The following is a 49,023-nucleotide window of genomic DNA, read 5'->3' on the forward strand; positions in this document are numbered from 1 at the left end:
CGCGCGAGATAGGCCGCGACCGGCTCGCGCAGGGCCGGCTCCTCCATGGCGGCTTCGTTGGCGAGGCGGGCGAGGCGGCAGCCGCGCAGGGCCTGCCGCTCGCGGGTCAGGTAGGCCCGGATGCGGTCAAGGGGCGGGGCGTCGGACGCGAACAGTGCGTCGATCACCGCGATCTCCTCCTCGGCCATCTCGGCGAGCGCCGCGGCCGCCACCTCCCGCTTGCCGGGAAAGTGGTGGTAGAGGCTGCCCTGGCCGGCACCGCTCCGCGCCAGCACGTCCCGCGGGCTCGTCGCTTCGTAGCCGCGCTCCCAGAGCAACGCTTTCGTCGCCGCGACGATCGCCTCGCGCTTCGATGATCCCTGCCGCGCCACGTCGTGTCCCTGCCCCGGACTGCCTTACGCCGTCGAAGCGCGGTATGCCGTGCCCGGACCTGTCAGGCCAGACCGTCAGGCCGCTGGGCCCGCGAGGTGGGGCGGGGCGACGTCCGCATAGGTGGCGAGGCCGTTGCCGAAGGACCAGTTCTCCCGGGCGATCTCGACCAGGGTGACGAGAACGTCCTCCGGCCGGACCGAGAGGGCTCCCAGATTCTCGGCGATCGCCGCGAACAGCCTCTTCTTCTGCGCGACGCTGCGCCCGGTCGAGAGATGAACCTGGATCATCACCAGTTCGTCGCTGCGGGCGATGCCGAGATAGCCGGGATCGTAGATCACCTCGTCGAACTGGCTCGAGACGACCTGGAACCGGTCGTCGGGCGGGATGCCGATGCTGCCGACGAGGGCGGCATGGACGGCGTCGGCGATGGCGCGCCGCTCGCTCGGTGAGCGGTCGCGCTTCAGGGTGATGGTGACGAGGGGCATGAGAGGATCTCCTGGAATCCTTCGGCGGGATCTCCGCGGCTGCGGGAGCAGCCTCGATCCTTCTATTGTACATACTGGTATGTATGGAGTGAGGGCCCGCGCAATCCAGGTCTGCTCCCCGCTCACCGCTCCAGGAACGAGGCCTCCAGCCGAGCCTGCCAGCCATGGCGCACCAGCTCAGGGTCGGCATGTTCCTCCGCCGGATAACCGACGCAGAGATACGCGATCAGCCGCCAAGCCGGTGGCACGTCGATGGCTGCGGTGACCTCCTCGGGGCACAGGATCGAGACCCACCCGACCCCGAGGCCATAGGTGCGCGCTGCGAGCCAGAAAGTGTGGATGGCGGTGACGGCGGAGTAGCGCAGCATCTCCGGCATGGTCGCCCGGCCCAGCCCATGGCCGGCCCCCGTCGCCTCGTCGCAGAACACCGCGAGATGCACCGGCGCCTCGCGCAGACCCGCGAGCTTGAGGTTGCGGTAGGCGGCGGCGCGCGCGTCGTCGTAGGCGGCGGCGGCCGCTTCGTTGCAGCGCAGGAAGCTCGCGGTCACCGCCGCGCGCCGGCCGGGATCCGAGACCCGCACGAAGCGCCAGGGCTGGCTGTTGCCGACGGACGGGCTGAGGCAGGCGAGCGCCAGGCATTCCCGCAACGGCTCCTCCGGCACCGGATCGGGGCGGAAGCGCCGCACGTCGCGGCGCCAAGCGACCAGCTCCGCGAAGCGGACCCGGAAGTCCGCCCCGAATTCCGGGGTACCGGTCGCCGGCTCCGTCATGGTCGCGCCAGATCCCCGAGCAAGCTCGCCGCCACCGAGACCTTCGACACCGTGAGGCCCGAGGCGGCGATGGCCGCGACCGCGGTGCGGATGCGGGCGAGCGAGGCGCCGCGGGCCTGGCTCCAGGCCTCGACCGCGGCGGCGCCCTCGGCGTCGAACGCGGCGGCCTCGGCGGTGAGCGCCCGGTGGGCCGAGGCGATGCCGGCGACCGCGCGCTCCAGTGCGATGCGGTCGAATGTGTCGGCCACCGGCACCGCCCGGGCGGCGGCCGACAGCGCGTTGAGGCGGAACAGGTCGGCCAGCGCGAAATGCGTCGCGGCGATCGCCGCTGGCGGACGCCCGGTCGCCTCGGCGACCTGGACGATGTCGGGCGCGGCGCCGAGTTCACTCAACGAGGCGAGGCGAGAGGCCAGGGCCTCCGGCACGCCGTGATCCACGAGAGTACGGATTCGCCGGGTCAGCGCCTCGGCGGCGGCCGGCGGGAGGGCGCCCGGCAGGGCGGCGGAGACCGCCGCGATGCCGTTGCGGTAGCGCTGCACCGCCGCCTCGATCCCGCCGGGCGCGGCCTCGCCGTTGCGGATGAACCAGACCATGCGCTGGCGCAGCAAGTCCTGCAATTCGGCGTAGAGGGCGAGCTGCTGGTCGCCGGCGATCGCCCCGTCGAGCCCGTCCACCGCCTTGTTGAGATCGATCAACCCGAAGGCGTCGCGGGCCACCGCGTAGGCGGCGGCGATGGATGGGGCTTCGGCGCCGGTCTCGTCGGAGAGGCGGCTGACGATGGTCGGCCCGCCGCGGTTGACGATGGCGTTGGCGAGGCTCGTGGCGATGATCTCCCGGCGCAGGCGGTGGCCCTGCACCGCATCGGGGTAGCGCGCCACCAGCACCGGCGGGAAGGACCGCTCCAGTTCCCGGGCGAGGTACGGATCGTCCGGCACCGCGCTGTCGAGGAGCGCGTCCTTGAGCGCGAGCTTGGCGTAGGCCAGCAGCACCGCCAGTTCCGGCCGGGTCAGGCCCTCGCCGCCCTGCGCCCGCTCGGCGAGGCTCGCGTCCGAGGGCAGGAACTCGACGCTCCGGTCAAGGCGCCCGTCGGCCTCCAGCGTCTGCATCAGCCGCGAGGCGAATCCGGTCTCCGTCGCGGCGGAGAGCTGGGCGAGAGAGAGGGCGAGGGTCTGGAGCTGATTGTTCCTCAGCACCAGGTCGGCCACCGCCTCGGTCATGCCGGAGAGGAGCGCGTTGCGGCTCTCCGGGCTCAGGCGGCCGTCGCGCTCGGGTGTGGCGAGGGCGATCTTGATGTTCACCTCGACGTCCGAGGTGTTGACGCCGGCCGAGTTGTCGATCGCGTCGGTGTTGAGCCGAACCCCGCGGCGGGCGGCCTCGATCCGGCCGCGCTGGGTCAGGCCCAGATTCGCGCCCTCGCCAACGACCCGGGCGCGCAACTCGGAGCCGGTGATGCGGATCGCGTCGTTCGCCCGGTCGCCGGCCTCGTCGTCGCTCTCGAAGGTGGCGCGCACATAGGTGCCGATGCCGCCGAACCACAGGAGGTCGACGGGCGCGCGCAGGATCGCCTGCATCACCTCGGCCGGCGTCGCTTCCGCCCGGTCGAGCCCGAGACGGGCCCGAACTTGCGGCGATAGCGGCACGGTCTTGGCCTGGCGCGAGAACACCCCGCCGCCGGCCGAGATCTTCTGGCGGTCGTAATCGGCCCAGGACGAGCGCGGCAGGTCGAACAGGCGCTTGCGCTCGGCGTGCGACGCGGCCGGATCGGGATCCGGGTCGAGGAAGATGTCGCGGTGGTCGAAGGCCGCCACCAGCTTGAGGCAGCGCGACAGGAGCATGCCGTTGCCGAACACGTCCCCCGACATATCGCCGACGCCGACGACCGTGACCGGCTCGGCCTGGATGTCGATGTCGACCTCGCGGAAGTGGCGCTTCACCGCCTCCCAGGCGCCGCGGGCGGTGATGCCCATCTGCTTGTGGTCGTAGCCCTGGCTGCCGCCCGACGCGAAGGCGTCGCCGAGCCAGTGGTGCGCCTCGAGCGAGAGCGCGTTGGCGACGTCCGAGAAGGTGGCGGTGCCCTTGTCGGCGGCGACCACCAGGTAGGCGTCGGCATCGTCGTGCCGCACGGTGGCGGGCGGCGGCAGGATCTTGCCGTCGACGATGTTGTCGGTGAGCGAGAGCAGCGTGCGGATGAAGATCCGGTAGCTCTCGGTGCCCTCCTGCATCCAGGCCTGGCGGTCGGAGGCAGGCGGCAGGCGCTTGGGGAAGAACCCGCCCTTGGCGCCGACCGGCACGATCACGGCGTTCTTGACCTGCTGCGCCTTGACGAGGCCCAGCACCTCGGTGCGGAAATCCTCCGGCCGGTCGGACCAGCGCAGGCCGCCACGGGCGATGTAGCCGAAGCGCAGGTGCACGCCCTCGACCCGCGGCGAGTAGACGAAGATCTCGAACAAGGGCCGCGGCAGCGGCATGCTGTCGACCTTGGCGCAGCGGAACTTGAACGCAATGGTCTCCGGCGGCAGCCCGTTGCGGCCGATCTGGAAGAAGTTCGTGCGCTGCGCCGCCTCCACCAGGTTGACGAAGCGGCGCAGGATCCGGTCCTCGTCGAGGCTGGTGACCTGCGCCAGATCCGCCTCGATCTCGGTCCGCACGGCCTCCTGCGCTGCCGCCCGGTCGCCGTCGAGGCGAGGGTCGAAGCGGGCGTAGAACAGGGCGACGAGGCGCCGGGCCAGGCCTGGGTGGCGCGAGAGCGTCGCCGCCAGGTAGTCCTGGCCGTAGCGGATGCGCAACTGGCGCAGGTAGCGGCCGAGCGCCCGCACCAGGGCGACGTCGCGCCAGCCGAGCCCGGCTTCCAGCACCAAGCGGTTGTAGGCGTCGGATTCGGCGAGGTCGCGGGCGAGCGCCAGCAGCGCCGCCTCGACCGGGCCCTCCACCGCCGCGACGTCGATCGCGCCGCCGCCGGCGCGCTCCAGCACCATGTCGTGCAGCCAGACCCGGGCGCCGGCGCCCTCGGGCTTGAGGCGGTAGGAGCGCTCCTCGATGACCCGGAAGCCGAGATTCTCCAGCACCGGCACCCGCTCGGAGAGCGGCAGGGCGGTCCCGCGGGAGAAGACCTTAAGGCCGATCCGGGTGTCGGGATCGCCTGGCCGGCGGAAGAGGTCGACCGCTCGGGGCTGGCCCTCGGAGATCCGCTCCAGGATGGCGATGTCCGGCAGCGCCTGGGCGCCGGCATACATCTCGCGGTAGCCCGCCGGGAAGGCGTCGGCGTAGACCGCGGCGAGGCCGCGGGCGTCGCCGCCGCGGGCGGCTCCCAAGGCCTCGCGCAAGGAATCGGCCCAGGTGCGGGCGAGATCGGCGATGCCGGCCTCGAGCTGCCCCGCGTCGATCTCGTCCGGCGCCCCCGGGGTCGCCACGATGACGTGGAGGCGGGCGAGCGGCCCTTCCGGGTAGTCCGGTGCGATGGCCGAGAGGCGACCGCCCAGGGCCTCGGCGAGGTAGGCGCCGATCCGGGCCTGGAGCCGGGCGTCGGTGCGGTCCTTCGGCAGGTAGGCGATCAGCGAGACGAAGCGGCCGAACTTGTCCGGCCTCGCCAGCACTCGCACCCGCGGCCGGTCGGCGAGCGACACGATGGCGAGCGCGAAGCGCAGGAGCAGGCCGGGCTCGATCTGGAACAGGTCGTCGCGCGGATAGGTCTCGAGCACGTGGACGAGGGAGCGCCCGGCATGGCTCGTCGGGTCGAGGCCGGCCTTGGCGAGGACGGCGGCGACCTTGCGCCGGAGATACGGCACTTCCTCGGCCCGGCTCGCATAGGCGCTGCCGGTGAACAGGCCGACGAGGCGCAACTCTCCCGAGAGCTGCCCGTCGCCGGTGAACAGCTTGATCGCCACCATGTCGAGATGCGCCTGCCGGCGCACCCGCGAGCGCAGGCTGGCCTTGGTGACGAGGAGCGCCTCCGGCCCCTCCAGGAAGGCACGGATCTCCGGCGTCACCGCCACCATGGCGTCGCCGCGGCGCAGGACCTCGACGGCGGGGTCGCGCAGGAGGCCGAGCCCGCTCCCCTTCACCCCGGCATGATCGGCCCCGTCCGCGTCACGGTATTCCCGCAGGCCGAGCAGCACGAAATGCCCGTCGCGGAGCCAATCGAGGAAGGCGCGGGCCTCCGCCCGCTCCTCCGGCGCCAAGGGCGAGGGCGCGTCCGTGTAGGCCGCCGCCTCGGCCAGGCGCTCGATCATGGCGGTGTGGTCGGCCGCCGTCACGGCGACGTCGGCATAGACCCGGGCCAGGCTGGCGGCGAGCGTCGCGCGGGCCGCCTCGTCGTCGATGCGGTCGAGATGAACGTGGATGAAGCTCTCGCGGGCCAACCCTCCGGCATCGAGTTCGCCGGCATCGGTGCCGTTCTCCTGCGCCGTGGTCTCGCCGACGACCCGTACCAGGGCGCCGTCGGCGTCGCGCTCGACGCCGAGGATCGGGTGGGCGACGAGGCGGGGCTGGTAGCCGCGCGCGACGAGCTCCGCGAGGGTCGACTCGAGCAGGAACGGCCGGTTGGCATTGACCGCCTCCAGCACCGTGAGGTCGCGCCGGCGTCCGCCCTGCTCCACCTCGATATCCGAGAGGCGCACCGCGCTGATCGTGCGACCGGGCCGCGCGGCGGCGAGGTGCGCCCGGGCGGCCAGCGCGAGATCGGCCAGGGTCTCGGGCGGGTAGGCGGTCAGGTCCTCCGGCGCGACGCGCCCGAAGAGGTCGCGGACGAAGCCGCCGGGTCCGCCCCGGTCCTCGGCGATCGTCGCCGCGGCGGCGATCAGGTCTGTGCGGTTGGCCTTCGCTTCGGGGGTCGCGGTCGCGGTCGAGGGTTCCACGTCTGCTCGTCCTCCGCCGAGGTTGGTAACCGGAGCGGTGGCACAGCGCCCTGGCCCCCGCAAGCCCGGCCTCGCCTGCACCAGGCAAACTGCCTATAGCTGAGGCACGACGACCGGGAGGGCAGGGGAATGAGTGGCGGCAGGAGGAAGGCGGGCGCGAAGCCCGAGATCGGCGAGCGGCCGGTGCCGCAGGAGACCGAGGGCCGGGCGATGGCCCTCGACCTCGCGCCGTCGCCCGACCTGTCGCCGGAGATGCGGGCCTACTTCGAGAAATGCCGCGAGAAGATCGGTTTCGTGCCGAACGTGCTCCTGGCCTATGCCCACGACAGCGCCAAGCTCGAGGCCTTCGCGGCCCTCTACAACGACCTGATGCTCGCGCCCTCCGGCCTGTCGAAGCTCGAGCGCGAGATGATCGCGGTGGCGGTGTCGAGCGTGAACCGCTGCTACTACTGCCTCACCGCGCACGGTGCCGCCGTCCGCAGCCTCTCGGACGACCCGGTGCTCGGCGAGATGATGGCGATGAACTACCGCGCCGCCGACCTCTCGCCGCGCCACCGCGCGATGCTCGACTTCGCGGTGGCCCTCACCGAGGCGCCCTGGACCATTGAGGAGGAGGACCGGGAGGCTCTTCGCGATGCTGGCTTCTCCGAGCGCGACCTGTGGGACATCTCCGCGGTGGCGAGCTTCTTCAACATGTCGAATCGCATGGCCTCGGCCGTCGACATGCGCCCGAACCGCGCCTACCACGGCGAGGCCCGGGGCCTGCCCGGTCCGGATGAAGCCTGACCGGTCACCCGGTTGCCGCATTGTCGGCGTAGGGCGCTCCGTGAGTCGTGGATCGGGTCGAGGGCGCTTCGTGCGGCGCATCGGCCGAGCGGGAGCGGTGGATGGCGTACCAGGCTAAGTCGGCGCTCGAGGTCCAACTGGACGTGCTCGGCGCCCTCATGCTGCGCGACATGCGCACCCGGTTTGGCGGCACGATGTGGGGCTACTGCATCGCCGTCGGCTGGCCTTGCGCCCACATCCTGGTCATCGCCGGCTTCTACGCGATCCGGCACATGCCGGTGCCGATCGGCGACAGCATCGCACTGTTCGCCGTCTCCGGGTTGTCGCCCTACATCGTTCTCAACTACATGTCGAGAAAGATGATGGAGGGGCCTATGCAGAACAAGCAGCTCATCTATTTTCCTCAGGTCAAATTCTTTGATGTCGTCATGTCTCGTGCTATCGTCGAAATCTGTACTAGTAGTCTCAGTATATTTCTAGTTTTCTTTGTCGTTGCATGTTTCGGGGCGCATGTTTTTCCACAAAATAGTTACGCATTTTGTGAGAGCATGCTTCTCGCGTTGTGCTTCGCCATGTCGATGGGGTTTCTGAACGTCTTCATCTCGCAGATGTTTCCTCCCTGGCAGATCGGCACCATCGTTCCCACGCTTCTTATGTACTTCACCAGTGGTGCGATCTTCGTGACGGAAGCGATGCCCGCAGTCATCTACGAGTACGTGCAATGGAATCCGCTCATGCACATCGTGAAGGTGTGCCGGTCCGCCTTCTATCCGGGTTACGGGGCGGACGCGTCGATCCTGTACGTGCTCATGGTCAGCGGAACGCTGGCGATGATCGGCCTGCTGGGTGTCCGCTTCGTGGTGCCGCGCTTCCTCAACTGACCCGGGATGCGGGGCGCCGCGCAGGCGTGCGCCGTCCGCTTCCAGGGGATGGGGCCTGCGGTTCGTGCCGTCACCACCGGAAGCGACGCGTGGCGTCGAGGCGGGCGGCGCGACATCGGGCCCAGACGAGGATACGTCCCCGTCAGGCGGCCGGCGAGAGACCGATCCGGCCGGCCGCACGGACCCGCGAGACGATGCGAACTATCGCGCTATGCCGGCTCATCACCTGGGCTGGGGCACGAACATCGGGCCGAACGTCGGGCAAAGCAGAGTTTGTTCGGAAGGCTGGGATGGTGTCGCTCTCCCGGCAATCAGCGTCCGGAGAGACGGGATCCTTCTATCCCGCACAGAGGCAGGATGGTGCGGCCGAGAGGACTCGAACCTCCACTGGTTGCCCAACTAGCACCTCAAGCTAGCGCGTCTACCAATTCCGCCACGGCCGCGGAGCGTGCTGGACATCAAAAAAGGCCCAGCCAAGCTGAAACAACTTATGACAAATATCATCAAGACCACTGAGTAGTCCGACACATGGCAGCACCACCCGGCTCGTGATCCCGACCATGATCGAGATGTTCACGCCGGATACGCTCTCCATTCTATCCCGCTGCGGTCCGAGACCCTGCAGGATGAATGGTGCGGCCGAGAGGACTCGAACCTCCACTGGTTGCCCAACTAGCACCTCAAGCTAGCGCGTCTACCAATTCCGCCACGGCCGCGGATCGCTTGTTCTCGCCGGAACCGGCGGGGCGGGGGTGAGACCCGTCCGAAGCGAGGCTGCGAATACCAGTCCCCTCCCGGGGACGCAAGCGCCCCGATGCGGATCCGGCGAACATTCTCGCCTAGAGAGCGTCCGACAGGGCGTTCAATAGGCCGGCGCTGCCGTCGCCGATGCGGATGCCGGGCTCGCGCACCACCTCGGCCTTGCGGATCAGCTCCGTGACCTCCACGGAGATGCGGTTGCCGGTGACCACGATCTGCCCGCGGGCGATCGGGTGGTTGTTGGCGAGGATCTCGACCATATCGGAATCGGTGGAGTCGAGCTCGATCACCGCGCCGCGTCCCATGCGCAGCAGCATGTGGATCGGCATCCGGGTCCGCCCGAGCACGACCGCGAGATCCACCTTGAGTATGTCGAGTACCGCCAACGGACGCACCCACCCTGACGACGAAGCCAATGCGTGAACAATCCGATCTTATGGTGAAGCCTTGGTAAACGACCGGCTCGGAACCGCCCCGGGCAGCCTCCTGCCCACCCCCGGCAGCCCCCCCGTCGAGTGGGTGGTGCGCGACGCGCTCCTCGATTACCGCGAGGCCGAGGCTGCGATGGAGGCGCGAGCCGCCGCGATCGCCGAGGGGCACGCGCTGGAGCGCGTCTGGCTCGTCGAGCACCCGCCGCTCTACACCGCCGGCACTTCGGCCAAGGAGGCCGACCTGGTGGCGCCGGAGCGCTTCCCGGTCCATCGCACCGGCCGGGGCGGGCAATACACCTATCACGGCCCCGGGCAGCGGGTGGCTTACGTGATGCTCGACCTCAACCGACGGCGGCCGGACCTGCGCGCCTACGTGGCCGCCCTCGAAGCCTGGCTGATCGCGACCCTCGAGGCGTTCACGGTGCGGGGCGAGCGCCGGGAGGACCGGGTCGGCGTCTGGGTGCGCCGGCCGGAGAAGGGGCCGGGCGTCGAGGACAAGATCGCGGCGATCGGCATCCGGGTGCGGCGCTGGGCGACCTTCCACGGCATCAGCCTCAACGTCGAGCCGGATCTGTCGCATTTCTCAGGCATCGTCCCCTGCGGCGTGCGCGAGCACGGCGTCACCAGCCTGGTCGATCTCGGCCGGCCGGTGACGATGCCGGAGGTCGACGCGGTGCTGCGGGGGCGCTTCGAGGCAATCTTCGGGCCTACGGTGCTGGTCGAAGACGATGGGCGTGGCTGATCCGGACGGCGCCGGGCATCGCGGTTTCCACGCCGCCCGGACTTGCTCTAGAGTATCGGATGAGATCGCGGCGACGGCCCGCGCATCACGGAGGTCCGCCCGTGCCGGATGTCCCCGCGCCAGTGCCGGCCGCTGAGGCGCCGGGGGAGGCCGGATCCTTGTGCGCCGTCCTCTCGGCCGCTCCCCTGCCGTCCCTGCTGGTCGCGCCCGGTCCCGCGGGCGAGGTGCGCTTCGCCAACCCGGCCGCCCTCGCCCTCTTGGGGGAGGCGCCCGCCAACGTCGCGGTCCTCGCCGCCGAGCCCGAGGCCGAGGCAGCCTTGCGCGCGCTCCTGTCCTCTGGCGGTCCGGCCAGCGCCGAGGTGCTGCTGCGCCGGCACGACGGGGCGACGCTCTGGGCGCTCATCCACCTCTCGCCGGTGCAGGGGCTGGAGCCGTTCGGCCAAGGTCCGTCCCGTCACGGTCCGTCCCACTTGGTCCAGATCGTCGAGACGTCCCGCCGCCGCGACCTCGAGGTGGCGCTCGCCCTGGCGCAGCGGCGCGAGGCGCTCGGCCAGCTCACCAATGGCGTCGCGCACGAGTTCAACAACCTGCTGCAGATCCTGGTCGGCTACGTCGACGGCCTGCGCCGGCGCCTCGGCGAGCATCCGGACGCCTTCGTGCAGCGGGCGCTCAGCCGCTCGACCGACGCCGCCGAGCGCGCCTCGGCGCTCACCCGCCACCTCCTGGCCTTCTCGCGCCGGCACCGGCCGGAGCCGCGGCCGGTCGATCTCAACGGGTTGCTGCGCGGCCACCAGGAGCGGGCGTCGAGCCTGCTGGGTAAGCGGATCGCCCTCGACTTCGACCTCGCCGAGGACCTGTGGATCGCCTGCATCGATCCGGTCCAGACCGAGCTGATCCTGCAGATCCTGCTGCGCAACGCCGCCGAGGCGATGCCGGCGGGCGGGTGCGTCACGGTTCAAACTCGCAACCACGGCGGGGAGGGCGTGGCCGCGGACGGGGCGGCCGGGCGCCACGTCGCGCTCACCCTGGCGGATACCGGCGCCGGCATGCCGCCGGAGGTGCTGGCCCGGGCGCTGGAGCCGTTCTTCACCACCCGCGAGCCCGGCCGCGGCACCGGCCTCGCCATCCTCAACGCCCTGGTCAAGCGCCAGAACGGCGCCGTCGCCCTGCGCAGCAGCCCCGGCGAGGGAACCGTCGTGCGCCTCACCTTCCCGGCCGCCGAGACCCCGCGGCCGCGGTCGCAACGAAGTGCCGCCGCGCGATAATCCCTGTCATCTCAAAAATTTATCGCTTGGCAGATCTGGCGCCGATCGGCGACTCTTCATCGGGTGTAGTTACAAACAGGAAGGCATCCCGCGCGATGCCTCCCTTCTACTGCGCCACCCGCGCCCCCATATGCATGGCAAGGGGCGGGACGCCCCTCACTGGTGACGACACGAGGCGATACGAACCGATGATGACCACCTTCTCCCGCGGCCGCCGGACGGCTCTGGCTTTCGGCCTGGCGGCCCTGATGGCCGTGGCGGCGACGGCCGGCGAGGCGCGTCCCGGCGGCGGTTCCTCGATGGGGTCCCGCGGCTCCAAGACCTTCTCGGCCCCGCCTTCCACTGCGACCGCCCCCGGTGCCCCGGCGCCGATGCAGCGCTCGATGACGCAGCCCGGGTCGCAGATGGGCGCCCCCGCCGCGCCGCAGCGACGCTTCGGCGGCGGTTTCTTCGCCGGCCTCCTCGGCGCGGGCCTGCTCGGTGCGCTGATCGGCGGCGGCTTCTTCGGCGGCCTCGGCGGCATCGCCTCGTTCCTCGGCCTGCTGCTTCAGGTCGGCCTCCTGGTCGGCGTGGTCCTGCTGGTCCTGCGCTTCTTCCGCCGCCGCCAGGCCGAGCCGGCCATGGCGGGCGCCTATAACCGCAGCGGCCCGGCGGACGGTCCCCGTCCCGGCAATCCTCTCGGCGGCTTGGGTGGCCTCGGTGCCGGACTCGGCGGTGGTGGCGCGTCCGCGCAGGCCCGCCCGGCCCAGCGCGACGAGGTCGGAATCGGCCCGCAGGATTTCGAGGCGTTCGAGCGCACGCTCGGCCAGGTCCAGCTCGCCTACGGCGCCGAGGACGTCGCCACCCTGCGCCGCCTCACGACGCCGGAGATGGTGGGCTACTTCACCGAGGAGCTGAAGGCCAATGCCGCCCGCGGCGTGGTCAACAAGATCGCCGACGTGAAGCTGCAGCAGGGCGACCTCGCCGAGTCCTGGCGCGAGGGCCCGGTCGACTACGCCACCGTGGCGATGCGCTACACCCTGCGCGATGCGCTGATTGAGCGCGCCAGCGGCCGGGTCGTCGAGACCAACCCGCCCGAGGCGACGGAGGTCTGGACCTTCCTGCGTGAGCGCGGCGGCCAGTGGGTGGTCTCGGCCATCCAGCAGACCCGGTAACGGTTGTGTCGTGGGGAGCGTGTCTCCCCACGTCGCTTCATGAAGCCCTCGATCCCGCCGGATCGAGGGCTTTTCAATGTCGTCTGGACCTCGGTTGGTGTCCTCGGGTGGTATTCCTGGGACGGATCTCTCACCCCCTGAGTCATCCCGGGGCCGTGCAGCGGATCCCGGGATCCAGACATTCAATATGACGCCGATGCTCCTTCGTCTCGACTTCGCCGCCGAAATCGTCCTCACAGCACCCGCGCCATCGCGACGAAGCCCTCGACCGGCACCTCCTCCGCCCGCGCCGTCTCTGGAACGCCGGCGGCGGCGAGCAGGCGGGCGGGATCCGGCGTCGTCGCCTTGAGGCTCTGGCGCAGCATCTTGCGGCGCTGGCCGAAGGCGGCGCCGGTCACGGCTTCGAGTGCCCGGACCCGGCAGGGCAGGGGTTCGGGCCGCGGCACCAGCCGCACCACGCTCGACGTGATCTTCGGCGGCGGCACGAAGGCGGAAGGCGGCACGTCGAACAGGATCTGGGCTCGCGTGCGCCAGCCGCACAGCACGCCGAGCCGGCCGTAATTCGCCCGGTCGTCCTCGTCGGCGACGATGCGCTCGGCCACCTCGCGCTGGAACATCAGGGTCAGCGAGTCCCACCAGGGCGGCCAGGCTTCCGGCGTGAGCCAGCCGGTGAGGAGTTGCGTACCGACATTGTACGGCAGGTTCGCGACGATGCGGGCCGGTCCCTCGCCGATCAACGGCCGCGGGTCGAAGTCCAGCGCGTCGGCCTCCACCACCTCCAGGCGGCCGGGGTAACGGGCGGCGATCTCGGCGAGGGCCGGCAGGGCGCGGGGGTCGCGCTCGACCGCGATCACCTTGGCGGCGCCGTGCATCAGCAGCGCCCGGGTCAGGCCGCCGGGGCCGGGGCCGACCTCGACCACCGTCACGCCCTCGAGCGCCCCCGACGACCGGGCGATCCGGCCGGTGAGGTTGAGGTCGAACAGGAAGTTCTGGCCGAGCGAGCGGCGGGGCATCAGGTCGTGCGCCTGCACCACCTCCCGCAGCGGCGGCAGACCGTCCGGAGTGCTCATGCCACCTCTCCGTCCCGGGGCCGGGTCAGCCGGCCGGCGAGCTTCAGGGCGGCGACCAGGCTGTCGGGCTTGGCCAGGCCCTTGCCGGCGATGTCGAAGGCGGTGCCGTGATCGGGCGAGGTGCGCAGGAAGGGCAGCCCGAGGGTCACGTTCACGCCCTCGTCGAAGGCGAGCGTCTTGATCGGGATCAGGGCCTGGTCGTGGGTCGGGGCGAGCGCCACGTCGTAGGTGGCGCGGGCGCGGGCGTGGAACAGGGTGTCGGCCGGGTGCGGGCCGGTGATGGCGATACCCTCCGCCCGCAGGCGCTCGATCGCGGGCGCCAGCACGTCGCGGTCCTCGGTGCCCATGGTGCCGGCCTCGCCCGCATGCGGGTTGAGCCCGGCGAGCACGAGGCGCGGAGCGGACAGGCCGAAGCGGGCCCGCATGTCCCGGTCGACGATGCGGGCGGTCTCGACCACGAGGTCGGCCGTCAGCAGTTCCGGCACCCGGCGGAGCGCCACGTGGATCGTCACCGGCACCACCGCCAGCTCCTCGGACCAGAGCAGCATCACCGGCGTCGGCGGCGTCGCGCCGGGCTCGGCGGCGAGCGCCGCCAGGTACTCGGTGTGGCCGGGGTGCCGGAAGCCCGCCGCGTAGAGCACGTGCTTGGCGATCGGGTTGGTGACGAGGGCCGGGGCGAGGCCGGCCCGCACCAGCCGCACCGCCTCCTCGATCGAGGCGAGCGTCCCGGCGGCGCTCGCCGGATCGGGTGTGCCGGGCTCGGCCGCGACGGTGATGCCGTCCGGCAGCCGCACCACCGGCAGGGCGCGGGCGTAGGCGTCGGCTGCCGTCTTGGGCGTCACATCGGCGAGCGGCACCGCGAGGCCGAGCCGGGCGGCGATTCTCTCCAGGAAATCGGGATCGCCGATGACGAAGAACGGCGAGAGACCGTGCTCCTCGCGGGCGAGCCAGGCCCGCAGGGTGATCTCCGGGCCGATTCCGGCCGGATCGCCCTGTGTCAGCGCGAGGGCTGTGGTCATCGCGGGGATCCTCGTCCGTGGTAGCGCGTCCCCGCGCCATGACATCCCGGCTCCCGCCGGGCAAGCCGCCTCGCACTCCTCGAAACGAACCTTCCGTTGCGGCGGAGATTGGTTTCGGGCACCCTCCGGTAGTACAGCCCTCGGATCATCCCACCCCCATGGCAAGCGTCGCCTTCGACACGTTGAAGTTCGCCCGGACCCTGCGCGACAAAGCGCAGCTGTCGCCGGAGCAGGCGGAAGGGTTCGCCGTTGCGGTCTCGGAAGCCGTTCAGGGCGATCTCGCGACGAGGACCGACTTGCAAACTCTGGACACCGGATTGCGCAATGAGATGCAGACGCTCCGGACCGAGCTGAAGAACGACATGCAGACGCTCCGGACCGAGCTGAAGAACGACATGCAGACGCTCCGGACCGAGCTGAAGAACGATATGCAGACGCTCCGCACCGAGCTCAAATCCGAGCTGCGCGAATCCGAATCGCGCCTGGAGACCAAGCTGGAGCGTCAGCGGTCCGAGATCGTCAAGTGGATGTTTGGAACGATCGGATTCCAGACGCTGATCATCCTCGGCGCGGTCATCGCCCTCGTGCGCGTCATCCGGCCTTGAGCCGACGAGCGCCCTGGTCGCGTCGTGCGCCCCGGCGGACGGGGCGCGTCGGGCCCGTCACCGGGCCGTAGCGATGCCGTCCGCCGTCGTGGTGGTGCTGAGGTTCTGGCGGAAATTCGCCTCGCCGAGGGTGCGCAGCTCGATCCGCAGCAGGAAGGTGCGGTTGCGCTCGCGCAGGCCCGACGCCGTCTCGATCGGCGAGGACAGGTAGTTGAGCGAGATCGTGGTGCACTCGTCGCGGTAGCCGAAGCCGAGGCCCGACGAGGAGACATAGAACTTGTCCGCCCGGTCGTAGGTCGGCGCCGTGCCGACCGGGTTGAGGAAATAGGCCTGGGCGGCGGAGGCGTAGAATTCGCGCACCTGGAGGTAGTGCGAGAGGTCGAACAGCACCGAGCCGGTCACGAACCAGTTCGGGGTGATGTTGTAGAGGGCCGAGGCCTGCAGGCCCTCGCGGCGGCGGTCGTAGCCGAGCTCGGGCTGGGCCTCGTAGCGGGCGTAGATCAGCGAGGTCTCGAGCGGCAGGAACGGCGCGAACTTCGCGGTGATGCCGCTCTCGAAGCGCTTGAGTGCGAAGGTGGCGTTGTCGAACCGGGCCCGGGTGATGAAGCTGATGTTCTGGTTCGGCGAGACCTGGAAGCGTGAGACGAAGTCCGAGCGGGTGGTCTCGAGGCCGGAATCGCGGCCGACATTCGCGATGTCGCCGCGGCGGAACGAGTTGACGCCGGCGAGCGCGATCGACTCGCCGAACATCGCGTTCATGTAGAAGCCGTTGCGGCCGGTAATCGAGTACTCGGCGCCGAGGTTGGCGCGCACGCCGCCCTCGACCCGGTCGTAGCCTGAGAACTTGTCCCACTCGAACAGCGAGGTGTCGTCGAAGACGAGGCTCTGGGCATCCTCGTTCGGCAGGCGGCCGATCCGGGTCTCGCTCGGACGCGCGATCACCTGGACGATCGGCGAGACCGTGTGGACTCCGAGCGGCCCCATATCGGCGACGAAGGGATAGCGGTATTCGAGGCCGACCGCCGGCATCACCCGTCCGGAGAAGTCCGAATCGGGCGAGAACAGGTTGCTGACCTCGGGGTTCTGGTACCCGGTCGTGTTCGGGTTCACGAAGAACGCGTCGCCGCGCAGGTAGGCGAAGGGCTGCCAGCGCTGGCCGAACTCGTCCGTGAAGGTGCGCCGCCACGACACCTGCGCGGTCGCCCGGGTGGTGTCGCCGGCGAGCCCGCTCACCAGGCACTGCCCGCGCTCGAACACCGAGCAGGTGCTGTAGAGCGGGAACGAGATGCCGTTGACGCTCGGGCTGAGCAGGTAGGTCCCGGTGCGCGGGATCTGGGTGTACTGCGTCGCGTCCCGGGTCAGGTGCGTGACGTTGGCCTGGAACCGCACCTCGCCGCCGATCGGGTCGGGCCCGTCGCGGCGCTTGTCGTAGTCGATCACCGGGGCGACGATCGGCTGCTGCTTCTGCCAATCGTAGGTCGACAGGCCCTTGAAGTAGTAGCCCCGCGCCTCGAACCACGAGCGGTCGCCCTGGCCGATCAGGTAGGCGGTCGAGACCGCCTCGCGGAAGTAGTCCGTACTGATCGTCTGGTTGCGGATGCGGTAGTTGTCGAGGAACCACTTGTCGGTGACGCCGACGACATCCCAGCCGGCGCGCCAGTTCTGGCCAAGGTAGAACTGGCCGGCGGATTCGATCGAGCCGCGGAAGTCGCGGTCGCCGGAGCCAAGGGGACCGGGCAGGAAGGCGCTCGGCGTCGACTGAAAGATGCCGCTGACCCGGACGTTGTAGAAGCCGTTGGCGAGCCGCTGGCGCCACTCGGCCTGGCCGAGCACGCCCTGCTTCGACAGGAAGGTCGGCTCGACGGTGAGGTCGTAATCGGGCGCGATGTTCCAGAAGAACGGCGTGCCGATGCCGTAGCCGAGCACGTTCGAGGAGACGAAGTGCGGCGCCAGGAACCCGGTATCGCGCCGCACCGTCGGGTCGGGCGAGTAGAAGTAGGGCAGATAGGCGATCGGGATCCCGGCCACTTCGAGATACGAGTCCTCGTAGTAGATCCGGCGCTCCTCGTTGTTGTGGATGATCCGCGCCGCCTTGACCTGCCACAGGGGCGGCCGCTCGGGATTGTCCTTGCACGGCTCGCAGGCGGTGTAGGTGCCGTACTCGAAGGTCGTGGTCTCGCCCGCGATGCGCTCCGCCCGCGGGGCGGAGAACCGCACCCGGGCCGGGCGGCCGCGCTGCTCGATGGTCTGCTGGATGCGCAGCGAGTCGATGAAACCGGACTTGAAGTCGTCGGTCAGCTCCATCCGGTCGCCGGTGACGACCGCGCCGGTCTCGTCGGTGAGGCGGACATTGCCCTCGGCGAAGACCCGGCCGGTGTTGCGGTCGTAGCGCACGCGGTCGGCGAGCAGGGTGCGCGGTCCGTAATGCAGCTCGGCATTGCCGACCGCCGAGACCGTGTTGCGGTCGTTGTCGTAGACGAGTTCCTTGGCCTCGACGAGCAGGCGCTCGTCGCCGCTGCCGGGCCTGCCCTGGTTCTTGCCCTGGTTCTTGGCCGAGCGCGCCGCCAGGCGGTCGTTGAGCGTGTCCTGCGCGCGCGCAGGCTCGCTCGCACCTACCGTTACGGCAGCCGCCAGCAGAACCGTCAGGGATCCCGTGACCGCGGCACCCGCGGCCTTACGCACGACTCGACCCATCCCTGCACCCGCTATGCCCGCGCCGCTTCGCCGGAGGTTGGGCATCAGCCGTCCTCCAGGTGCAGAAGCGCGAGCGTTCCGAGGAGACTCCCTACCACGGCCGGGAACCACGCCGCCACCGGCGCCGCGACCAATCCAGAGGCTCCTAAGCCCTCCATCACCTGGCGTGCCACGTAGAGCACGAAGCCCGCCGCGACGCCGCCGAGCACCATCTTGCCGATGCCACCAAAGCGGAAGAACCTTAACGAAACCGAAGCCGCCACCAGCACCATCGCCAGGAACAGCACCGGACGGGCCATCAGCACGTCGTACTGGAGGCGGTAGCGCGTGGCGTCGAGTCCCGCCCGCTCGGTCCGGGCGATCGTTTGCTTCAGTTGCCAGAAAGGCACGGATTCCGGCGGGGTGAAGCGCTGGCGCACCTGCGAGGGATCGAGCGTCGAGGCGATCAGGTAGGTGTCGTAGCTCTGCGGCTCCTGGTCCATCGCCTGCACGCGCACGTCCTGCAGCTCCCAGTAGCCGTCATGCAGGGTGGCCCGGGCCGCCTGCATCTGCTGGGTGAAGGCGCCCGCATCGTCGAAGGTGAAGACCGCGACACCGGCGAGCGTGGTGGTGCCCTCGACCGCGGTCTCGGCTCGGATGATCGCCTGGCCGTCGATGCTGCGCTGGCGGATCCACAGGTCCTTGCCGGAGGCGGCCTTCGAGGAGCGGGCGAAGATCTTGGCCTCGATCTCGGTCGAGCGCTGCTTCAGCTCGGCCGAGACCGGGTTGTAGACCCCGACGGTGAAGGCGCCGATGCCGAGCGCCACCAGGGCTCCGGGCTGGAGGAACTGCCAGGCCGAGATGCCGGCGGCGCGCGCCACCACCAGTTCGAGCTTGCGGCTGAGCTGGAGCAGGGCCGCCATGGCGCCGAACAGGACCGCGAAGGGCAGCACCTGCTCGGCCACCGCCGGGGTCCGGAACAAAGCGAGCTGCGCCATCACGGCGGCCGAGGCGCCCTCGGCGTCGCCGGCGCGCCGCATCAGCTCGACGAAGTCGAGGGTGTAGACGAGGGCGAAGACCGTGAGGAAGACCCCCAGGATCATGCGCAGGAACCGGGCCGCCAGGTAGCGGCCGAGGGTGACGCCGATCAGCATCGGCTCAGCCCGCCCGCATCCGCAGGACCGGGACGGTCCCCGAGAGCCGGCGCAGCCGCGCGGCCACGCCCGCGTTGAAGGCCCGCACCCGGTTGCCCTGGGTGGCGACGAGGAGCGACAGCGCGATCGCGATCAGCGGCACGGCGTAGACCGCGGTCACGGCGGCCTGGCTGCGCACCGCCGCGCTCGAGGCGGCGAAGCCTGCGATGCGCAATCCCACCACCGCGGCGATCGCGCCCGCCACCGCGAGCCCCCGTCCCTGGCGGGTGGTGCGGGGATCGCCGAGCGCCGCGAAGGCGATGAGGCCCAGAGCCAGCGGGTAGAGCCAGGAGGACAGCCGGTCGTGCAGCTCGGCCCGGAAGCGGCCCTTGGTCAGCTTGTAGTAGGTCTCGTCCGGGTTCGGGAACATCAGCTGCACGGTCGAGCGCTCGCGCGGCTTGTAGATCGTGTCGGAATCGGGCGGCGTGAACGCCGCGAGGTCGACGGCGTAGCGCTGGAAGGTGATGATCGAGGTGTCGCGGCTGTTCGGCTGCTGGCGATGGATGCTGCCCTTCTCGAGCACGAGGTAGGTCTGCCCGTCGAGGTCGACCGCCTGGCCGCGCTCGGCGAGGTAGACCACCGTCCGCCCGGCCTCGCGCCGGTCCTGCATGAAGATGCCCAGCAGCGCCCCGTTCGGCGCCCGCTCGCGGAAATGGAAGGTGATGCCGCTGTCGAGGGTGGTGAACTGCCCCTCCTTGACCACGTTGGCGATGAAGTCGCCGCGCACGCGGGTCAGCACGTCGCGCAGCTCCTGGAAGCTCGACGGCATCACCTGGATGGTCAGGAAGCCGATCGCCGCGCTGACGAGGAGAGCGAGGGTCAGGAACGGTCGCATCAGGTGGCGCGGCGACATGCCCGCCGCGCTCATCACGATCAGCTCGGAATCGCCGTTGAGCTTGTTGAGCGCGTAGACCACCGCGATGAACAGCGCGACCGGCGCGATCACGGTGATCAGGGTGGGCAGCGACAGGCCGGTGATCAGGAAGAAGATCAGCAGGGTCTGGCCCTTGGCGGTGATCAGGTCGAGCTCGCGCAGGGCCTGCGTCACCCAGATCACGCCGGTGAGGCCGATCAGGCACGACAGGAAGGCCCCGAGGGCGATGCGGAAGATGTAGCGCTCGATCTGTCTCATCGGCCGGCTGCGGTCGGGCCCCCTCCCGCGTCGATGCTGGTTAGGCGCCCCCTGCCGGCTGCACAAGCATCGTGTGCCCTCAAGCACGGCAAGTGCGGCCTTTTGCGGGCGGGCGCGCCCGGGCGGCCACAGATGCCCGCCCGCCGGAGGCGGGCGGTCGCACACCCGGTCGCGTTGCGCTCGAAGGCATCCCACCGCTACACAGGGCCGACGCGGCGCATCAGAGACGCGCGATCCTTGAGGACGGGACGAAAGCAACGCCATGGCGGACGGCATCAGCATCGAGATCGAATCCCTCGCCGCGTCCGGCGCGCAGGCCAAGCCCGGCGGCGACCTCGTGCTGTTCGTCGGCGAGGACCTCGCCCTGTCGCCGCGGGCGGCCGAGATCGCCGGTCCCGGCGCGGCCGAGCTGGTGGCGCGCGCGGCCGGCGTCGAGCGCTTCAAGGGCAAGGCCTCGAGCGCCCTCGTCCTCACCGCCCCGGCGGGCCTCGCGGTCGAGCGGCTGGTGGTGATCGGCACCGGCTCGGAGGACGCCTCCGCCCGCGACTGGGCGACGCTCGGCGGCTACACCGCCGGCAAGCTCGGCAGCCGGTCGGCCACCGTGGTCCTCGACTGGCCCGGCACCGTGCCGGGCTCCGACGAGGTCGCGGCCTTCTCGCTCGGCGCACGCCTGCGCGCCTACAAGTTCGACCGCTACAAGAGCAAGAAGTCGTCTGACGGCGAGGAGACCGGCGGGGGAGGGCGCCTGTCCCTGCTGGTGCCCGAGAATGCCGGCCTGAAGAAGGCCCTGCGCGGGGCGGAAGGGCTGGCCGAGGGCGTGATCCTCGCCCGCGAGCTCGTCAACGAGCCGCCGAACGTCCTCGATCCCGAGGAATTCGCCCGCCGCGCGTCTGCGCTCGAGAAGCTCGGCGTCGAGATCGAGATCCTCGACGAGAAGGACATGAAGAAGCTCGGCATGCGGGCCCTGCTCGCCGTCGCGCAGGGCTCGGCCAAGGAGGCCCGGGTCGTCATCATGCGCTGGAACGGCGGCGAGGATTCCTCCGAGGCGCCGGTGGCCTTCATCGGCAAGGGCGTGTGCTTCGATTCCGGCGGCATCTCCATCAAGGGGAGCGGCGGCATGGAGGACATGAAGGGCGACATGGCGGGCGCCGCCTGCGTGGTCGGCCTGATGCACGCACTCGCCAGCCGCAAGGCCAAGGTGAACGCCCTCGGTGCCATCGGCCTCGTCGAGAACATGCCCGACGGCAAGGCCCAGCGCCCCGGCGACATCGTCACCTCGATGTCGGGCCAGACGATCGAGATCATCAACACCGACGCGGAAGGCCGCTTGGTTCTCGCCGACGTGCTCTGGCACGTGCAGCAGACCTACAAGCCCCGCTTCATGATCGACCTCGCGACCCTGACCGGCGCGATCCTGGTGGCCCTGGGCCAGGAATTCGCCGGCATGTTCTCGAACAACGACGAGCTGGCCCAGCGACTCTCGGCCGCCGGCGAGGCCACCGGCGAGCGGGTCTGGCGCATGCCGCTGACCCCCGGCTTCGACAAGCTGATCGAATCGAAGTTCGCCGACATGAAGAACACCGGCGGCCGCCATGGCGGCTCGGCCACGGCGGCGCAGTTCCTCAAGCGCTACGTCAACGACGTGCCGTGGATCCACCTCGACATCGCCGGCGTCGGGATGGGCTCGCCGGCGACCGAGGTCAACCGCTCCTGGGGCTCGGGCTGGGGCGTGCGCCTCCTCGACCGGCTCGTGCGCGACCACTACGAGGCGTGAGCGCGCTCGCGGGCGCCCTGCCGGGCGCCGCCCCCGTGGCCGCCGCCCGGCCGGGGCGCCTCGTCGCCTTGATCCCGCTCGGGGCGGCGCTCGCCGCGGTGGCGCTCGTCGCCGTCTGCGGCACGACGCAGCGCAGCCTCGACGCGGCCGGGCTCGGCCAGTGGGCCTACGGCTTCTTCGCCGACCGCTACCCGCTGTTCTTCGCCGCGATCGCCTTCGGCGTCGTGCGGGCGGCGCTGCTGCCGCTCTCCGCGCCGGGCTGGCGCGGCTGGCTCGGCGCGCTGCTGGGCCTCGCCCTCGTCGTCGCCCTGTCGCTGCACCCGACCTATGGCGGGCTGGTGCTGCGGGCCGGCTTCTCGGTCGGCGGCGTCGCCTTCCTGTCCGGCCAGCCGATGGCGGTGGCGCAGGCGCTCGGCGCCGTGGCGGCGGCCTCGGTGCTCGGCGGTGCCCTCGGCTTCGCCACCCTCATCGCGTGGGGCCTGCCGCGCCGGGGCACCCGCCTGCGCGCTCTGATCCGGGGTTTCCTGCGCTTCGTGGCGCTGGCCTGGGCGCTCGGCGTGGTCGCGGCCGCCCGCGATCTCGGCCTGTCGGGCTTCCCGCGGCTGCCGCTCTCCAGCGAACAGGCCGTGCTGGCGCTCGGCATCGTGCTCGCGGCGTTCCTGCCCCACGCCCTCCTTAGTCTCCTCCCGACCCGCGCGTCGGTTGAATCCACCCCGGGTAGACGCTAACCGAAGGGGAAAGCCTGGGCCCGTCGAGGCACCCGGCACCGGGGAGGGTGGAGTCGATGGGCAAGGGGCCGAGCGCGATGGAACCGAACACCCCGCCGCGGCCCTGGCTCGCCGCCTATCCGGCCGGCATCCCGGCGGAGATCGAGCCGAACACCCTCGGCACCCTGGTCGAGCTGATCGAGACCGCCACGCGGCGCTTCGCCGACCGCCCGGCGATCACCTGTTTCGGCGCCTCCCTGACCTTCGCCACCCTGAAGCGCGAGGGCGAGGCGGTGGCGGCCTGGCTGCAGGCGCAGGGCATCGCCAAGGGCGATCGGGTCGCCATCATGATGCCGAACGTGCCGGCCTTCCCCATCGCCCTGGTCGGGGCGCTGCTCGCCGGCGCCACGGTCGTCAATGTGAACCCGCTCTACACCCCGCGCGAACTCACCCATCAATTGCGCGATGCCGGCGCCCGGGTGCTGTTCGTGCTGGAGAACTTCTGCCGCACGGTCGCCGAGGCGCTCCCCGATCTGCCCGGCCTCGAGCGGGTGGTGGTGGCCGGCGCCGGCGACGGGCTCGGGCTGAAGGGCTCGCTCATCACGCTGGCGGCGCGCCACCTCAAGAAGGCGGTGCCGGCCTTCGCCCTGCCGGACGAGCGCCGGACGACCTTCAAGGCGGCGCTCGCCACTGGACGCCGGGCCACCTTCAGGCCGGTCGCGCTCGGCCCCGATGATCTCGCCTTCCTGCAATATACCGGCGGCACCACCGGCGTGTCGAAGGGGGCGATGCTCACCCATCGCAACGTCGCCGCCAATGTCGAGCAGAGCCGGGTGTGGTTCGGCATGCGCGACGACGAGGGGCCGGGCCGGGTGATGGTCACGGCCCTGCCGCTCTACCACATCTTCGCGCTGACCTGCTGCTTCTTCTTCATGATGCGGCTCGGCGCCTGCTGCCTGCTGGTGCCGAACCCGCGCGACATCGGTGGGTTCGTGGCGTTGTTGCGCAAGCACCGCTTCACCAACCTGTCGGGCGTCAACACCCTGTTCAACGCCCTGCTCAACCACCCCGACATCGGCAAGGTCGACTGGTCGCGGCTCGACTACGCCATCGCCGGCGGCATGGCGATGCAGGCGCCCGTGGCGCGGCGCTGGAAGGCCGTGACCGGCAAACCGGTGATCGAGGGCTACGGCCTGTCGGAGACCGCGCCCGTCGTCGCCGTCAACCCGCCGACCCTGCACGACTGGTCGGGCACCATCGGCTACCCGGTCTCCTCGACGGAGGTCTGCATCCGCGACGCCGCCGGCACCACCCTGCCGATGGGCCAGCCCGGCGAGCTCTGCGTGCGCGGGCCGCAGGTGATGGCCGGCTACTGGGGGCGGCCCGACGAGACCGCCCGGGCGATGACCCCCGACGGGTTCTTCCGCACTGGCGACATCGCGTTGATCGAGCCTGACGGGCAGGTCCGCATCGTCGACCGGATGAAGGACATGATCCTGGTCTCCGGCTTCAACGTCTACCCGAACGAGGTCGAGGACGTGCTCGCCGCCCATCCGGGCGTGCTCGAGGTGGCGGTGGTGGGCGAGCCCTCGGCGGAGACCGGCGAGAGTGTTGTCGCCCACGTGGTCCGGCGCGACCCCGACCTCACCGCGGAGGCCCTGCGGGCCCATGCCCGGGAGGGCCTCACCGCCTACAAGGTGCCCCGCCGCTTCGTCTTCCGCGACAGCCTGCCGAAGACCAATGTCGGCAAGGTGCTGCGGCGCGCGCTGCGGGAAGGGGAGACGGTGGGGTGACCCGCGCGCCAACCCTCCCCTCCGCGGGCAGGGCCGTCGCATATGGCGGATGGGACATCGGAGGACGTCGTCCTCCCGGCCGGCCAGCTGCATCTTTGTGTGGGTGGAGGCCTTCGTCGGATCTCGGCGCAATGTGTTGAGAGCCGTGCGTCGAAGCAGGGCGATGGTGCGAGCCGCAGTGTCGTTGCGCGCGAGGATATCGTCTTCACGACATGCAACATCGAGTAGCCAATGCGCCGCGCTGCGACGGTCATTCGCTACGACGTCGTTCCGGGGACCCGGGTGGAGCGCGAGTTCAGCTTGCCCAGGCTGGCTGCGAGGTCGGCCGATGCCTCGGAGACGGCCGCAGCAACGGTGACGAAGCCCCGTTCTCGCAGAGCGTCGGCCAGGTCCTGAAGGGCGACATCGAGCTCGCGGGTCAGCACGTGCTCGCCGAGGCTCGACAGCGCCCGATGGGCGACGTCGGCCAGCCTCTCCGCCGTCGGCCTCTCGACGTGGCGCAGCAGGATCGCGAGCGTCCTGACTGCCTCCGCCAGGGTCTGCGACTGGATCGACTCCGATGCCACCACGATCACGGCCTCCAGCGCATCGGTCGCGATGACCGGAGCCGCATCTCCGTAGACGACATGAGACCCGGCATCGGCTCGAATCTCGACCTCGCCCCGGCTCCACTGCGAGATGATGTCCCGCAGAGCCTGGATGACCGTGAGGCCCGGATTGGGGTTGGATTTCGAGGTCGAGACCGAGGTCCAGGCGATGATCGAGAGCTGGTGCAAGCCGTAGGCCGTGTTGCCTTGCAGGTCGCGGCCGTCGTCGTAGGCGAACGCGGTCAGCGTCTCGTCGACGATGCTGTGGTGCGCGTCCTCGCTCAGGACGGCGCCGGGTCTGCATCGGACCCGGAACAGGGGATCGTGGACGGCGCGATACGTCCCGAGGGTGATCAGGACCTCGATCTCGACGTCGCCTCGCGCCTGCCGCTCCAGGGCCTTCTCGATACGGGCGAGGTCGAGGCCGACGACGTAACCGCTGTCGCGCGAGCGGACGAGCGCGGCATCGGCCCAACCGGGACGTCCCTCCCTGCGGGTCGCCGCCAGTAACTTGCGATCCGCGCCACGAGCCTCCAACACCTTGTCGTGGATGAACTGGATGATCTGTTCCGGTCGCATCTGATCGATGGTGTTGTAAATCATCACGATGATCAGGCACAGCGCCAGGGCCGTGAGCAGCAGGCTGAGTGCTGCCGCAAATACCGGTCGATGGTAATCCGTATTGGTAACGAGCGTCGTCAGCACGAAAACCGACAATCCGACGAAATAACCGAAATAGAATTGATTGACCTTGCGCGCCATGAACTGATCGGTCACCTGCGCCGTCAAGGCGGCGGCCCCTTGCTGCACGGCGAGAAGCAGGAGCGAGAAGGTGATGGACGTGACCGTGACGATGCTCGATGCCACGGTCGCGAGCAGGCTTCCGAGGGCCGCGCGGTCCCCCATCAACTCCCCGAGCCAGCGAAAGCCGGGAGGCGCGTGGCCGCCCGACCAGGATTTGTCGGCGAGATAGATCAGCGCGCTCAAGCCTGCGAAGCCTACAACCGTCGCGAGCGGCAGGCTCAGGAACTGCCGGAACGACCGCTTGATCGCGCTCGTGAGGCGGACCGGGATCGACGTGACGGCCTTCATGCGCGGATGTCACCACGAAGCGAGGGATGTCTGGGCGGGCCGTGCATCACGCCTCCGGAGGCGCCGGCACCTGCCCGCCGGACACGGTCCGGCGCGGCTGCAGCAGCAATGCCAGCAATCCCGTCCAGCCGGTCTGGTGCGCCGCCCCCAATCCCGCCCCGGTCTCGCCGTGGAAATACTCGTGGAACGGCACGTGATCGCGGAAGTGCGGGTCGTCCTGGAACAGCGGATCGTCGCCGAGGACCGGGCGGCGGCCGTCGGGGCCGCGCAGCACCAGACGGGTGAGGCGGGTCGACAGCTCGTCCGCGATCTCAGGCAGGGTGAGGTAATGCCCTGACCCCGCCGGGCATTCGATCTTGAACTCGGGGCCGTAGAAGCGGCCGAACTCGGTCAGGGCCTCGACCAGCAGGTAGTTGATCGGCAGCCAGATCGGGCCGCGCCAGTTCGAGTTGCCGCCGAACACGGCGGTGGTCGATTCCGCCGGCTCGTAATCGACTTCGAAGGTCTGGCCGTCCCAGGGGAAGCGGAACGGCGCCGCCTCGTGCGCCTTCGAGACCGAGCGGACGCCGTGGGGGGACAGGAACTCGGTCTCGTCGAGCATGCGGCGCAGCAGCGCCTTCATGCGGTGGCGACGCAGCAGCGAGAGCAGCACCCGGTTGCCGCGGCCCGGCTCCTCCCAGCGCGAGACCTGGGCGGCGAGGTCGGGGCGGTGGGTGAGGAGCCAGCGGGCGCGGCGGGCGAAGGCCGGAAAACGCTTGGCGAGGTCGTCGTCCAGCACCTCGACGGCGCAGAGCGGGATCAGCCCGACAAGCGAGCGCACCCTGAGCGGCACCTGGCGGCCGTCGGGCAGGCTCAAGACGTCGTAGTAGAACTCGTCGGTCTCGTCCCACAGGCCGGTCCCGTTGCCACCGACATGGGTCATCGCCTCGGCGATGGTGAGGAAGTGCTCGAAGAACTTGGTGGCGATGTCCTCGTAGACCGGATCCTCGACCGCCAGCTCCAGTGCGATGCGCATCAGGTTGAGGCTGTACATCGCCATCCAGGCGGTGCCGTCGGCCTGGTCGAGGGTGCCGCCGGTGGGGAGCTGCGCCGAGCGGTCGAAGATGCCGATATTGTCGAGGCCGAGGAAGCCGCCCTGGAAGACGTTGCGGTCGCCAGCATCCTTGCGGTTCACCCACCAGGTGAAGTTCAGCATCAGCTTGTGGAAGACCCGCTCGAGGAAGGCGCGGTCGGGCCTGCCCGTCATCGCCTGGTCCATCCGGTAGACGCGCAGGGCCGCCCAGGCATGGACCGGTGGGTTGACGTCGCCGAAGGCCCATTCATAGGCCGGCAGCTGCCCGTTCGGATGCATGTACCATTCGCGGGTGAGCAGGATCAGCTGGCCCTTGGCGAAGGCCGGGTCGATCAGCGCGAAGGTCACGCAGTGGAAGGCGAGGTCCCAGGCCGCGTACCAGGGGTATTCCCACTTGTCCGGCATCGAGACGATGTCGGCATTGTTGAGGTGCGTCCAGTCGCTGTCGCGGCCGTGGCGGCGCACCTCGGGCGGCGCCGGCTGGGCCGGGTCGCCGGTGAGCCAGCGCCGGACGTCGAAGTGGTAGAACTGCTTCGACCACAGCATGCCGGCGAGCGCCTGGCGCTGCACCAGGCGGGCATCCGGGTCCGTCACGTCGCGCTGGAGCGCGGCGTAGAAGGCGTCGGCCTCGGCGAGGCGGCGCGCCATCACGGCGTCGAAGGCCGCCGGATCGCGCTCATCCGGGCTCGCCGCAGGGCTGAGGCGGAAGCGCAACACCGCGACGCCGCCCGCCGGCACGGTGAGCCTCGTCCAGGCGGCGCATTTGGTGCCCTCGGCGAGCGGGTTCACCGCGTCGTGACGGCCCTCGACGACGCGATCGTTGATCGCGTCCTTCGGGTGAGCGGGGCCGGGGGTGCCGAAGAGGCGCCGCGCGTTGGTCTCGTTCTCGCAGAACAGGAACTCGGCCGGCTGCAGGGCTGCGAAGCGGAGCGGCGGCGAGCGCCCGCGCGTCGCCTCGACGGCGCCGGTCTCGGTCAGGCGCAGCAGCGGGCGCGGTGGCTCGGGCTCCCACGACTCCCATCCCCACGACCAGGTGTTGCGCGCGAAGACGTGCGGCAGGACGTGCAGGTCCGCCGCCTCCGGCCCGCGATTGACGATCGTGACCCGCATCAGCACGTCGTCGGGGGCGGCCTTGGCGTATTCCACCGTCACGTCGTGGTAGCGCCCGCCCTCGAACACGCCGGTCTCGGCGATCTCGTATTCCGGGCGGTTCTGCCCCTTGCGCCGCCCGTTCTCGGCGACGAGGTCGGCGTAAGGAAAGGCCGCGTGCGGGTACTTGTAGAGCATCCGCATGTACGAGTGGGTCGGGGTCCCGTCGAGGTACCACCACAGCTCCTTGACGTCCTCGCCGTGATTGCCCTCGCCGTTGGTGAGGCCGAACATCCGCTCCTTCAGGATCGGGTCACGGCCGTTCCACAGGGCGAGCGCGAGGCACCAGAGCTGGCGGTCGTCGCTGAAGCCGGCGATGCCGTCCTCGCCCCAGCGATAGGCGCGGGAGCGGGCATGGTCGTGGGGCAGATACTCCCAGGCGGTGCCGCCCGCGCTGTAATCCTCCCGCACCGTGCCCCATTGCCGCTCGCTCAGATATGGGCCCCAGCGGTGCCAGCCCTCCGCCTCGACGGCGGAGAGGCGGCGGCCCTCCTCGGTGTCGGTGAGGCAGGGGGCTGGATCGGGCATCACGGGCTCCTCCACGGATGTCACACCGGATCGAGGTCGAGCATCCGCCGCACGCGGATCAGCTCGCCGAGGGACCAGGCCTGGAACGGGCAGCCGCCGGGGCGGTGGGGCGCATCCCCGTCGGCGACTTCCGAGACGTGGCCGAGGCCGGCTTCCTCAAGATGGGCGGAGAGCGGCGGCAGGAAGCGCTCGCGCGCCTCGGCCTTCGCCTCGGGCGAGCGGCCGCGCTGGATGAGCCAGGCATCGACGAAGGGGCCGATCAGCCAGGGCCAGACCGTGCCCTGATGGTATGCGGCGTCCCGCTCCGCCGGTCCGCCCGCATAGGTGCCGCGATAATCCGGGTCGGCAGGATCGAGGGAGCGGAGACCCAGCGGCGTGAGGAGCCGCGCTTCGACCACCTCGACCACGGCCCGGGCCGGGGCGCCCGTGAGGAGCGGGTAGGGCAGGCCGCCGATGGCCAGGATCTGGTTCGGCCGCACCCTTGCATCGACCACGCCCGGCGCGTGATCGGCATCGATCACGTCGTAGAGGGCGCCCGAGGCTGAGACGAAGCGAGCGAAGCTCGCGGAGGCGCGCCGCTCCAGGTCGCGCCAGCGCGGCGACCAGCGGGCGGTGGCGATCCGAAGCGCGTTGATCCACAGGGCCTGAACCTCGACCGGCTTGCCGATGCGGGGCGTGATCACCCGGTCGCCGACCTTGGCGTCCATCCAGGTCAGCTGCACCCCCGGCACGCCGGCGCGCAGGAGGCCGTCGGCATCGGCTTCGATCCCGTACCGGGTGCCGGCGGCGTAGCCGTCGAGGATCGCCGCGCACGCCCCGGCGAGGCGCGCCCCCTCCGCCTCCGGCACGGGCCGCCCGGCGGCGGCGTGGGCGGCGAGCACGTCGTGGACCGCCACCACGTACCAGAGCGAGGCATCGACGGCGTTGTATTCCGGCGCCTCGCCCCGGTCGGGGAAGCGGTTCGGCATCATGCCCTCGCTCACCGCGCCGGCCCAGGCGAGCAGGATCGCGCGGGCCTGCGCCAGGGCGCCGGTGGCGACGAGGAGGCCGCGCAGCGCGATGAAGGTGTCGCGGCCCCAATCGGTGAACCACGGGAAGCCCGCCACCAGGGTCCTCCCACCCGGCCGGTCGACGAGATAGGCGCCGGCCGCGAGAGCGAGAGGCGTCAGCGCTTCGCGTCGCGCCCGCTCGCCCGAGACCAGGCGCTCGGCATGGGGCCCGGCGCGAACGCAGAGGCCGTCGCCGCTGCGCAGGATCATTACGCCCGCACCAGCCGCGAGGTCGAACGTGAAGGCGCCCGGGCTCGCCAGGTCCTCGACGGCGTCGAGACCGCGGTCCCGCTCCGCCGCATAGAGGAAGTTCCGGTACCACGCGGGTTCGTGCGCGTAGGCGCCGTTCGTAAGCGCCGCGATGGCCGGCAGGCCGGGGTAGGGGCGCCAGCAGACGTTGCCGCCCTGCACCGTCGCCGCGAAGGCGAAAGCCGGGTTCTCGTGGTGAAGGGCGTGATAGTCGCGGCCCGACAGGAGCGGGCGCACGGTCAGGGTGCAGGGACCGTCGCCGGCCAGGCGCTGCCAGCGCAGAAGCGTCTCGCAGGAATCGGGCTCCGCCAGCACCTCGTGCAGGATCGTGGTGCCGTCCGGCAGCACGAAGGTCCAGCGTGGCCAGGGCCGGGGGGAGAAGTCGGCGACGTGGCGCCACCCGTCCGGGTGGATCACGTCCGGCGCGTAGCCTTGCGTCGAGAGCGGGGCGGAGCCACCGTCGGTCGCGACCTCCGCCTCGAACCCGTTGACCAGCACCACACGGCCTGTCGGAGGAGTCGTCGCCGCCAGGAGCAGGGCGTGGTAGCGCCGCGTGCGCGGGCCCGCGACCGGGCCGGAGGCGAAGCCCCCGAGCCCGTCCGCCTCGAGCCACTCCCGCGGGTCGTTCACAGCCTAGTCGCCGTCGAGGGGCAGCCAGCGCCGGCCATCGCGGGCGAGCAGTTCGTCGGCCGCCTCGGGACCGGCGCTGCCGGATGCGTAGGGCTCCGGCTCGCCGCCCGCGCCCCAGGCCTTCACCAGCGGGTCGACGGCGGCCCAGGACGCCTCGATGTTGTCGGCGCGCTGGAACAGCGTGGCGTCGCCGCAAAGGCAATCGTAGAGCAGGGTCTCGTAACCGACATTCGGCTCCTGCGCGAAGAAGTCCCCTTCGCGGAAGGTCGAGCGGACGGCGCCGAGCCGCATCGACGGGCCCGGGACCTTGGCGTTGAACGTGGTGGTCATCCCCTGGACCGGATCGACCATGATCCGCAGGATGTTGGGGGCGATCTGGTCGACCGGGGTGTCGCGAAACAGCTGATAGGGGGCCGGCTTGAAATGCACCGCGATCTCGGTGCGCCGCCCGGTCATCCGCTTGCCGGTGCGCAGGTAGAACGGCACCCCGCCCCAGCGCCAATTGTCGATGGTGAGCTTGAGCGCCGCGTAGGTCTCGGTGCGGCTGTCGCCCGCCACGTGCGGCTCGTCCCGGTAGGATGGCACGGCGTGCCCCTGCACTTGGCCGGCCCGGTACTGGCCGCGCACCGCGTCCCCGGGCTGGACCGGGCGCACGGCCTGGACCAGCTTCGCCTTCTCGGTCCGGACCGCCTCGGCGTCGAAGGAGACCGGCGGCTCCATCGCGGTCATGCAGAGGAGCTGGAACAGGTGGTTGGGCACCATGTCGCGGAGTGCCCCGGTCGGCTCGTAGAAGGCGCCGCGCTCCTCGACGCCGATCGTCTCGGCGGCGGTGATCTGCACGTGATCGACGAAGTCCCGGCGCCAGATCGGCTCGAACATCCCGTTGGCGAAGCGGATCGCCATGATGCTCTGCACCGTCTCCTTTCCGAGAAAATGATCGATCCGGTAGAGCTGCGACTCGTCGGCCACAGTGAGCAGACGCTTGTTCAGCTCCTGCGCCGAGGCGAGGTCGCTGCCGAACGGCTTCTCGATCACCACCCGGCGGAAGCGGTCGTCGCCCTGCTTCAGCAGCCCGGCCTGGCCCAGATGCTCGACGATCGGCGCGAAGAACCGCGCCGCCACCGCGAGGTAGAACACCGCGTTGCCGGGGATCTTCTCTCCGATCTGCCTGTAGGTCTCGGGCGCCAGGAAGTCGCCCTTCAGGTAGTGCAGCCGGTCGCGCACGAAGCCCCAGGCGGTGGGGTCGATGTGCGTGGCGTGGAACTCCGCCGTCTCGTCCTTGGTGAAGGACTCCATCGTGTCGGAGAGGTTCTGTCGCCAGGTCTCGTCCGTGGCGTCGCTGTGGTCGACGCCCCAGATCGTCGTCGCGCCGTCGAGGAGGCGGCTGCCGGCGAGGTTGTAGAGGGCCGGCATCAGCAGGCGCTTGGTCAGGTCGCCGCCGGCGCCGAAGATCACGATGGTGCTGGGCGGGGCCGGCTTGCTGCCGGAGGCGGCGTGCCCCTCCACCGGGACGTGCGACGTCATGGGGGTCTCCTTGGCCAGCGGGTGCGACGCAGTGAAGCTCGGACCTGGAAGCTAGATCCCGCACCGCAGCAGGCAAGGGACGCGCCCGTGAGGCGGCGAGTGGGGGATGCAGACCTCTCCCGCGTCCGTCCCGCCTTTCCGGGGCACCGGCGCCGGCCTAAGGTTAGGGCTTGAGACATCTTCGAGAGCGAGCGGGACGATGGCGGACGGTACCAGGCAGGCGGGCAGCGTCGCGGTGATCGGGAGCGGCGGGATCGGAGGCTACCTGGCGGGGGCGCTGGAGCGGGCAGGCCGCCACGTGACGCTCTGCGTGCGCACGCCGTTCGATCGCCTCGTCGTCACCGACGCCGCGGGCGAGCGCGAGGTGCCCGTGCGCATCGTCGCCGATCCGAGCGAGGTGAGCGTCGCCAACTGGGTGCTGGTGACCACGAAGGCCCAGGATACCGCGAGCGCGGAACCGTGGTTTCGGACGCTGGTCGGGCCGGCGACGCGCGTGGTGGTGGTGCAGAACGGCGTCGGCCAGGCGGAGCGGGCCCGGCCGCACCTGCCGGCGGACGCGACCGTGGTGCCGGCGATCATCTACTGCTCGGTCGAGCGCACGGCGCCGGGCCGCATCACCCATCACGGCAGCACCAAGATGAGCGTGCCGGCGGGCCCGGACGGGGCCGCCTTCGCGGAGCTCTTCGCCGGCACGCCGTTCGAGATCACGAGGGAAGCGGATTTCGTCACGGTCGCCTGGCGCAAGCTCCTCAGCAACGCAGTCGTCAACCCGATCACGGCGCTGACCCTGCGCCGCATCGTGGTCTTCAACGATCCGGCGATCCAGAACCTCGCCCGCGGGTTGATGGACGAGGTGATCCGCGTCGCCAATGCGGAGGGCGCCCGGCTCACCGACGCGGACGCCACCCGGATCCTCGAGGGCTACCTGCGCATGACCGGCGACGGCGGCAGTTCGATGCTCTACGACCGCCTCGCCGGCCGCCCTCTGGAACACGCCCACCTCACCGGCGCCGTCGTGGCGGCCGCCGAGCGCCACGGGATCGACGTGCCGCTGAACCGGGCGATCCTGGCGCTGGCCGGGGCGGCGAGCGGGCAGGGGCTGGCGGGGGATCGCTAAGTAGACGTGCAGGCACGGTACGCGACAGTGGCGGATGCACGCGCCGACAGGCTGGTAACTCGTCGAAGGCCAACCCCCTATCCCGGATCTCCTTCCGCTATCGCTGCGGGCGTCCCGGAAAGGGCGAAGCGACAGACGAGGAGCTGCCGCGTCACGACCACCGCGTCCCTCACTGTCGTGCGCCGTGGCTTGGCATGGCGCAAATCTGCCTAGCTTCTTGTTTTTTTCATCTTTCTTGTCACTCAACCGGTGACCAACCCGGCGAATGACGCTTGCATGTCGTCGGTCCTCTCGACGTCAGGCTGATGCCGCGTAGCCGAATCCGCTTCGGCTCCCTCGCCAGGCGCTACTGGATCTGCGCGTCGTCGACGCCATCATGCAGGCGGTCCGCACCGTCGGGACCATCGAGGTCCCGGCGCCTGACGACGCCGTGAGGTTCGCCGCCGGCATTCCCGACGGGCCCGGCGGCGGGGCCTTCGGGCGAGTGGCGGCCCGCTACTGACCGCCGTCCCCGCCGCCGCCGCCGGTATTCGGCAGCCCGCGCTCGGGGTCGGACGAGTTCGAGGTGTTGGCGGTGTCGTTGGACCAGTTGTCGGCGCCGAGGCCGCTGCGGGCGAGGGTTCCGGTGGAACCGGGGCCCGAATTGTCGACCTGCGACCGGCTGCCCTCGAAGACTTCCTCCTGACCTTGGAACGGAGTCGTGAGCCGCGGCGGGCCCGGCTCCCTGATTTCGGCAGGATTGACCCCGGTCTGTGCGTACGCTGGCAGAGCCAGAAACACCGCGATACCGGCGAGAGACAATCTCTTCATGTATGCCTCCGGGTTCGGATCTTCCGCGTCAATTGCGGAATGGCATCTGTGATCTAGAACTTCCTGCTCGGAATGGCACTTCATCATTCCGTGAGCGGAATGCTTGCCGTGCATGGCGGGTGCTCAGTCACCACCCGGCACGATCTCGACCCACACCCGGGTCCCCTCGACCCTGACAGGATAAGTCGTGAGGTCGCGGCAGACCGGCCCGCCCTGCGCCCGGCCGGTGGCGATCTCGAACAGGCCGTAATGCGCCGGGCACTCGATGTAGCCTTCCACCACCTCGCCCCCGGTGAGGGGTACGCCGGCATGGGTGCAATGCCCCTGCGTGGCGTAGACCGCGCCGTCGACGCGGTAGAGCGCGAGGGCCACGCCGCCGGCCTCGCGGGCCAGCACCGAGCGGTCCTCGAACTCCGAAAGATCGGCGATCGGATGCCAGGTCATGGATGCGAAGTCATGATGCGAAACCCTGGATGTCGCGTCACGTTGCGGGCAGCACCTCCGCCCGGCATTCGCCGAAGCCGATCGGCACGAAGCCTTCGCGCACACCGCGCACCGTCAGGATCACCTCGTCGCCGTCCTCCAGGAAGCGGCGCTCCTCGCCGCATCCGAGGCGGATCGGTGCCTTGCCGCCCTGGGTGGTCTCGAGCAGGCTGCCGCAGGATTCCGGATCCGGGCCCGACAGCGTGCCGGTGCCGAGGAGGTCGCCGGGGCGCAGGTTGCAGCCGCCGCTCGTATGATGGGCGATCATCTGCGCCACCGTCCAGTACATGTGCCGGGCGTTGGACCGCGCGACCCGGTGCGGGGATAAGCCGGCCTCGCGGGAAGCCGAGGTCGCGAGCAGGATCTCGAGCGCGAGGTCGAGGGCGCCGCCGGCCTGGTCGGCCTCGTCGAGAAGGTAGGGCAGGGGAGCGGGATCGCCCTCCGGCCGCTGCGCCTGGGGGATGCGGAACGGCGCCAGCGCCTCGGGAGTGACGATCCATGGCGAGATCGTGGTGGCGAAGCTCTTTGCCAGGAACGGCCCGAGGGGCTGGTACTCCCAGCCCTGGATGTCGCGGGCCGACCAGTCGTTGAGCAGGCAGAACCCCGCCACCTGCCCGGCGGCCTCGCCCACCGCAACCGGCGCGCCGAGTTCGTTGCCGGGTCCGATCCACACCCCGAGCTCCAGCTCGTAATCGAGCCGGCGCGACGGGCCGAAGACCGGGGCATCGCGATGCGGCGGCTTCGCCTGGCCATGCGGCCGGCGCACCGGCACCCCGGAGGGCCGGATCGACGAGGCGCGGCCGTGATAGCCCACCGGCACGTGCTTGTAGTTCGGCAGCAGCGGCTGGTCGGGCCGGAGCTGCCGTCCAGTCTGGGTGGCGTGATGGATGCCGACGAAGAAATCGGTGTAGTCGCCGATCCGCGCCGGCAGGTGCAGCGTGCAGGACGACGCCGCGTGCAGGAGCGGCGGCACCCGCTCGCAGTCCGGGCTCTCCGCCCGCAGGAGCGCGAAGAGCTGGTCGCGCAGGGCACGCCGCGGGCCGGCGCCGAGGGCGAGCAACCCGTTGAGATCGCCGGATTCGGCGGCGGCCACCGCCCGCGCCGCCTCACCGGTGAGGAGCCCCGCCGCCTGCGCCGCCGGCAGATCGAGGACATGATCGCCGATCGCGACGCCGGCCCGCTTCGCCCCGTCGGCGAGCGAGAACACCCCGAGGGGCAAATTCTGGATCGGGAAGTCCGGATGCCCGTCGGCACCCGGCACGCAGCAGCGAACGGCAGGGTCGTGCGTGTGGTCGAGACCCGTCCGGGTCGGGGTCCGCATCACCGCGCCTCCGCCCGGCTCGGATCGACATGTTTCACCAGCCTGCGCCCGCAGGTCCCGTCATCCGCCTGCCGAGCCGGAGTCCCGGCGGCTTCAGGCTCCACGCTCGACGCCTTCTCGAGCGCGACGGCATCCGGCCCGTGCGTCGGCAGCGTGTCGTGCAGCGACGCCCCGCTCGGCTCGAAGCCGCCGCCGGTCTTCGCGTCGCCGAAGCCCGAGAAGTCGCCCGGCGTGAACCAGAAGCCGGTGGCGGCGGGACGAAGCCCGGACAACGCCTGAACGGTCATGCCGGCGACCCTTTCCTGCCCTGTCGATTGGTTTCGGATGCAACTTTCTTCCCTCGATAGGAGCGGCCGGAACCGGCGTCAAGCGGAGGGGCGGTTGCGCTCGGGCCGGCCCTGAGGCACAGCATCGGGCATGATCGCGGTGGATTGGGGAACGAGCAGTGCCCGCGCGTACCGGCTCGCGCCGGACGGGGCGGTCCTGGCGCGGCGTGAGGGCACGGGGGGCATCCTGCGGGTGCCCGAGGGCGGCTTTCCGGCGGCCCTCACGGACATGGTCGGCGACTGGCTGGCGGCCGGCGAGACCCGGGTGCTGCTCTCCGGCATGGTCGGCAGCCGCCAGGGCTGGCAGGAGGCGCCGTACCTCGCCTGCCCGGCGGGGCTCGACGCGCTGGCGGGCGCCGTCGTGCCGGTGCCCTTCGCGGGTGCGACGGTGCGGCTGGTGCCGGGCCTGAGCGCCGAGGACGCGTCCGGAACCCCCGAGGTGATGCGCGGGGAAGAGGTCCAGGTCTTCGGGGCGCTCGCTCGCGGGGACGAGGACGCGCTGATCTGCCTGCCCGGCAGCCACGCCAAATGGGTGCGGGTCGCGGGCGGACGCATCGCCGGCTTCACCACCAGCATGACCGGTGAGGCCTTCGCGGCCTTGAGCGGCCACACGATTCTCGGCCGGATGATGACCGGGTCGGCGGAGCCGGGCCCGGCCTTCGAGGCGGGCGTCGCCCGCTCGGCCGACGACGGCGGGCTGCTCCACCACCTGTTCGGCACCCGCGCCCTTGGGCTGTTCGGCCGGCTCGCGCCGGAGGACGCGGCGAGTTACCTGTCGGGCCTGTTGATCGGGCATGACGTGGCGGGCGCGATGACCGAACCGGCGCTGGTGCGCCTCGTCGGCTCCGGGCCGCTGATGGCGCTCTACGGCCGGGCGATCGCCCTCAGGGGCGGCGAGGCGGTTGCGGGCGATCCGGACTCCGCCGCCCGCGGCCTGGCGCTGATCGGGGAGAGAACCGAATGGATGTGACGGGCTGGCTCTCGCGCTGCCCCCTGGTGGCGATCCTGCGCGGCGTGCGGCCGGACGAGGTCGAGGCCATCGGCGAGGCGCTGGTGGCGGCGGGCGTGGCGATCCTCGAAGTGCCGCTCAACTCGCCCGAACCGATCGAGAGCGTGCGCCGGCTGGCGGCCCGTCTCGGCGACCGGGCGCTCGTCGGCGCCGGTACGTTCCGCCGCGAGGCCGAGGTCGAGGCGGTGGCCGATGCTGGCGGGCGCCTCCTGGTCACGCCCCATGCCGATCCGGCCCTGGTGCGCGCCGCCAAAGCCCGCGGCATGGTGGCGATGCCAGGCTTCCTGACCCCGGCCGAGGCGTTCGGGCTGCTCGATGCCGGGGCCGACGCGCTCAAGCTGTTCCCGGCCGAGGCCGGGGGCCCGCCGATGCTGAAAGCCCTGCGGGCGGTGCTGCCGACGGGCACGCCGCTGCTCCCGGTCGGCGGCGTCGATGCCCGCAGCCTCCCGGCCTGGCGCGAGGCAGGGGCCAGCGGCTACGGCTGCGGCTCCTCGCTCTATAAGCCCGGCGACACGCCGGAGCAGGTCGCCGCCAAGGCGAAGGCCCTGATTGCCGCGCTCTGAGCACCGCGGGCGGGCGGCCCCGCACCTCGACCCGGTGCAACTCCCGCTCGCTCATCAGGCCCCACCCCATGGCGACCTCCCGCGTTCCGCAAAACAGGGGAGCGTGCCATTCCTACTTGGCTCAGGTGGGACATTCCGACTTTGCGCCTACAAGCGCGATTCGCATAAGGTAGGTTATGGAACATCGAAGCTGGTCAGGGGCGTCCGGCGTGGGCTGCATCGCGTCCGAAACGCTGGGGTTCCCCTTCTGACGGACGCGGACCCCGTGCATCATGGCACCATGACCGACTGTCCCGAACGGGTGATCGCACGCCTCCGCGAACTCCCGCCCGAAACGCAGGACACGATCGCCTGCGCCATGCCGGTGCGGGTCGATGCCGCGTCGGAGCCGGTCGCTCTCACCCCGGAGGACAAGGCCTCTCTCGCCAGGTCGCTCGAACAGGCCGCCCGGGGCGGGTTCGCCGGCGACGAGGAGGTCGAAGCGATCCGGGCGAAGCATGGCCTCTGATCCCGCGCATCCGCCGACCGCCAACCTCTTCGCCGGCCTGCCCGCTACACCCGGGGCCGACGAGACCCTCGACATCCTGGCTGAAGGTCCGTGGGCCCGCATCGAGCGGATCGTGTCCACCGGCCAGGCCAGCCCGCCGGGCTTCTGGTACGACCAGCCCTGGGACGAGTGGGTCGTGCTGCTCACCGGCACGGCCGGCTTGCACCTGCACGGCGAGCCGGAGCCGCGGCAGCTCGTTCCCGGCGACCACCTGCTGATCCCGGCGCATCTCCGCCATCGCGTCGAGTGGACGGATCCGCACGCACCGACGGTCTGGCTCGCGGTCCATCTTCAGCCGGCGGATCAGCCGTCGACCTCGACCGTGAGCCCGTCATAGGCCGGCACCACCCCGGGCGGCAGGCGCCGGCTCAAGGCTTCGTAATCGAGGTCGGTGTGGAGATTGGTCAGGATGGCGCGACGCGGCGCCACCTCCTCGATCAGCGCCAGGGCGTCCGGCACCGAGAAATGGGTCGGATGCGGCGTGTCGCGCAGGGCGTCGATGATCAGGAGGTCGAGGTTGCGCAACCGAGCCTTGGCGGCCTCCGGCATGGTGCTGACGTCCGGCGCGTAGGCCGCGTCGGCGAAGCGGAAACCCAGGGCCTTCTCCTCGGGCCCGTGCTCCATGGCGAAGGCCGTGGCGGTCACCGGCCCGCCCGGGCCCTCGACGGTTACCGGCGCGCCGGTCTCCAGGGCGTGCAGGTCGAGGATCGGCGGGTAGAGGCTGCCCGGCCGCGAGGTGAAGCAGTAGGCGAAGCGGGCGCGCAGCAGCGCGGAGGTGTCCTCGTCGGCATGGACCGGAATGCGCCGGCGCATGTGGATCACCAGCGGGCGCACGTCGTCGATGCCGTGGGTGTGGTCGGCATGCGAGTGGGTGAACAGGATGCCGTCGAGGCGCGTCACGCTGGCGTCGAGGAGCTGCTCGCGCAGGTCCGGCGAGGTGTCGACGAGGAGTGTGGTCGCCTCGCTCTCGGCGTCCCGGCGCTGAACCAGGAGCGAGCAGCGCCGGCGCCGGTTGCGCGAATCGGCCGGGTCGCAGGCGCCCCAGCCGTAGCCGACCCGCGGCACGCCGCCCGAGGAGCCGCAGCCCAGGATGCGAAGGGTCAGGGTCGGCATGTGGTGGAAACCCTCAGCGGTGCGCGGCGGCCTTGTCGAACAGGCGGTAGAAGTTGTCGGTGGTGAGGCCTGCGAGGTCGTCGGGGGTCATTCCCACGGTCTCGGCCAGCACCCGTGCGGTGTCGGCGACGAAGGCCGGCTCGTTCGGCCGGCCCCGGTGCGGCACGGGCGCCAGATAGGGCGCGTCGGTCTCGACGAGCAGGCGCTCGCGCGGCACGGCGGTCGCGATCGCCCGGATCTCGTCGGAGTTGCGGAACGTGACGATGCCGGAGAACGACACGTACAGCCCGAGTTCGACGCCGATTTCGGCGAGGCGCCGCCCCGACGAGAAGCAGTGCAGCACCGCCCGGAACTCGCCGCGGGCCATCTCCTCGATGAGGATCTCCGCCACGTCCTCGTCCGCCTCGCGGGCGTGGATGACGAGCGGCAGCCCGCTCTCCCGCGCCGCCGCGATGTGGGTGCGGAAGACCTTTTGCTGCACGTCCCGCGGCGCGTAGTCGTAGTGGTAGTCGAGCCCCGCCTCGCCGATGCCGATGCAGCGCGGGTGGCGCGACAGGGCGACGATCTCGTCCGCCGGCACGTCCGGCTCCTCGGCCGCCTGGTGCGGGTGGGTGCCGACCGTGAACAGCACCTCCGGATGCGCCTCGCTCAAACGCCGGTAGGTCTCGAACCGGCGCACCCGGGTCGAGATCGTCACCATGCGGTCGATCCCGGCGCTCCTCGCCCGGGCCAGCACCTCGGGCAGCCGCTCGGCGAGGCCGGGCGAGTCGAGGTGGCAGTGGCTGTCGACCAGGCTCACGCCTCGGGCTCCACGTAGCGCGGGAAGATCGGGCTCGGCGCCGGCAGGGCCGTGCCGGGCACGAGCCGGTGGTCCGCACCGACATCGGCGAGGCTGCGCGCCTCGGGCACCACCGCCAGGAGGTCGAGGAGCCGGGCGGCGGCGCTCGGGATGAAGGGCTGGACCAGGATGCCGACCGCCCGCAGCACCTCGGCGGTGGTGTACAGCACCGCCTCCATCCGCGCCGGGTCGGTCTTGCGCAGGGTCCAGGGCTCCTGGCCGGCGAAATAGCGGTTGGCCTCCGCCACCACGGCCCAGATCTCGGCCAGCACCGCGTGCAGGGCGAGATCCTGCATCAGCCCCCTCGCCTTCTCCGGCAGTGCGTCGGCGAGCGCGAGCAGCGCCCGGTCGGCCGCCGACGGCTCGCCCGCCTTCGGAACCTGGCCGCCGCAATTGCGGGCGATCATGGTCAGCGAGCGCTGGGCGAGGTTGCCGAGATCGTTGGCGAGGTCGGCGTTGAGGCGGTTGACGATCGCCTCGTGCGAGTAGCTGCCGTCCTGGCCGAACGGCACCTCGCGCAGCACGAAGTAGCGCAGCGGATCGACGCCGTAGGTGTCGGCGAGGCCCACCGGATCGACGACGTTGCCGACCGACTTCGACATCTTCTCCCCCTTGTTGAGGAGGAAGCCGTGGCCGAAGACGCGCTCGGGGACCGGCAGCCCGGCCGACATCAGGAAGGCCGGCCAGTACACCGCGTGGAAGCGGATGATGTCCTTGCCGATGACGTGGAGGTCGGCCGGCCAGTGGCGCCAGCGCGGGTCGGCCTCGTCCGGGAAGCCACAGGAGGTGATGTAGTTCGTGAGCGCGTCGACCCAGACGTACATCACGTGGGCCGGATTGCCCGGCACCGGCACGCCCCAGTCGAAGGTGGTGCGGCTGACCGACAGATCCTGCAGGCCGGAGCGGACGAAGCTCACCACCTCGTTGCGCCGCGTGTCCGGGCCGATGAAGTCCGGATGGGACTCGTAATGGGCGAGCAGGCGCTCGGCATAGGCCGAGAGCCGGAAGAAGTAGCTCTCCTCCTCGACCCACTCGACGGGCGTTCCGGTCTTCTCCGCCCGGCGACTGCCGTCGAGCGCCGTGACCAGCTCGGATTCGTCGTAATAGGCCTCGTCGCGGACCGAGTACCAGCCGGCATACTTGGCGAGATAGATGTCGCCGTTCTCCTCCATCCGGCGCCACAGCGCCTGCGAGGAGGCGATGTGGTCGGCGTCGGTGGTGCGGATGAAGCGGTCGAACGAGCAGTCGAGCCGCTCGGCCATGGCGCGGAAGCGCGGCGCCATGTCGTCGACGAAGGCGCGGGGGCTGATCCCGGCCTTGGTCGCGGTCTGCTGGATCTTGAGCCCGTGCTCGTCGGTGCCGGTGGTGAAGAACACGTCGAAGCCGTCGAGCCGCTTGAAGCGCGCGATGGCGTCGGCGGCGATCACCTCGTAGGCGTGCCCGATATGCGGCACCCCGTTGGGGTACGAGATGGCGGTGGTGATGAAGTACGGCTCGCCCGCCACGACAGGTTTCCCGGATTTGGCTTCGGATCGGTCGGAGCGCCCACGGGCGCGCCCATCCGAGCCTTAGAGCAAATTCGGGCAGCGGTGCCCACCCCTCCGGATGCGTTTCCGCCGCTGCTCACGCCCCCACCGCCCATTGGCACGGCTCGTCGGTGCGCGCTTCCCGGTGCAGCGCCGCCCGGTCGAGCCGGACCGCGTGGTTGATGATCGCCATGTGGGTGAAGCCCTGCGGGACGTTGCCGCGCTGCTCGCCGGACGCGGCGTCGATCTCCTCGGCGAACAGCCCGAGGTCGTTGCCGCGGGTCAAGAGGCGCGCGAACAGGGGCTCGGCCTCGTGCGTACGCCCGGCCAGCGCCAGGCAGCCGACGCGCCAGAAGGCGCAGGCCGCGAAAGTCGCCTCCGGGTGCTCGAAGCCGTCGCCGTTGCGGTAGCGGTATATCAGGTCGCCGTCGCCGAGCCCGGCGCTCACCGCTTCGAGCGTCGCGGCGACCCGGGGCGAATGGGCGTCGAAGGCGCCGAACAGAACCGTGCGCAGGACCGCCGCGTCGAGGTCGTCCGAGCCGTAAGACTGGGTGTAGGCCCCGACCCGCTCGCTCCAGCCCTTCTCGTGGTACTCGGCACGGATCTCGGCCGCGACCCTGCGCCATTCCTCGACCCGATCCGGGCTCGCCACGTCCACGGCCTGCGCGATCTGCACCGCCCGGTCGAGGGCGACCCAGAGCATGCCCTTGGTGTGCAGGATCTGGCGCGTCTCGTCGCGCAACTCCCAGATGCCGTGGTCGGGGGCGTGGCGGCAGCGGATGACGTGGTCGGTGAGGTGCCCCAGCGCCTCCGGCAGGTGGTCGTTGACCTTGACCGGCGGGTCGTAGCCGACGGCGTCCAGGAAGGCGTGGAGCGCCACCAGGAACTCGCCATAGATGTCGTACTGGTGCTGGCCGGAGGCCGCGTTGCCGATCCGCACCGGTCCGACCCCGCGCCAGCCGCGCAGGTGATCGAGGATCTCCTCCTCCGGCACGCGCCCGTTGATGCCGTACATCAGCTTGAGGTCGCGGCCGCGGGTCTGGTCGGCGTCGCGCAGGAAGCGCAGGAACTCCGCCGCCTCGCGTACGTAGCCGAGATTGACGAAGGCCGTGACGGTGAAGCTCGCGTCCCGCATCCAGACGTAGCGGTAATCGAAGTTGCGGGTGCCCGGCACCGCCTCCGGCAGGCTGGTGGTGGCGGCCGCGATGATCCCGCCCGAGGGCGCGTGGGTCAGAAGCTTCAGCACCAGGGCGCTGCGCAGCACGCTGTCCCGGTGCGGCCCGTCATAGGTGCAGCGACCGGACCATTCCTCCCAGTAGTCATGCGTCGCCGACAGGCTCTCCTCGGCGCGACCGACATCGCCGTCGTCGTCCTCCCGGTGGGCGAGGACCAGCGACGCCCCCTCCCCGGCCCTCAGGGAGAACGCCGCCTCGACCCGGTCGCCGGTGATGGCGAGCGGCACCGAGGCCGCGACGCGCACGCCTTCCGCAGCGCCGAGACGCCGGCACAGGACCGTCCCGTTCGCCTCGGACTCAAGGGCGGCGCCGTCGCGGGCGTAGTCGAAGGTCGGGCGCACGCGGAACCGCCCCGTCACCGTGCCGGCCTCGCAAGTGAGGAGGCGCACGATCCGGCCGCGCGGATCGCCGTCCGGTCCCTCCTCCGGTACCGCCTCCAGGGGATGGATCGGCATGAAGTCGGTGAGCCGCGCGGTGCCGGTCGCGGTGACGAAGGTGGTCTCCAGGATGCAGGTGCCGGGTCGGTAGCGGCGATGCGTCTCGGAGAGGCCGTCGAGGACGAGGTCGCAGAAGCCGCCCTTGTCCTCGTCGAGGAGGCGCAGGAACGTGGCTGGGCTGTCGTGGCAGGGCCAGCACAGCCAGTCGATCGATCCGTCCCGGGCGACGAGCGCCGTCGTGCAAGTATCGCCGATGACGGCGTAGTCCTCGATCGGCCGGTCCGTCACGTCGCCTCGCTGTCAACACAAGTTAAAGCGCGGGGGTAACGTACCGTCCGGTGGCGCGGTTTCGGGGCGCGACGGTTTGCGCCGCACCATCAGGTCCCCTGGAGGTCAGGCCGCGGAGACCCGGTCCACGAAGTCGTGAATGGTGCCGCGCAGGCGCGCCGTCTCGGCATGCACGGCGGCGGCAGCCTCTCCGACCCCGGCGATCGCCGCCACGGTGCCGCGCAGGCCCGTCGCCGTCCCGTCGATGCCACGGTCGGTCTCGGCGGTGAGGCCGGCGGCGGCCTCGGCACTCCGGCCGATCTGGTCGGCGGCCCGGTGCTGCTCGGCGATGGCGCGGGAGGTCTCCCCGGCGATGGCCTCGATCGCGTCGACGGCGCCGCCGATGCCGCGGATCACCGCGACGGCGCCCGCGGTGGCGGACTGGATGCCGGCGACCTGGCGGGTGATCTCCTCTGTGGCTCTCGCGGTCTGGCCGGCGAGTTCCTTGACCTCCGCCGCCACCACCGCGAAGCCGCGGCCGGCCTCGCCGGCCCGGGCCGCCTCGATCGTGGCGTTGAGCGCCAGAAGATTGGTCTGGCCGGCGACGCCCGCGATCATCGCCACCACATCGCCGATCCGCTGCGCCGCCCCGGCGAGGCCCGCCACGGCGCCGTCGGCGGCGCTCACCTGTGCGTTCGCCTGGGCCACCCGCTGGACCGTCTCGTCGGTCTGCCGGCCCACCGCCGCTACCGCCCGGGTCAGGGCGGACGCCGACTGCGCCACGCCCTCGACATGGGTCCGGGTCCGCTCCGAGGTGCCGGCAGCGCCCGAGGCCTGGCGCTCCATGTCGCGGGTCACGGTGCTGAGCCGGTCGGCCGATCCCGCCATGGTGGCGACCGTGGCGTCGACCTGATCGAGGGCGGCCAGCACCCCTGCCTCGAAGGTGCGGATATGCGCCTCGACCCGGCGCCCGCGCTCCACGAGCAGGTCCTGCTCGGCGTTGGAGGCGGCGAGTGCGGCCCGCTCGACCATGCCGTCGCGGAATCCCGCCACCGCCCGGGCCACGGCGCCGACCTCGTCGCGGCGCTCCAGCCCGACGAACCGCACCGCGAGGTCGCCGGCCGCCAGCCGATCGGCATCGGCGACGAGGCGCACCAGCGGGCGCGACACGCTGCGGGCGATCACCAGGGCCGCGCCGAATCCGGCTGCCGCCAGCACGGCGCCGGCGAGGAGCATCAGGGTCAGTTCGCGTTCGAGATCGGCCCTGGTGGCGGCGGCCCGCATCTCCGCGTCCTGGCCAGCGGCGCTGCGCACGGCGTCGAGGCCGGCCCGCAGGGTGGCGCTACGCCGGTTCATCGCCTCCTGGGTCGGGATCTCGCGCGACCGGGCCAAGCCGAGCAGGACCTCGGCATCGCGCTGCCAGCGTGCCGTCTCGGTCCGGGCAGCCCGCACCAGGGCGCCGACCTCCTCCGACTGCACCGTCGCGCCGAGGCGGTCGAGGGCAGCGGCGAGGCCCGCGGTCTCGGCCCGGAAGCCGGCCTCGATCGTCCCGTGGTCGAGGAAATCGGTCATCGCCAGGACGCGCGCGAGGATCCGCTCGGCACGCGCGAAGCGCATCCGCGCCTCCTCGCCCGCGGCTCCGGAGGCGAGGCTGAGGCCCGTGACGGTGCCGAGGCGGCCGACGGCGGCGATGCCCTGCCAGCCGACGAGGCCCGCCAGCACGCCGCCGGCGACGAGGAAGCCGAGGAGCGGCAGGAGGAGCTTGGTTCTGATCGACATCGCGGGGATCCGGGAGGCGGCGCGGGGCTCGGTGCAGCTCACGACGCTCTCGCTGCGGCGCCGCCGCTGCGAGCGGCAACGGCGCGTGGGCGTCGAGTAGGGGACGCTCAGTTCGGCAGGTTGGGCAGGGCCGTCTCGGTCTGCTCGGCCGTCAGGGAGCGCAGGAAGGCGAGGAGGTCCAGGCGCTCGGGCGCGCTCAGTTCGAAGCGGTGCATCAGGGGCGACTTCGACGGCCGGTCGATCCCGCCGCTCTCGTAGAAGGCCAGGATCGCCTCCAGATCGGCGAACTGCCCGGCATGCCCGAACGGCGCCCGGTAGGTCAGGTTGCGCAGGCCCGGGGTCTTGAAGGCGTGGCGCGCGCCCGGCTCGTCCGGTGCGACCCCCGCCCGGCCGAGGTCCCGGGTCGGGATGCCGAGATCGTGGAACTTGTTGTCGGTGAAGTTCCAGCCGGTATGGCAGGCGGCGCAACGCGCCTTGCCGGCAAACAGCGCGAAGCCGCGCTTGGCCGCCGGGGTGATGGCGTCCTCGCTGCCCTCGACCCAGCGGTCGAACGGCGCCCAGCCGGCCACCACCGTTCGCTCGTAGGTCGCGATCGCCGTCAGCACGGCCTCGCGGCTCGCACCGGTCTCGGGAAACAGGCGACGGAACTGCGCGTCGTAGTCCGGGATCGCCTTCAGGCGACCGACGATCTCCGGGAACTTGCCGTTCATCTCGACGGCGGCGGTGATCGGCCCCTGCGCCTGCGCCTCGAGGGTGGGCGCGCGCCCGTCCCAGAACAGCACCGGCATCCAGGCGGCGTTGAGGATGGTGGGCGCCTTGCGCCCCAGCGGCGTGTTGGTCGCCCCGATGGCGCCCGGCACCGGGACCTCATAGCCGAAGGACGGGTTGTGGCAGCTCGCGCAGCTCAGGTTCTGCATCCCGCTCAGGCGCGGATCGAAGAACAGCATCTTCCCGAGCGTCGCGAGCTGCGGCGAATAGGGCGCGGCTTCGGGAAATGGAATGCTGGCCGGCCGTCGATGGAGCGCCTTGAGCGCGGCGATATCCGGCTCCGCCGATGCGGCGGCCCCGCCGAGCAGGATGGCGGCGAGCGTGAAGACCCTGAGCTTCATCGTGATCCCGAGAGGTGCCCTAGATGCCGTCGGCACGGCCCCTCCCGTGATTAGAATATCGCCATGAAAAAAAGTTTAAAATCGGCATTCCCTTGTGTCTCGAAGGCCTGACCCAAGACATGCGACGCGCTGCGCGGGAACTGATCGGGCGGTGCGGTGTCCTGGAAACCGGTCGCCGGAAGTCCGCGCTCAGTCCAGCCAGGTGCAGGCGACGGCCAGGGACGCGATGGCGAGCACGGTCCGGCGCTCGTCGCGGATGGTCACGAACAGGTGCAGCCGGTCCTGGCGGCGGGCCTCGTCGCGGGCGATGTCGGCCAGGACCCGCATGGCATGTGCCCGAGCAGCCTCGCGGTTCGGCCACTCGCTGCCCTCGTCGTCGCGGTGCGACAGGTCGTGATCGTTGATGTCAAAGAAGTAGTGCGGCACGGGTTGCCCCAATGGTGTGAGAGGATCTCCGGACCGAATCTCGGAACCCACCGACAGGCCCTGCCGATCGGGGCCCCGGTGACGGTTCCCTAGGACGCAGCGGCAAGCAGCGCTCTCGCAAATGTTTATCTTATCCGAATTTCCCTCTCGTCACAAACAAGTACGACAATTACCAGATTATGCCGCGCTCGGCCGGTGCTTGCGACGTCACGGTGCCCCCGCCATCCGCCATCCGCCATCCGCGCCGGTCGAACTCGCTCGGCTGCGATACAACCGTGCGCGCCGTTCTCCCCCGAACCGACTTGCTGTAGGCTGGCGCTTAGGGAGCCCCGCGCGATCAGGACGCCCGATGGGTGGGCGCGGCCCGGGCGACGTCCTGCGAAGGCGACTCGCACCGGCGACTTGCGAAGGAAGGACAGCGCCCTGCGGCTCTCGCTCTACACCGACCTGTCGCTGCGCCTGCTGCTCTATCTCGCGGCGGTGGAGGCCGGCGGCTGGACGACGACGCCGGCGGTGGCGCGCGCTTTCGGAGTGTCGCTGCACCACCTGCAGAAGGTGGCGCGCGGGCTCACCGGCGCGGGCTACATCGAGGCGAGGCAGGGGCGCGCCGGCGGCGTGCGCCTGGCCCGCCCGCCGGTGGAGGTGCGGCTCGGCGCCGTGGTGGCGGAACTGGAAGGGCTCGGCTGCCTCGTCGAGTGCGGGCGCGGCCCCTGCCCGCTCGCCGGACGCTGCCTGCTCAAGCACGCGCTCGACGCCGCCGAGCGCAGCTTCGTGCGCGAGCTCGACCGGTTCACCCTCGCGGACGTCCTCGCCGGGCGGACCGGGGCAGCCCTGCGGGAGCTGATCGCGCGCGAGGCGGATCCCGGCCCGTAATACCGCCGCACCTTCGAACGGACGCGTTCGTAGGTACCAGGCAAGCCCGAACGGGCGCCGGCGCTGATGCGACGGCGCCAGGGTATAAGGCGTCAGGCCGCGTCCCGGGCGGCCCGGCGCTCGGCGGCGGCGGCCTGCCAGATCTCCAGGGCGGCGTCGGCGTTCATCGCCGCGATGCCGAGGCCGACCACCAGGTCGGGCCAGGGCGACAAGGTGGCGGCGGTGACGAGCCCGGCCGCCACGATGGCGAGGTTGGCGACCGCGTCGTTGCGGGCCGACAGGAAGGCCGCCCGAGTCAGGCTGCCGCGCCCCTCGCGGTGGCGGGCCAGCATCAGGGCGCAGGCGAGGTTGACGGCGAGCGCCCCGAGCCCCGTCAGGGTCAGCGGCACCGGCGCCGGGGCCGCGAAGGCGCCGATCTTCTGCCAGGCGGTCCAGAGCGCCGCGAGCCCCGGCAGCAGCAGGATGCCGGCCATCACGGTGCCGAGCCGCGCCCGCGCCGCCGGCCGCCAGCCGAGGCCGGCGACGATCAGGAGGTTGAGCGCCGCGTCCTCCAGGAAGTCGACGCTGTCGGCCACGAGGGCGACGGAGCCGATCGCCACCGCCACCGCCGCCTCGACCCCGAAATAGCCGAGATTGAGCAGGGCGACGCGCCGCACGGTTCTGCGCAGGGCGGGATCGGTGTCGGAGGAGGTCACGGGACGGGCCTCGCGGAGCGGAACACGCGGCGTCTATGCCCCGGTCGCACGCGCCCGGCCAGAGGGGACCGTCCACCGCCGGACCGGCGGTCCCGAAACGACGAGCGCCGCCCCGGTATGCCGGGGCGGCGCTGTCAAAGTCGGGTGCTCATACCCTCGCGCCTTCGCATCGACGCGAAGGCGACCGGCGCATCAGCGCCGGCGC

General features: G+C 71.1%; 41 protein-coding genes, 2 tRNA genes and 1 pseudogene (1 of these 44 running past the window's edge). 16 read left to right on the forward strand and 28 right to left on the reverse strand.

Annotation, left to right across the window (positions count from 1 at the left end; genetic code table 11):
• The 4 genes from MFF64_RS17165 to MFF64_RS17180 form a co-directional block, all read right to left on the reverse strand.
• Window positions 1-371, reverse strand: the 5' portion of a protein-coding gene (locus MFF64_RS17165) for a TetR family transcriptional regulator C-terminal domain-containing protein (RefSeq protein ID WP_099904036.1). It extends 214 nt beyond the left edge of the window; only the first 371 of its 585 coding nucleotides appear in the window; the start codon lies at window positions 369-371; its stop codon lies beyond the left edge, outside the window.
• 75 nt (window positions 372-446) lie between these two features.
• The gene (locus MFF64_RS17170) at window positions 447-857 is read right to left on the reverse strand and encodes a tautomerase family protein (RefSeq protein ID WP_099904038.1); all 411 of its coding nucleotides are present in this window, start codon (window positions 855-857) and stop codon (window positions 447-449) included.
• Between the two features lie 122 nt (window positions 858-979).
• Window positions 980-1,627, reverse strand: a complete 648-nt coding sequence (bluB, locus tag MFF64_RS17175) for a 5,6-dimethylbenzimidazole synthase (protein WP_099904040.1) — start codon at window positions 1,625-1,627, stop codon at window positions 980-982.
• A complete protein-coding gene (locus MFF64_RS17180) occupies window positions 1,624-6,480 on the reverse strand; it encodes an NAD-glutamate dehydrogenase (protein WP_238191672.1) in 4,857 nt (1,618 codons plus the stop codon). The genes bluB and MFF64_RS17180 overlap by 4 nt, the downstream gene beginning before the upstream one ends.
• A 210-nt stretch (window positions 6,481-6,690) precedes the next feature.
• Here MFF64_RS17180 and MFF64_RS17185 point away from each other — a divergent pair, with 210 nt between their 5' ends.
• Together MFF64_RS17185 and MFF64_RS17190 are read left to right on the forward strand one after the other, a co-directional pair.
• Window positions 6,691-7,266: a peroxidase-related enzyme gene (locus MFF64_RS17185; protein ID WP_425324361.1), complete on the forward strand. Its 576-nt coding sequence runs from the start codon at window positions 6,691-6,693 to the stop codon at window positions 7,264-7,266.
• 101 nt (window positions 7,267-7,367) lie between these two features.
• Window positions 7,368-8,147, forward strand: a complete 780-nt coding sequence (locus MFF64_RS17190; RefSeq protein WP_099902467.1) for an ABC transporter permease — start codon at window positions 7,368-7,370, stop codon at window positions 8,145-8,147.
• Window positions 8,148-8,505: 358 nt separating this feature from the next.
• Here MFF64_RS17190 and MFF64_RS17195 read toward each other — a convergent pair.
• The 3 genes from MFF64_RS17195 to MFF64_RS17205 all read right to left on the reverse strand — a co-directional run bounded on the left by MFF64_RS17195 (window position 8,506) and on the right by MFF64_RS17205 (window position 9,292).
• A tRNA-Leu gene (locus tag MFF64_RS17195) sits at window positions 8,506-8,590 on the reverse strand.
• A 188-nt stretch (window positions 8,591-8,778) separates the two neighbouring features.
• A tRNA-Leu gene (locus tag MFF64_RS17200) sits at window positions 8,779-8,863 on the reverse strand.
• Window positions 8,864-8,986: 123 nt separating this feature from the next.
• Complete coding sequence (locus tag MFF64_RS17205; RefSeq protein WP_099901651.1) at window positions 8,987-9,292, reverse strand: FliM/FliN family flagellar motor switch protein; 306 nt, start codon at window positions 9,290-9,292, stop codon at window positions 8,987-8,989.
• A 61-nt stretch (window positions 9,293-9,353) separates the two neighbouring features.
• Between MFF64_RS17205 and lipB the strand changes: the two genes are divergently transcribed.
• The 3 genes from lipB (at window position 9,354) to MFF64_RS17220 (ending at window position 12,498) form a co-directional block, all read left to right on the forward strand.
• Window positions 9,354-10,079, forward strand: coding sequence for a lipoyl(octanoyl) transferase LipB (gene lipB, locus MFF64_RS17210; protein ID WP_099901649.1), 726 nt, complete (start codon window positions 9,354-9,356; stop codon window positions 10,077-10,079).
• A 101-nt stretch (window positions 10,080-10,180) separates the two neighbouring features.
• Window positions 10,181-11,344, forward strand: coding sequence for a PAS domain-containing hybrid sensor histidine kinase/response regulator (locus MFF64_RS17215; RefSeq protein WP_438823081.1), 1,164 nt, complete (start codon window positions 10,181-10,183; stop codon window positions 11,342-11,344).
• A 188-nt stretch (window positions 11,345-11,532) separates the two neighbouring features.
• Window positions 11,533-12,498, forward strand: a complete 966-nt coding sequence (locus tag MFF64_RS17220) for a TIM44-like domain-containing protein (RefSeq protein WP_099904490.1) — start codon at window positions 11,533-11,535, stop codon at window positions 12,496-12,498.
• Window positions 12,499-12,731: 233 nt separating this feature from the next.
• Here MFF64_RS17220 and rsmA read toward each other — a convergent pair whose 3' ends face one another.
• The gene (gene rsmA, locus MFF64_RS17225; protein ID WP_099904492.1) at window positions 12,732-13,568 is read right to left on the reverse strand and encodes a 16S rRNA (adenine(1518)-N(6)/adenine(1519)-N(6))-dimethyltransferase RsmA; all 837 of its coding nucleotides are present in this window, start codon (window positions 13,566-13,568) and stop codon (window positions 12,732-12,734) included.
• Window positions 13,565-14,587, reverse strand: coding sequence for a 4-hydroxythreonine-4-phosphate dehydrogenase PdxA (gene pdxA, locus MFF64_RS17230; RefSeq protein WP_099904494.1), 1,023 nt, complete (start codon window positions 14,585-14,587; stop codon window positions 13,565-13,567). The genes rsmA and pdxA overlap by 4 nt, the downstream gene beginning before the upstream one ends.
• A 158-nt stretch (window positions 14,588-14,745) precedes the next feature.
• Here pdxA and MFF64_RS17235 point away from each other — a divergent pair, with 158 nt between their 5' ends.
• Window positions 14,746-15,192, forward strand: coding sequence for a CCDC90 family protein (locus MFF64_RS17235; protein ID WP_099904496.1), 447 nt, complete (start codon window positions 14,746-14,748; stop codon window positions 15,190-15,192).
• A gap of 57 nt (window positions 15,193-15,249) precedes the next feature.
• On the opposite strand, the gene MFF64_RS17240 is transcribed toward MFF64_RS17235, so the two are convergent.
• Genes MFF64_RS17240 through lptF form a run of 3 tightly spaced genes read right to left on the reverse strand, consistent with a single transcriptional unit; the run spans window position 15,250 to window position 20,190 of the window.
• Entirely contained in the window at window positions 15,250-17,886 is a 2,637-nt protein-coding gene (locus tag MFF64_RS17240; protein WP_438823082.1) for an LPS-assembly protein LptD, read from the reverse strand.
• Window positions 17,887-17,930: 44 nt separating this feature from the next.
• Window positions 17,931-19,019, reverse strand: coding sequence for an LPS export ABC transporter permease LptG (gene lptG / locus MFF64_RS17245; protein WP_099904646.1), 1,089 nt, complete (start codon window positions 19,017-19,019; stop codon window positions 17,931-17,933).
• 4 nt (window positions 19,020-19,023) lie between these two features.
• Window positions 19,024-20,190, reverse strand: coding sequence for an LPS export ABC transporter permease LptF (gene lptF / locus MFF64_RS17250; RefSeq protein ID WP_099904648.1), 1,167 nt, complete (start codon window positions 20,188-20,190; stop codon window positions 19,024-19,026).
• Between the two features lie 262 nt (window positions 20,191-20,452).
• On the opposite strand from lptF, the gene MFF64_RS17255 reads away from it, so the two are divergent.
• From MFF64_RS17255 to MFF64_RS17265, 3 genes are all read left to right on the forward strand, one after another.
• Window positions 20,453-21,964 carry a leucyl aminopeptidase gene (locus MFF64_RS17255; RefSeq protein WP_238191687.1) on the forward strand — a complete coding sequence of 504 codons (1,512 nt, stop codon included), beginning with the start codon at window positions 20,453-20,455 and terminating at the stop codon, window positions 21,962-21,964.
• Complete coding sequence (locus tag MFF64_RS17260) at window positions 21,961-22,692, forward strand: SLC5/6 family protein (protein WP_238191689.1); 732 nt, start codon at window positions 21,961-21,963, stop codon at window positions 22,690-22,692. The genes MFF64_RS17255 and MFF64_RS17260 overlap by 4 nt, the downstream gene beginning before the upstream one ends.
• A 77-nt stretch (window positions 22,693-22,769) precedes the next feature.
• Complete coding sequence (locus tag MFF64_RS17265) at window positions 22,770-24,464, forward strand: AMP-binding protein (protein WP_099902247.1); 1,695 nt, start codon at window positions 22,770-22,772, stop codon at window positions 24,462-24,464.
• A 257-nt stretch (window positions 24,465-24,721) separates the two neighbouring features.
• Here MFF64_RS17265 and MFF64_RS17270 read toward each other — a convergent pair whose 3' ends face one another.
• Genes MFF64_RS17270 through zwf form a run of 4 tightly spaced genes read right to left on the reverse strand, consistent with a single transcriptional unit; the run spans window position 24,722 to window position 32,344 of the window.
• Window positions 24,722-26,143 carry a DUF2254 family protein gene (locus MFF64_RS17270; protein WP_238191691.1) on the reverse strand — a complete coding sequence of 474 codons (1,422 nt, stop codon included), beginning with the start codon at window positions 26,141-26,143 and terminating at the stop codon, window positions 24,722-24,724.
• 46 nt (window positions 26,144-26,189) lie between these two features.
• The gene (locus MFF64_RS17275) at window positions 26,190-28,892 is read right to left on the reverse strand and encodes an MGH1-like glycoside hydrolase domain-containing protein (protein ID WP_238191693.1); all 2,703 of its coding nucleotides are present in this window, start codon (window positions 28,890-28,892) and stop codon (window positions 26,190-26,192) included.
• A gap of 20 nt (window positions 28,893-28,912) precedes the next feature.
• On the reverse strand, window positions 28,913-30,820 hold the full coding sequence (locus MFF64_RS17280) for an amylo-alpha-1,6-glucosidase (RefSeq protein ID WP_238191695.1): 1,908 nt from the start codon (window positions 30,818-30,820) through the stop codon (window positions 28,913-28,915).
• 3 nt (window positions 30,821-30,823) lie between these two features.
• The gene (gene zwf, locus MFF64_RS17285) at window positions 30,824-32,344 is read right to left on the reverse strand and encodes a glucose-6-phosphate dehydrogenase (RefSeq protein ID WP_099903282.1); all 1,521 of its coding nucleotides are present in this window, start codon (window positions 32,342-32,344) and stop codon (window positions 30,824-30,826) included.
• Window positions 32,345-32,543: 199 nt separating this feature from the next.
• Between zwf and MFF64_RS17290 the strand changes: the two genes are divergently transcribed.
• On the forward strand, window positions 32,544-33,461 hold the full coding sequence (locus tag MFF64_RS17290) for a 2-dehydropantoate 2-reductase (protein ID WP_165795742.1): 918 nt from the start codon (window positions 32,544-32,546) through the stop codon (window positions 33,459-33,461).
• 376 nt (window positions 33,462-33,837) lie between these two features.
• Entirely contained in the window at window positions 33,838-33,963 is a 126-nt protein-coding gene (locus MFF64_RS37850; RefSeq protein WP_273557156.1) for a hypothetical protein, read from the forward strand.
• On the opposite strand, the gene MFF64_RS17295 is transcribed toward MFF64_RS37850, so the two are convergent.
• The 4 genes from MFF64_RS17295 to MFF64_RS17310 are packed head-to-tail and all read right to left on the reverse strand — an operon-like array spanning window position 33,957 to window position 36,362.
• Complete coding sequence (locus MFF64_RS17295; RefSeq protein ID WP_238191697.1) at window positions 33,957-34,385, reverse strand: ATP-grasp domain-containing protein; 429 nt, start codon at window positions 34,383-34,385, stop codon at window positions 33,957-33,959. The genes MFF64_RS37850 and MFF64_RS17295 overlap by 7 nt on opposite strands.
• Before the next feature lie 9 nt (window positions 34,386-34,394).
• Window positions 34,395-34,715: a Rieske (2Fe-2S) protein gene (locus MFF64_RS17300; RefSeq protein WP_238191699.1), complete on the reverse strand. Its 321-nt coding sequence runs from the start codon at window positions 34,713-34,715 to the stop codon at window positions 34,395-34,397.
• A 37-nt stretch (window positions 34,716-34,752) separates the two neighbouring features.
• Complete coding sequence (fahA, locus tag MFF64_RS17305) at window positions 34,753-36,075, reverse strand: fumarylacetoacetase (protein WP_238191701.1); 1,323 nt, start codon at window positions 36,073-36,075, stop codon at window positions 34,753-34,755.
• Entirely contained in the window at window positions 36,075-36,362 is a 288-nt protein-coding gene (locus tag MFF64_RS17310; protein WP_099903869.1) for a homogentisate 1,2-dioxygenase domain-containing protein, read from the reverse strand. The genes fahA and MFF64_RS17310 overlap by 1 nt, the downstream gene beginning before the upstream one ends.
• A 130-nt stretch (window positions 36,363-36,492) precedes the next feature.
• Between MFF64_RS17310 and MFF64_RS17315 the strand changes: the two genes are divergently transcribed.
• From MFF64_RS17315 to MFF64_RS17330, 4 genes are all read left to right on the forward strand, one after another.
• Window positions 36,493-37,371 (forward strand): 2-dehydro-3-deoxygalactonokinase, encoded by an 879-nt coding sequence (locus tag MFF64_RS17315; protein WP_099903871.1) that lies wholly within the window; start codon window positions 36,493-36,495, stop codon window positions 37,369-37,371.
• Window positions 37,362-37,973: a 2-dehydro-3-deoxy-6-phosphogalactonate aldolase gene (locus tag MFF64_RS17320; RefSeq protein WP_099903873.1), complete on the forward strand. Its 612-nt coding sequence runs from the start codon at window positions 37,362-37,364 to the stop codon at window positions 37,971-37,973. The genes MFF64_RS17315 and MFF64_RS17320 overlap by 10 nt, the downstream gene beginning before the upstream one ends.
• Before the next feature lie 280 nt (window positions 37,974-38,253).
• Window positions 38,254-38,481, forward strand: a complete 228-nt coding sequence (locus MFF64_RS17325; RefSeq protein ID WP_099903879.1) for a hypothetical protein — start codon at window positions 38,254-38,256, stop codon at window positions 38,479-38,481.
• Window positions 38,471-38,857: a cupin domain-containing protein gene (locus MFF64_RS17330; protein WP_099903875.1), complete on the forward strand. Its 387-nt coding sequence runs from the start codon at window positions 38,471-38,473 to the stop codon at window positions 38,855-38,857. The genes MFF64_RS17325 and MFF64_RS17330 overlap by 11 nt, the downstream gene beginning before the upstream one ends.
• Here the strand turns inward: MFF64_RS17330 and MFF64_RS17335 are convergent.
• The 7 genes and pseudogenes from MFF64_RS17335 to MFF64_RS17365 form a co-directional block, all read right to left on the reverse strand.
• Entirely contained in the window at window positions 38,824-39,633 is an 810-nt protein-coding gene (locus tag MFF64_RS17335; protein ID WP_238191703.1) for an MBL fold metallo-hydrolase, read from the reverse strand. The genes MFF64_RS17330 and MFF64_RS17335 overlap by 34 nt on opposite strands.
• A 13-nt stretch (window positions 39,634-39,646) precedes the next feature.
• A complete protein-coding gene (locus tag MFF64_RS17340; RefSeq protein ID WP_238191706.1) occupies window positions 39,647-40,432 on the reverse strand; it encodes a TatD family hydrolase in 786 nt (261 codons plus the stop codon).
• Window positions 40,429-41,976: a methionine--tRNA ligase gene (gene metG, locus MFF64_RS17345; RefSeq protein WP_099907258.1), complete on the reverse strand. Its 1,548-nt coding sequence runs from the start codon at window positions 41,974-41,976 to the stop codon at window positions 40,429-40,431. Before metG ends, MFF64_RS17340 begins: the two co-directional genes overlap by 4 nt.
• 118 nt (window positions 41,977-42,094) lie before the next feature.
• On the reverse strand, window positions 42,095-43,957 hold the full coding sequence (locus tag MFF64_RS17350; RefSeq protein WP_099907260.1) for a glycoside hydrolase family 15 protein: 1,863 nt from the start codon (window positions 43,955-43,957) through the stop codon (window positions 42,095-42,097).
• Window positions 43,958-44,062: 105 nt separating this feature from the next.
• Window positions 44,063-45,109 (reverse strand): annotated as a pseudogene (locus MFF64_RS38605) (methyl-accepting chemotaxis protein); the annotation flags it as partial.
• A gap of 713 nt (window positions 45,110-45,822) precedes the next feature.
• On the reverse strand, window positions 45,823-46,824 hold the full coding sequence (locus tag MFF64_RS17360; protein ID WP_099907264.1) for a cytochrome-c peroxidase: 1,002 nt from the start codon (window positions 46,822-46,824) through the stop codon (window positions 45,823-45,825).
• Between the two features lie 189 nt (window positions 46,825-47,013).
• Entirely contained in the window at window positions 47,014-47,250 is a 237-nt protein-coding gene (locus tag MFF64_RS17365) for a DUF6894 family protein (RefSeq protein WP_099907266.1), read from the reverse strand.
• A 402-nt stretch (window positions 47,251-47,652) separates the two neighbouring features.
• On the opposite strand from MFF64_RS17365, the gene MFF64_RS17370 reads away from it, so the two are divergent.
• Entirely contained in the window at window positions 47,653-48,123 is a 471-nt protein-coding gene (locus tag MFF64_RS17370; protein ID WP_207768226.1) for an RrF2 family transcriptional regulator, read from the forward strand.
• 92 nt (window positions 48,124-48,215) lie between these two features.
• Here the strand turns inward: MFF64_RS17370 and MFF64_RS17375 are convergent, their stop codons facing one another.
• Complete coding sequence (locus MFF64_RS17375; protein WP_099907268.1) at window positions 48,216-48,818, reverse strand: cation efflux transmembrane domain-containing protein; 603 nt, start codon at window positions 48,816-48,818, stop codon at window positions 48,216-48,218.
• Window positions 48,819-49,023 lie beyond the last annotated feature (205 nt).

The sequence above is a fragment of the Methylobacterium frigidaeris genome (assembly GCF_022179185.1).
In the GTDB taxonomy this organism is placed as follows: Bacteria; Pseudomonadota; Alphaproteobacteria; order Rhizobiales; family Beijerinckiaceae; genus Methylobacterium; species Methylobacterium frigidaeris.

Excerpts from the sequence above, each read along its gene's own strand:
- MFF64_RS17170 (WP_099904038.1), bottom strand. The coding sequence starts at position 857 with ATGCCCCTCGTCACCATCACCCTGAAGCGCGACCGCTCACCGAGCGAG.
- bluB (WP_099904040.1), bottom strand. The coding sequence starts at position 1,627 with ATGACGGAGCCGGCGACCGGTACCCCGGAATTCGGGGCGGACTTCCGG.
- MFF64_RS17185 (WP_425324361.1), top strand. The coding sequence starts at position 6,691 with ATGGCCCTCGACCTCGCGCCGTCGCCCGACCTGTCGCCGGAGATGCGG.
- MFF64_RS17190 (WP_099902467.1), top strand. The coding sequence starts at position 7,368 with ATGGCGTACCAGGCTAAGTCGGCGCTCGAGGTCCAACTGGACGTGCTC.
- MFF64_RS17220 (WP_099904490.1), top strand. The coding sequence starts at position 11,533 with ATGATGACCACCTTCTCCCGCGGCCGCCGGACGGCTCTGGCTTTCGGC.
- rsmA (WP_099904492.1), bottom strand. The coding sequence starts at position 13,568 with ATGAGCACTCCGGACGGTCTGCCGCCGCTGCGGGAGGTGGTGCAGGCG.
- pdxA (WP_099904494.1), bottom strand. The coding sequence starts at position 14,587 with ATGACCACAGCCCTCGCGCTGACACAGGGCGATCCGGCCGGAATCGGC.
- MFF64_RS17235 (WP_099904496.1), top strand. The coding sequence starts at position 14,746 with ATGGCAAGCGTCGCCTTCGACACGTTGAAGTTCGCCCGGACCCTGCGC.
- MFF64_RS17240 (WP_438823082.1), bottom strand. The coding sequence starts at position 17,886 with ATGGGTCGAGTCGTGCGTAAGGCCGCGGGTGCCGCGGTCACGGGATCC.
- lptG (WP_099904646.1), bottom strand. The coding sequence starts at position 19,019 with ATGCTGATCGGCGTCACCCTCGGCCGCTACCTGGCGGCCCGGTTCCTG.
- lptF (WP_099904648.1), bottom strand. The coding sequence starts at position 20,190 with ATGAGACAGATCGAGCGCTACATCTTCCGCATCGCCCTCGGGGCCTTC.
- MFF64_RS17255 (WP_238191687.1), top strand. The coding sequence starts at position 20,453 with ATGGCGGACGGCATCAGCATCGAGATCGAATCCCTCGCCGCGTCCGGC.
- MFF64_RS17265 (WP_099902247.1), top strand. The coding sequence starts at position 22,770 with ATGGAACCGAACACCCCGCCGCGGCCCTGGCTCGCCGCCTATCCGGCC.
- MFF64_RS17270 (WP_238191691.1), bottom strand. The coding sequence starts at position 26,143 with ATGAAGGCCGTCACGTCGATCCCGGTCCGCCTCACGAGCGCGATCAAG.
- MFF64_RS17275 (WP_238191693.1), bottom strand. The coding sequence starts at position 28,892 with ATGCCCGATCCAGCCCCCTGCCTCACCGACACCGAGGAGGGCCGCCGC.
- zwf (WP_099903282.1), bottom strand. The coding sequence starts at position 32,344 with ATGACGTCGCACGTCCCGGTGGAGGGGCACGCCGCCTCCGGCAGCAAG.
- MFF64_RS17290 (WP_165795742.1), top strand. The coding sequence starts at position 32,544 with ATGGCGGACGGTACCAGGCAGGCGGGCAGCGTCGCGGTGATCGGGAGC.
- MFF64_RS37850 (WP_273557156.1), top strand. The coding sequence starts at position 33,838 with ATGCAGGCGGTCCGCACCGTCGGGACCATCGAGGTCCCGGCGCCTGAC.
- MFF64_RS17295 (WP_238191697.1), bottom strand. The coding sequence starts at position 34,385 with ATGCACGGCAAGCATTCCGCTCACGGAATGATGAAGTGCCATTCCGAG.
- MFF64_RS17300 (WP_238191699.1), bottom strand. The coding sequence starts at position 34,715 with ATGACCTGGCATCCGATCGCCGATCTTTCGGAGTTCGAGGACCGCTCG.
- fahA (WP_238191701.1), bottom strand. The coding sequence starts at position 36,075 with ATGCGGACCCCGACCCGGACGGGTCTCGACCACACGCACGACCCTGCC.
- MFF64_RS17310 (WP_099903869.1), bottom strand. The coding sequence starts at position 36,362 with ATGACCGTTCAGGCGTTGTCCGGGCTTCGTCCCGCCGCCACCGGCTTC.
- MFF64_RS17315 (WP_099903871.1), top strand. The coding sequence starts at position 36,493 with ATGATCGCGGTGGATTGGGGAACGAGCAGTGCCCGCGCGTACCGGCTC.
- MFF64_RS17320 (WP_099903873.1), top strand. The coding sequence starts at position 37,362 with ATGGATGTGACGGGCTGGCTCTCGCGCTGCCCCCTGGTGGCGATCCTG.
- MFF64_RS17325 (WP_099903879.1), top strand. The coding sequence starts at position 38,254 with ATGACCGACTGTCCCGAACGGGTGATCGCACGCCTCCGCGAACTCCCG.
- MFF64_RS17330 (WP_099903875.1), top strand. The coding sequence starts at position 38,471 with ATGGCCTCTGATCCCGCGCATCCGCCGACCGCCAACCTCTTCGCCGGC.
- MFF64_RS17335 (WP_238191703.1), bottom strand. The coding sequence starts at position 39,633 with ATGCCGACCCTGACCCTTCGCATCCTGGGCTGCGGCTCCTCGGGCGGC.
- MFF64_RS17360 (WP_099907264.1), bottom strand. The coding sequence starts at position 46,824 with ATGAAGCTCAGGGTCTTCACGCTCGCCGCCATCCTGCTCGGCGGGGCC.